The following is a 57,671-nucleotide window of genomic DNA, read 5'->3' as shown; positions in this document are numbered from 1 at the left end:
TTCTAGCCGACTTATTACGAAGTTACTAGGGCGCCTACTTCACCTACTTCGACGCATCTCCAGCGCCCGCGCCACGGCTCGTCCAGGGATAATCGAACCCCAGCCTTGCCGTTCAACCGGCACGTTTTCCAGCCGAATCGCGGTGTCTATCAGAATGCGTTTGACTTGTTGCGGAGTGAGCCGCGCATTGGCCTGCAACATTTGGGCGACCACTGAGGCCACAATCGGCGAAGCGAAACTGGTGCCATCCACGTGCTTGTATTGACCGCTAATGACGTTGTTGTCGTGCAGTTTGATGGCGACAAGCTGGCGAATCAGATAATGCGGCAACGCGCGTGCGGCATCCAGATCGCTATCTATGCCAGCGTGTTCGTTCAGAATTTCGCGCAATTGGCTGTCAGGAGCAGCGTGCAATTCGTGATAGAGGTGCGCGGCTTCCGCGGTTGGCGTATCGGGCAAAATCGGCGCCGCCAGCCAAATGCTGGGCGCGATAAGCTCCGGCTTTTGCAACCCGTCAAGAGTGGGGCCATACGATGACTGATACACCTCGTTGTCGGCCAGCACCAACGTATTCTTATCGTTAAAACCACCCACAGTAATGACCGCAGGCGCAGAGGCTGGCGGCAGCACTTCGTGGTGCGGCGAGTGCCCCGCGTTCCCGGCGGCACAACAAACGACCAGCCCGGCGCGCACGCACGCTTCCGCCGCCTGCGACAAACCATCCGTCAGGTAAGACGCTTCGTAATCGCCCGCACAGGAAACATTCACGACGCGAATGTTATAGGCGTCTTTGTTGCGCAGCACCCATTCCAAACCGCGCCGGATGTCTTCATGCGTGATGCGATTGGCGGTTCCGACTTTGAGCAGCACAACGTTGGCTTCGCTGGCAATGCCACGATACAACCCTTGCGAAAGATACCCATTGCCCGCCGCCACCACCGAGGTCATCATTCCGTGCCAACTTGAATCATCGGAGCGTTTGAGTTCGTCCCAACCCTCATCGGCGTTGTTCAGAGGATTACGTTCGGCGTGCTCGCCAGTTAAGGCGACGTTGACATAGCGTTTGATGCGATTTTGCGTGGCGGTCAAATCGGGGTGAAAGAAGAAGCCGGAATCCAGAAAGGCAATGGTGACCCCGCGCCCAGTGAAGCGTTCATCGGCGCCCATGCGCAGCGGCGTCGGCAAGATGCGATAGGCGCCGTCGCTGAAAATCGCGGGATTGGCGAGAAAGCGTTGCTGAGCGCCGCGCAACAACTCCAAACAGTTCGGACAGACGCCCGCCGCGCTTTCCCAGCCGGGCAGATTGGCTTGCAACAATTCCACCAAGTCGGCATCCGGGCCGGCCAATTCATAAATGAGTGCGCCCTCCGCGCGGCTGCATAACGGGCAGTTGGACATGGTGTGTAGTCGGTTGTCGGTTGTCAGCAACTGGTGGTTAGCAGCCGATAGACAGCAATGTTGCGACCGTCAAATTCAGCTACTGACTACTGACTACTCCAAGGTGGGCATTTCGCGTGTGGATTTATCCGCCAAATCAAGGCCCAACGCGCGTTGAATGCCCTGGCGCATGTTTTCAACGCCGGAGGCTTTGTTGACGAAGTGGGTTTTGCCGTCAGGCGCCAAACCACCCAAATGCTGAGTCGTGCGGTCGGCGGTGGACATGATGACGGGAATGTCTTTTAACCGGTCGTCACCGCGCATGAAACGAATGACTTCATAGCCATCCAGGCGCGGCATCATTTTGTCACAGATCACCAGGACGAAATCGGCATCCTGTTGCATGATGTCCAAGGCCTCACGCCCATCCGCGGCCTCGACCGTTTCATACCCGGCGGCGGTCGCCACCGCCGAAATCATCAAGCGGGCGTCTTCCTCGTCGTCTACAATCAATATTCGTTTGGGCAATATTCCTTGCGGCATGGTTTCCTCTTCCGTTACACCCGGACACTTCAGGCCAGGTAGGTTTTCTCTCCGGCAATTTAACACGCTTGCTTTGAGCGGCCAAAACCCTCACCTCCCAGGGCCTATTCATTCTCGCCACCTGCTTGAAACAACGAACCGGAAACCTGCCCCGGCTTGATCGCCGCTCGAACAACGGTCAAGCCAAGTCTCTTCGACTGGACATTGTGTCGGACGGCTGGCCTTGCTCTCTGTGTTTCACCCAAACCCGATTCGGCGTCGTTAATCCAACTCTGGTTTGTTCTGCAAACTGCGCCACAGATACCACGAGGCGACTGAACAATAGGGCCGCCAGCCACGCTCCTCCGCCAAAGCTTCGATCTCAGCGGGCAGCGGGGAATGATCGAAGCCATACGCGCGCTGGATGGCATTGCGAATGCCCAGATCGCCGACCGGCAGCACATCCAGCCGACCCAACGAAAAGATCAAAAACATGTGCACGGTCCAAACCCCGATGCCTTTGACCTGGGTCAACATCTCGATGATCGCGGCATCTTCCAATTTCGACAGATGGTTGAAGCGGATCGTGCCGTCGTGGGTTTTGGCGGCCAGGTCTTTGATGTAATTCGCCTTTTGTTGCGACAACCCCACGCCCCGCAAGTGCTCATTCGGCGTCTCGGCAATCTGTGCCGGTTTGGGAAAGCGTGCCGGGGTGTAGAGCGCCTTGAACCGTTTGAAGATCGTATCGGCAGCTTTGGTCGAAAGCTGCTGCGAGACAATCGAGCCGACCATCGTCTCAAAGTAGCGGGTGTGCGGGCGTAAACGGCATGGCGCATATTGTTTAATGACCGGACGCAAGATGGGATCGCGGCGCGCCAGCAGGCGTTCCGCCCGCTCCATTTCAGCGCTAAAAGCTGCCTGTTTCTCCAAGTTGAATGAACTCCTTTGTGTTGGGGTACGGTAACGGGCGCGCATCGTAACACAACCGTCGCGGCCAACGCGCCCGTGGCACTAATTATGATTGCTTGACCGGTCTGGACTGGTTCGTTATCTTATCCCCTTTTTCAAACCCGCAGTTATCGCACTAGGGTAATCACTACGGCATTTCGAGGAGATTTTGTTATGGCCTCAATCAAGGCGAACCAGATTCGGAAAGGGATGGTGCTGTTGCACAACGGTGTGCCGCACCGCGTGATCGAATTCCATCATCACACCCCCGGCAATTTGCGCGCGATGGTGCAAACCCGCATGCGCAACCTGAAAACCGGCAATACGATGGAGCATCGCTTCAGCTCGACCGAATCGGTGGAACGCGCCCACTTTGAAGAGCAGGAAATGAGCTACCTTTATAGCGAAGCCGAAACCTACTACTTCATGAACAACGACAGCTACGAACAGATTGGGCTGCACGAAGAGGAACTGGGCGATGACGTTGGCTACCTGCTGCCCGAAACCAACGTGAAGGTAGAGTTCTTTGAGGGCCAGCCCATCAGCGTCACGATCCCTGGCGTAGTCGAATTGAAAGTCGTCGAGACCGAACCCGAAATCAAAGGCGCGACCGTCAGCAATGTCGGCAAGCCCGCCAAGCTCGAAACCGGTATCACCATCCAGGTGCCCGCCTTTATCAAAGAGGGCGAAAAGATTCGCGTAGACACGACCGAAGGCCGTTACATCGAACGCGCTAGATAACCAGACTTCAGACCTCAGACTTCAGACCTCAGACCTTTGCGACTTCGCTACGCTTTGAGGTCTGAGGTCTGAAGTCTGAAGTCTGAGGTCTCTATGTATTTGCTCTACAGCTTGCTGTTGACCTTGGCCGCGCTGGCGCTCCTGCCCTATTTCGCCTGGCAAGCTGTCGTTCATCGAAAATACCTGCACAATTTGACCGAACGGCTAGGCCGCCTGCCTGCGGATTGGCGAACGGATACGCGCCCGACCTTATGGTTGCACGCGGTCTCCGTCGGCGAAACGCTGGCGGCGCTGCCATTGTTGAAAGCCTTGCGCGCGCAGTTTCCTGAGCATCGCCTGATCGTTTCGACGACAACAACCACCGGGCAACAGGTCGCGCGCGAACGTGCGGCGGAAGCTGACGGCGTGTGCTACTTCCCTTTCGATTGGCGCTTCGCCGTGCGGCGCTCGTTGTCAATCATTCGCCCACAAGCCGTCATCCTGATGGAATCGGAACTCTGGCCGAACTTCTTGGCCGAATGCCGTGCGCAAGGGATTCCCGTCTTAGTGGCGAATGGCCGCATCTCTGACCGCTCGTTCCGGCGTGCGCGGCGCGTGCGCTGGGTGCTCAAACCACTCTATCGCCAAATCTCGCGCTTCCTGATGCAAAGCGCGGCGGATGCCGAACGCGCGGTGGCCTTGGGAGCGGATTCGATCTGTGTCGAAGTCAGCGGCAATCTCAAATACGACATCAGTGCTACGGCTCTGAATCCTCGCTTGAAAACCATCTCCGCCCAATTAAATGACGTTTTCCGACTCGACAGTGCGCCTTTGATCGTCGCAGGTAGTTCTTGTGATGGTGAAGAGGGAATCATTCTCGAAGCTTTCGGCCTGTTAAGGCAATCTACACCGTTTGCCGGAGTGCGTCTGCTATTGGCGCCACGTCACCCGGAGCGTTTCAATGTGGTGGCGCAAGCGCACGATTTCCCCGGGGGAATGATACGCCGCTCGTCTTATGAGCCGCCGGAAACGCGTTCGTACCGATTCGCTTCCGTGCGCGATGAAGAACTCTATGCGGAAATGTGCCGCACCACGCCAACGATCCTGCTTGATTCCCTGGGCGAGTTGGCTGCGCTTTATCCATTCGCCACGCTCGTCTTTGTCGGCGGCAGCCTCGTGCCCAAAGGCGGCCACAACATTCTGGAACCGGCCCTGTACGGCAAACCCATCGTCGTTGGGCCGTACATGGAAAACTTCCGCGCCATCGCCCAGGAATTTTTACAGCGCGAGGCTTTGTTGCAATTGGCTGGCGGCGACCGCCACACTCTGGTTACACAATTGAGCGCGGCATTTGAACGCCTCTTGCGCGATCAGGCTTACGCGCAACAGCTTGGCGCCAATGCGCGCCAAACCATCGAAGCCAATCGCGGCGCGACTGCGCGCACGGTCGCGGCTGTGGTTAAATTGCTTGCTTGATCGTACACACGATTTGTGGCGTGTCATCCGCCAAAGAGCATGGAGTTCAGGCTTCAGCCTGTGGGCGGGATTTCCAAGACAGGCTGCTGGCTTTTGAAAAATTGATTTAACAGAAGTCGGTAAGGCAGGTTAATAACCTGCCTTACCCTTGGCAGTACGTTTTGTTAAACCTATTTTTCAAAGACCATAAGCCTGAGCTCCATGCTCTTTGGCAAACGCTTGTCATCACCCTGTATGTTTCTCCCGCCCATCACACGTCCGCTGTTTTATCTGCCCGCCAAACTTTATGCGGGCGGCGTGCGCGCGCGCGCGTGGCTGTACGAGCGCGGCTGGTTGAAACAAAAACAGCTTCCTGCCCCGGTCATCAGCATTGGCAACCTGACCGTCGGCGGCACCGGCAAAACGCCCTGCGTGGCGTGGCTGGCGAATTGGTTGCAGTCCGAAGGCCATGCTGTTGCTATTCTCAGCCGTGGTTACAAACGCGCCAGCACGGGACGCGTCGAAGTCTCTGACGGAAAAACGCTTTTGTGCGAGGCGGCGGCGGCGGGCGATGAACCCTACCTGTTAGCGCAAAGTTGTCCCGGCGTGCGCGTCATCGTGGATCAGGATCGGTATGCCGCCGGACGCTGGCTGGCCGGACGCGCGCCGGTGTCGGTCTTTCTACTGGATGACGGCTATCAACATTTGCGGCTGCAGCGGGATTTGAATTTGGTCCTGATAGATGCGACCGATGAATTGGCGCGTGCGCGGATGGTTCCTTTCGGACGTTTGCGCGAGCCGTTGACCGCGTTGCGCCGCGCCGATGCAGTGATCGTAACGCGCGCGGATCAGCCGTTTGACCGGGCTGCACTTGAAACGACGATCCGACGTCACACCCGCGCGCAGGCACCGATCTTTTATGCCCAGCACGCATTGACGAAGCTGCGTCGTTTGGACAGCGATGAGACATGCGAAGTCACTGATCTGGCTAACCAGCCTGTCGCGGCCTTTTCTGGCATCGCGCGGCCTGAACGCTTTCTGAATGATCTGGGAAAATCAGGTATGCGCGTCGTGTGGCAACGCAGCTTCGCCGATCATCACCGTTACACCCAGGCGGAATTTGCGGGACTTACCACCGAAGCCAAACAGGCTGGGGCTGTGGGGCTGCTCACGACAGAAAAGGATGCGGCCAATTTACAAGCAGCTTGGGCGGCTGCGGTGGCCTTGCCAGCCTACGCCGCTCAGCTTGCGTTTCGTTGTGCAGAAGAAGCGGCTTTGCAAGGACTCGTGCTGAAAACTGTCCAGCCTTAGCCTTGGCCGAATTACAGATCGCTTTCCCGCACCATCTCGCCCACGCTTTTCGCAATGGACAACGCCGCCGTCAGCCCCGGCGATTCCATCCCAATCAGATGAATCACGTTCGCCCATTGCGGGTCGCGTTCGATCACAAAATCGGCGAAGCGGTGGTCGTGTTCGGTCAACAACCGCGCGCGTATGCCGGTGTAACCGGGGCGCAAATCTTCCAGCCGCAAGCTCGGCACCATCTGCACGGCGGATTCATAAAACGCTTCGACCGGCGTGCGGCCGTTTTCGTAATCCTCTTTGCTCGCCACGTAATTCGCATTCGGTCCCAACTGCAAACAACCCGCCGTCGTCTTGGTGAAATGCACGCCCAGGCCGTGCCCGCTCGGCATCGGCAGCGGATAAACCAGGCCATTGACCAAACTCCAGCGGCTCGGCACGACTTCGGCGTATTCGCCCCGGCATGGGTAAACCGTATGTTTGTCGTAGCCGAACAGCCGCGCCACTTCGTCGGCATACAGCCCGGCGCAATTGATGACCAGTCGCGCGCCGAACTCTTCGCGTTGCGTGCTGAGGATGGCGAGGTCGCCCTGCGCCTCTGCGCCCAACAATATCGTGTCGGTCAGGATGTATGCGCCGCGTTCTTTCGCCAAGCGGGCCAGCGCCTTGACGTATTCTTCGGCCTCGACGATGCCGGTGTTGGGCGACCAGAGCGCGACGGGCGAAACCAGATTGGGTTCGCGCCGGCGAATGAAGGATTGGTCAACGATCTGCAAGCCCGCAACGCCATTGGTCGTGCCGCGCGCCTGTAGTTGTTCGAGTTGTTCTGTTTGTTCGAGGCTGTTGGCAACGACCAGCTTGCCAATACGCTGGTGCGGGACGTGGTACCACGCGCAGAATTCATACAGCAGCGCCGCGCCGCGCACACAATGCCGGGCTTTGAGCGAACCGGGCGGATAATAAATGCCCGCGTGAATCACGCCGCTGTTGCGCGTGGACGAACCGAGACCAACACGCGGCGCGGCTTCGAGCAGGAAGACATCATCGTAATGCTGGGCGAGTTCGGCCAGGATGGCGAGGCCGATGACGCCGCCGCCGATGACGACGATGTTGGCGGTGTTTTCAGGACGCATCAGGGTGGGGAGTGCAGTTAGGCAGTTTTGAGTTCGCTTAGATGTTCGCTCAGCCAAAGATTCACCAATGTCTCCGCCTGCAAGCCACGCAGGCGCGCCTGTTCTTCGACTTGCGAATAGACGTTCGGATCGAGCGTGACCCTATGACGGCGTTGAGCGCGCACCTCAAATTCGACTTCGTGGGTTTGATCCCAATAATCGGCTAGGCTGTGGGTATCCCAAAAATCAGCGATCTCTTCCAGCGTGCGCGCTTTCGAGATGCTCGTCAGTTGTGGTTCGTTATTTCCGTTCATAGCGTTTCCGTTCTTTCTTATCCATATCACGCGCGCTCAAGATCAGCGCGGTACGATGGAGTTTGAAGATGTAAAAGACAATCAGATAACGGCCCGCATCGGTCCGTCCAGTTGCAGCATAAAGGTCCTCGCCGGAACGTTCGCCATTCTCAACGAAACGATATTTTGGACGATTGAAGAAGACTTCTTCAACTTCGTCCGGCGCAACGTGATGCTTGACCACCAGTTTATCAACGATGTTGGGCAACCAGATGAAATCATCAATAAGCACTACTGGTTCCTCCGCAAATATCCATTAGCCATGTTTCAAGCTGATGCGTTCCACCTGAATCGCCTTCCCACTCTCTTCATCCACATCCACCAACAACCCATTCAACCGAATGTCACCTTCGCACGGCTCAAATTTTGCCGAGATGCCTTTGAGAAAGCGTTCCAGCACGATGCTGGTTTGCATGCCGATAATGCCGTCGTGCGGGCCGGTCATGCCGAGGTCGGTCAAATAGCCCGTCCCGCCCGGCAAAATCTGTTCGTCGGCGGTTTGCACGTGGGTGTGCGTGCCAACGACGGCGGTGACGCGCCCGTCCAGGTAACGGCCCATGCCCAGCTTTTCGGCGGTCGCTTCGCCGTGCATGTCCACGAGGATGATTTTGACGGCGGGTTCCAGCGCGGCCAGTTGCGCGTCAGCGGCGCGAAAGGGATCGTCAGAAGGCGGCATAAACGCGCGGCCTTGAAAATTGAGCACGGCGACGGGCCTGCCTTTGACCTTGCCAACCCAGCGGCCTTTGCCGGGGACGCCGGGCGCGTAATTGGCCGGGCGCAGCAGGCGCGGCTCTGTTTCGATGAACTCAAGCACTTCGCGTTTGTCGAAGATGTGATTGCCGGAGGTCATCACGTCCACCCCAGCGGCAAAGAGGTCGTGCGCAATGCGCGCGGTGATCGAAAAGCCAGCGGCGGCGTTCTCGACGTTGCTAACGACGAAATCAATCTCGCGTTGTTGGCGCAGGTCATAGAGGCGCTCTTCCAACACGCGGCGTCCGGCGCGCCCAACCAAGTCGCCGGTCATGAGGACTCTGAACATGAATTTTCCTTTCTAGCTTTTAACAGCGCGGGCTAGTGGAATGTATCGCGCGCGATTGGTCAAGCGGGATGAATGACGAAAAGTGAAGCTGGCCGGAGGAAGTAACGAGGGCAACCGCTCAGCCGTAGTGTAGGGTTCACTATAACCTGTCTTAACAGGTGGGAAACCTAAGCCCTGTGGCTTTAGCTCTGGCTCGTGCTATGACGAGGTTGCTAGCCAGGCAGGTAATTGCATCGGCTTCCCTGATAGCGAAATAGGTTAAATTGAATTTCCTACACATACGAACTTCGCAGTCGCCCTGCGATGGCGGGCATACTAAGCCCGCAGACAGCGAGCGTCAATAGGCCGGCACGAACAATTTTCAAGCCGCCAAAGCAGCATTAATGTGCGGCCGGCAACGTTGCAAATTCCAACCAGGCCGCCGCAGTATCCAGGTGGCTGGCGGGTCGCTGGCGCTTTGTTGCGCGCCAAGTTGAGGGAGGGCTTCCCACGGTCTCTCACTCAGCCGCGCGCGCGCACAACCAGGATTTACAAGCCGCCCGGCACCACCACCGTCCAGCTTGAGAAGAGTGACAAGCAGGTGAGATTGCGGCCCCCGGCAAATTGGCCGTTGGTGCTCAAGCTCGCGCCCAACAGCGGGCGGCTGGCGCTCATCTTCATCCAACCCACCGAACCAGCGGGGATGAAGCCGTTGAGGGTGCCGATGACACGCAGGTTGCGCAGCTTGACTTCGGTGTAACAGCGCGCCGAAAAGCTGGTCGAACCCGACGACTCCCTATCGTTATAAATCAGCGTGAAGACACTGATGGCCGTACTGTCGCCAAATAGCAAATTACGCGGCGAATAAATATAAACGCTCGTTTGATCGGTCACCTGACTGTTGAAATTAGAGAGCGCCACCGTGCCCGGCAAGCGCCCATAATTCGCGCCATCGAAATTCAGATTGACGGTGCCGTCGCCATTGTCAATGACGGCGCCATTCAGTTTCGGCACGGCGATGGCGGGCAAATCGGCCTGCCGCCCATCCGCCTGCCAGATATAAGCCGTGCCGGTCAGGTAGTTAAATTGCCGCGGCGCAAAGCCTGAAAACGCCACGGCCACCAAATAGCCTTGCACGCCCGGATCAAAATCGCTGGCAAAAAATTGCGCCGTTTGATTGGGCGTCAAACTGATAAAGCTATCGGCCACGCTGCAAGAATTGCCTTCGACGGCAAACAGGTGCAGCGTTACCGATTGCGTCGTGTTGGTGTTGGTGAGATTGAGTTGGGTGTCTTCCACACGCGGATCAGAACTGTCGCTGGTGTAGCGGCTGAAAAACAGCACGCTGCCGGTCTTGATGTCATTTGGGTCTTGGGCCACCGCCACCGCGCTGCACAACAGCACGGCACACATGGCCATGAGGAAGGTATAGGGCAAACGTTTCATCAGTGAACTCCTTCCGCGCACACTTAGCCAGATGAGGCAAAGCCCCAATCAGACCAAGCCGGCGGGATTAGTCGTTGTCATTACTACGCCTGCACGCCGCAACGGCAGGCCAGGCAATCAATCATTTTCAAGCATTGTGAGGCACCAACTACACAGCCCCCGGTTCAGTGACGAATGCTTTATGAAGACCCGGAGAACTGGTTGCACCGATGGGAAAAGTAGAAAAGAGGCGAGACTCAAAGAACGGAGACAAGTTGCCGTTCCGGCTTGGGACTGAGTTGTTGGGAGAAAACGCGGCGCATGCTAGCACAAGCGTTCAACCGCAGGCGGGGTTTTAATGTGCGGGCCTGAGCGTTGTTTGGGAATTCACCCAGGCCCGCCTTTCAGGCCATTAACTGTATTTCAACCAACGCGCCACTTCCGGCAGCGAAGGCCGTTTGCCATACATCAGCACGCCCACGCGATAGATTTTGGCCGCCAGCCAGATCATAGCGCTGATCGTCACCAGCATCAGCACAATCGAAAGCGCAATCTGCCAGGCGGGCGGCGTCTGAAAGCTGATGCGCATAAACATCAGAATGGGGCTGAAGAATGGCACTAACGAGAGCACTGTCGAGGTCGTCGAGTTCGGGTCTTGCATCACCAGCACCGAGAGCATAATCGGAATCATGATCGTCATCGTCACCGGAATCTGCATCTGCTGCCCGTCCTCTTCGTTCGAGACGATGGCGCCGACAATGGCGTACAACGTGGCATACAGGAAATAACCCAGCACAAAATAGAGCACGAAAAAGAACATCAGCATGGGCGAAAATTTCGGGATCGGCGTATTGGTGAGCTTCAGCAGCGGCATGTTGCCCGCCAGCGTCACCAGCGACCCGGTCACGGCCCAGACGGCGAATTGCGTCAGGCCGACCAGGCCGATGCCGACCAGTTTGCCGAGCATCAATTGCACGGGTTTGACCGAAGACAGCAGCACTTCGATGATGCGCCACTGTTTCTCTTCGATCACGCCGCGCATCACGGTGATGCCGTACACCAGAATCGAAACGTAAATCGCCATAATCAAGCCGAAGGTCAGAAAGAAGGTTTGCCCTTCTTCGCGTTGGCCTTCGCGGTTGATCGTGTCGAGCGAAACTTCGCGGCTCAGGTCGTTGACGCGGTTGGCATCCAAACCGGCTTGCGCCATGCGGCGTCCGACGATGGCTTCGCTGATGGCATCACTGACACGCCCTTTGGTATTCAGGTCGCCGACGTTTTTGGCGAAGTAGGGGAAATGCCCTTTGTCCAAGGCATCTTTGGGTAAGACGACGTAGGCCGACAGTTGCCCGCTGGCGAGTTGCTCGTTCAGCAGTTTTTGCCTGGCGGTGGAGTCTGCCGCGTTGGCCACGACTTCGCGGCGCAAGACGTAGCGATCCGCCTCGCCCTGCTTTTCAGCTTCGCGCTTTTTGTCATTGTCGCGCGTCAGCAACTGTTCGATGTTGCGATATAACTGCTCATCGCCGAATTCGTCCACGATGGCCAGTTGATGGGTCTGATGGCTGCTGAGTTTCACCATCAGCATCGGCACCGTCATATACAGAATCAGCAGCAGCGGGCTGGCAATCGTGCCAAACAGAAAGCCCTTGGAACGCACGCGAATCAGGTATTCGCGTTTGATGATCGCTTTGAGTTTTTCCATTCCATTCACCAGTAGTCGGTAGTCGGTAGTCAGTGGTCGGTAGTCGGTTGGAAGAAGACAGCTATCGGGACCTATTACAAAAGCAGCAACAGTTACCGACTATCGACTACTGACCACTGACCACTGACCACTGACCACTAACTGTATTTCAGCCATTTGAATAATTCCGGCAGCGTCGGTGGTTTACCATACATCAGCACGCCCACGCGATAGATTTTTGCGGCCAGCCAGACCGCGCCCCAGATCGAAAGCAGCAACAACACGATGGACAGGCCGATTTGCCACCACGGCGGTGGCTCGACCGCAATGCGTCCGAACATCAGGATCGGGCTAAACAGCGGCACCATCGAAACGACCGTGGCAAAGAGGCTGTTGGGCTGGCGCAGCACTTGTTCAAGCAACAACATCGGCGCCACGACACTCAGGACGACAGGCATCTGCAATTGCTGGGCGTCCTCTTCCGCCGAAACCATCGCCCCCACGATCAGGAAAAGCGTTGAGAAGAGAAAATAGCCCAGCACGAAATAGACGAAGAAAAAAATCACCAGCATGGGCGGCAAGGGCGGCATGTGAAACGAACTGCTGGTCAGTGAGGATGTGGCAGCGGCCATACTCAGCAACAGCGCCGCGACGATCCACACCGCGACCTGCGTTAGGCTGACAAGACCGATGCCAATCAGCTTGCCCAACATCAAATGAAAGGGTTTGATCGAAGAGAGCAGCACTTCGATGATGCGCGATTGTTTCTCTTCAACCACGCCGCGCAACACCAGTTGCCCGTATATGATGATGATGCCGTACAAAACCACCAACATCCCCAGCGCCAAAATGAAGGCTTCGCTGCCTTTGCCTTGATCGCGCTCGCTGACCACGGTCAGTTCGACCGGCTCCATCAATTCGTCCGCGCGCTTGACGTTGATGCCCTCTTTGACCCAGCGCCGCTCGATCACGGCGGAATTAAAAGCAATGCGCAGCCGCATCGTCAGCGACTGTTCGCGCAGGTTTTGCGTGGCCGTGTGAAAGCTGAGCGTACCTTGCCGGGAAAAAACCTCAGGCGGAACGATCAGGAAACCGGCGACCTGGCCGGTACTGAGTTGCTGGCTCAATTCTCGCATGCGCGTGTCGGTCACGGTGCCCGGCGTGACCGTTTCGTGCGCCAGTTCGTACCGTGTGGACACGGGGCCACGATAAAACAGTTCCTGCGCGAGCGGAAACAGTGCGGCGTCGCCGGTTTGATCGAGCACGACCACTTTGCCGCGTTGGGCCGTGCGCTCCATAAAGTAGCCCGGCGCGAACATCAGCAACGCCCCCAACAGCGGCGTCAGAATCGTCCAGATCATAAAGCCGCGCGAAGTCACACGGGTCAGATATTCACGTTTGATGACGGCAAAAATTTTGTCCATAGGCTTTAACCGGAACGCTTGGCAATTTCTTTCAAACAACGGCGGGTGAAACGCGCCAATTCTTTTTGCTCTTTCAACTGCTGGCGCAGCCGTTGCAACTGTTCGGGCGTATCTACGTCAGAACACAAGGGCAGTTCAATCAAATTCAGGCTCGCTTCCTGGATGCGGCGGCGCGTAACGGCCAGCACTTCATTGGTGCTCCACGGAATATCTTCCAGCACGCGCGGGTGCAGTTTGCGCATGCCGATTAAGTAATAGCCGTCATCTTCTGCCGGGCCGAGCACGATTTCGTCCGCGTCTGTCAGGCTTTCAAACGCCCTCAGCAAATTTTCAGCGGGCAAGGTCGGGCTATCGCCGCCGATGATGACGACGCTGTCAAAGCCATGCTCGAACAGATCGACAAAACAATTTTCCAGCCGTTCGCCCAACGAGTCGCCACGTTGCGCCAGCATCAGCGAGCCTTCGCGCTCAACCTTTTCAAAGGCTTCTTCTTCACCCGCAGGCGTGTAATACAGCACCAGCCGCACCGATTCGCGTTCGTCAGCAACCTCTTCCATCACAGCAAACGTATCGCTCAAAAACGCGGCGTATAAATCGGCGGCGTCCGCGGCAGAGAGCGCACCGATCAAACGGGTTTTGACTTGCCCGGCGAGCGGCGCTTTCGCCATTAAGACCAAAGCTTCTTTTGGATTGGTTACAGACATCTGGTTACGTTGGGACGGTACCGCGCGTGTGAGCAAGCGGCGTCGGCATAGAACGCGCCTTCACCTAACGCTGCCACTTCCGCTTGCTCACGCGCGTGGTACTGTTCCTGATTGCGCGCGGCAACAGCAACAGCGCGTCGCTCACCGCGCGTTCGCCCGCCGCGTCAGACGGACTGTTGACCACTTTATTTTTGATCACCATCGTCGTCGAACCGCCGCCATCCAGGTTGATCGCCTCTACGCAGCCAAGTTCGCGCATCAGCACCGCCAATTCCGGGATGGTCATTCCCACGCTTTGGCGCGGCTGCCGCCCATCTACCGCGACCAGTACGAAGCGGCCATCCGCGCGCCAACCCAGCGCCGTGCGCGGATGGCGGGCGCGGTAAAACGTTTGGATGTTAAAGCCTGACTCGCTCTCGCCCAGCAGTTGCCCGGCGGCCAGCAAACGCGGCCCCGCGCCGATAATCACGTCGGCTTTGAATGGCAGCGGCGGCTCGGCCTTGAATGCCGTTTTGAGCGCCACGCGCACGCCAATGCGCAAATGCTGCAACGCCCATTCACGCGCCGCGCCCTGCGCCGAGAGGACCCAACCGTTTGCCGGGATTACCTGACTGCCCATGCCATCACGCACTGCTGTTACGCGGCCACGCATAATGACGGCTTCCAACCCATCCGCCGCCGTCAATGTCGTGCGATGAAACGCCGGCGTGAAGACGATCAACTCATCCTTTTCGCGCGGACGATTGAAGCCGTTGATTGCGCGCGTCGCTTTGCCTACGTGCAATTCCATTTGCGCCGTAATCACCGCCGTCGCTGCGCGCGTTTGACCGCCGCTTTCAGCCAACGCCAGCGCCGCCCGTCCGTGCGCCGGTTCGCTCAGCCATTGCGCCCGGCTGAACAGCGCGCCCATCTGTTCGCCGCGATAAATGCCCGTCGTGCGGAAGTAGCCGCCATTGATTGCCGCAATGGCGGCACGCCGCGCGGCCAGCGAACTGGTGGTCTCGACGCCGACGATTTCGTCCAGCGCCAAGCCGAGTTCGAGGCGAATCAATTTCGGATCAACGATCAGTGCGTTGATTTGCCAGCGCTCGCTCTCTTCAGCATTGAAATCGCCGCGTTGGATTTGCAAATGTTCCAGACCCGGCGCGATGGTTTCAGTTTGACGTGTCTCGGGCGTCTGCGCCCAGCCGAGCAGCGCATAACAACCAATCAGCACCAGGCTTTTTGCCAAGTTCTGCATTCCGTATTTCACTGCTTCTCGACCCGCTTCGCCTCGTTCCAATAGGCGTCCATCTCAGCCAAATTCGAGTCGGCGCACGAGCGCCCTTGTTCCGCCAATTTCGTTTCAATGTAACCAAACCGGCGGCGGAATTTGCGATTGGCCGATTTCAAGGCCAGTTCCGGCTCGACGCCGAGTTGGCGCGCGATGTTGGTGGCGACAAAAAGCAGATCGCCCAACTCTTCGGCCAGGGCGCTGGGGTCGCGCGGGTCGCGCCGCACTTCGTCGCGCAATTCCTGCACCTCTTCGGCCAGTTTGTCGAAGACATCTTCCAGCTTTTCCCAGTCAAAACCGACCCGCGCGGCCTTGGTCGTCAGTTGGTAAGCTTCGAGCAAAGCCGGCAGCTTAGTCGAAACGCCAGCCAGCAGCGAAGGCTGTTTTTCAGCTTTGCCCGCGTCTTTGCGTTCGGCAGCTTTAATCGCTTCCCAGTTCATCAGCACGTCGGCGGTGGATTCGACTTGCTGATCGCCGAAGACGTGCGGATGGCGGCGCGTCATCTTTTCGTGCACGCGGGTGATCGAATCGTAAATGTCGAAATGCTGACTGTCGTGTGCGATCTGGCCGTAAAAGATGATCTGAAAGAGTAGGTCGCCCAGTTCATCGCGCAACTCAGGCCAGTCTCCGGCCTCAGCGGCTTCGATCACCTCGTAGGCTTCTTCGATCAGCATCGGCCCGAGCGTCGCGTAACTCTGCTCGCGATCCCACAGACAACCGTCGGGCGCGCGCAACCGCGCCATCAATTCCACTAAATCCTGAAACGTCTTTGTTGGCATAACCTGCTTGAACTCCTGCTCAACCCGAGCCTGAAAAATTGCCTGAAAAATAGTTTGCAGCCGTCAGCGTGGTTGGTTAAACTGCGCGGCAGTGGTGCCTGCCCAAAAGAAATTTGAGCAATTGATAAAAACGGAATAGCTGGCGGCGTTCCTCGCTCCATTACACCCGCAACTGTCTCGCTGACTACACACCGAAACTATCCTCCGACGATTTAATCAGCTTGTCATCCCCAAGGAGTTTTACCATGGCTAGCTTGATGCAGCGTCATGCCGTTTCCGATTATCCCCGCCCTCACAATAAAACCCCGCTGTTGCTCTTCAGCGATTGCGCTGAGCGGCTGGATTGGTTGCACGCCTTACTGGCGTATGAAGCAGTGGAAATTCACGTCGCGAGTTCGCTGGAAGAATTGCAAGGCGAATGCGCCTCGGAACACGCGCTGGCGGTAATTGATGTCAATCCCGCGCAATTGCCTCAAGTGCTCGATATCATCCGCGCCAGCCGGGGCCATAGCGAAATCCCCTTGTTGGTCGAAACCAGCCGTTGCAACCAGCCCCTGCTGGCCGGGTTGTTGCCCAAATACCGCGCGATGCCTTGTGGCTTGCGCGAATTGGTCGCCTTGGCTCAGCCTGGGGATGAGCAGACACCGCAATCCATTCGACCAATGCTTTGAAAGGTGGCGATTCGTTTTTCAGATGTCAGTCGCAATGCTAGAATCCGCGCTCGCTTGAATTCACCACTTTGCGGAGGCGCATCCTGTCCGGTGATGGGTGCGGTCTTCAAAACCGTTGTGCCGTAGCGGTAGCTGCGGCAGGTCGGGTTCGACTCCCACACGCCTCCGCCAATCTTTCTTTCTCAACTCACCGCACCAGCGGCTTTCAGCATCGCGCGCACCTGTTCATTGGTCGCGCGCACGCCGCTTTCATCCAGGAACCGATCTATCACCACGCCATCTTTGCCGATCACGTAAACACATGGATACGGAATGCCCGCTTTGAATTCCGCCGGATTGGAAAGTCCGTAGGTGTCCACCACGCGATGCTCAACGTCGGTCAGCAGCGGAAAATCGAGTTGGCCCGGATGTTTGGCAATCTCTTCGGCCATGACGCGCGACTCTTCGTGGGTGTCCAGACTGATGCCTAGAATCTGCACGTTTTGTTTTTCGGCGGGCGAGAGCAATGATTTCAGCTTACCTAGCTGTTCCTGGCAGCCCGTTCAGAAATAGCCGCGATAAAACACCAGCACGACGAATTTCTTGTCGCGGAAGCTGGAGAGCTTGTAGGTCTCGCCATCCGGCGCTTCCAACGCGAAGTCGGGCGCGGTCGTGCCTTTGACCACGCGCTTCAAATCAGTCGCGTGCGGAGCGGGCGTGGGCGAAGGCGCGGACGGCAAGGGGCGCGTCAGTGCGGAGGTATCCGCTTCTTTCTGCTCGCTACAACCGAGCCAGGCCAGCGGCAACAAGCAAAGCAAGACGAGGCAACAACGCTTGAGCATAGTTTTCCTGTTCTGGGCTAACGAAAAGCACACCGCAATGGTAGGACAACCTGCCGAGGTTGTCCCGCCGGGCAATGACGTCTTACGCCACGACCAGACAACCTCGGCAGATTGTCCTACCTGTTTGAGATCAGCCTACGTTGATTTGCAAGCCGGCGCGCGAAATACGATACGGAATGATCTGGCCGCCCGCCGCAGCTAACGCCTGTTCGACATCGGACTTGCGCCCGGCTGCGCAATAAAAGGCCACGCAACCGCCGCCACCCGCGCCACAAACTTTGGCCGCCTGCGCGCCGTGCCGTTGGGAAAGCGTCACCAATTCGTCAATGAATTCGGTCGTGATGCCGGGCACCAATTCGCGGCGGCTGGCCCATTCTTCGGCAAAGAGCGCGCCGATTTGGTCGAAGGCATTGGCGCTCAGGGCGTCGGCCATCTTCAGCGCCGTGTCGCGGATTTTGTCGAAACGCTCAAAAATCAGTTTGTCGCCGTCAATGTGCGACTTGAACATTGACCAGTTGTTGATGCCGGAATTGCGCGGCGCGTAGGTGTAACAGAGCGCCACGCGGGATTCGAGTTGTTCGAGGTCGGTTTCGATGGCTTCACGGATCACCCCTTCGACTTGCAGGCGCACACGCGAGACTGCGCCATACGTCGCCGGGAAATAATCCTGATACCCCGCCGGTACGCCCAGCACCTGCGATTCGACATTGGCGGCAATGAAGGGCAGTTGTTCCAGCTTGAAGCGTTCGCCGGTCAGTTTGTTCAGCGCGCCGCATAGCGCGATGTTCAGCGTCGAAGAACCGGCCAGCCCCGCGCCCGCCGGAGCCATGCAATCGGTCGTGATGGTCAAGCCGGTTTCGGGCTTAAAGAAATAAACCAGCTTGGAAATCAGCGGCAATTCGGCTTCATCGCGCAAGGCGGCGTGGGTGGCGACTTCGACCTTCGTCCCACGATCCAGCGATTCAAAGACGAACTTGCCGTCGGCGCGCGTTTCGACGCGGCAACGGGCGTATTGATCAATCGCAAAATTGATCGTCTGGGCGCCTTCGTGAAACAGATACAGCGGCCAGATGTCCACGGTGCCGCCCGCCAGATCAATGCGCGTGGGTGCTTGTGCTTCGATAATCAATGCCGATCTCCTACAGACCTCAGACCTCAGACTTCAGACCTCAGACCTCAGACTTCAGACTTCAGACTTCAGACTTCAGACTTCAGACTTTTATTTTCCTCTTCGCGGTCGCTCAACAATTGGGGTTCCATTTCGGGCACGCGGCGGCCAATGACATAGCGTTCGAGCAGGAACAGCGCCAGCGACAACGCGCTCGCGACCAGCACCGCGATCAACAGCACCAAGCCGATGCGTTGCACGCGTCCGATGATGACTTCAATCGCGCCGCTGAATGAGTAACCGATGCCGATCAAAATCAGCGCCCAGGCCGCACAACTTATCACAGTCAGCGTCCCGAAGCGGCCAAAGCGCATGTGCGCAAAACCCCAGAAAACAGCGCTGGCCGTGCGCAAGCCGTAAATATATTTGACCAGGAAGATCGAATAGACCCCGAAACGCGCCGACAGCCGTTCCAATTGCGGTTTGGTGCGATGATAAAAATGGCTGTTCTTGATCCACTCTTTGCCGCGATAGCCGAGCAGGAAGCTGATCGAATCGCCGACGACGCCGCCCAGCGTGCTGCACAACAGCGCTTCGCCAAAGGTGAACAGCCCGTGATGCGCCAACACCCCGGCTAAGAGCAGCGTCAGATCGCCCTCGATCATCACGCCGAAAAAGACCGCCCACAGGCCATATTCTTTAATGAGGTTTTCGATTACCATCCAAATCCAGCAGCCGGGCAGAGTTGATGTCTTCCCTTGATCCTTGGGAACAGTCAATTTGCGCCAACCTTCTGAAACACCCGAGCGGTTGTGTGCTGCGCCGTTTGAGTTCCCTGCTACGGCGGGCGAGCGCGCGTAAAGATACTTGAAGCCTTTGGACAGGGCAAGCCAGCCTTCTGTGCGCGCACCACGCTGGCGCGCCAAAATTGACACTCTCTTTCCCCCATTGTTATAGTCCCCGGCAGCCGCTCTAACAGCACAACGAAACACGAAACAAAGAGAGCTTTCATGGCATCGCAAAATCCTCCACAGACAACTGCTGCCAAGATTCCGCCGCAACCGGGTGAACGCCTGGGCGTTGATCTGGGCAGCCATCATATTCGGGTGGGCGTCCTCAATCAGGCCGGCCAATTGAGTGACTTCCATCGCGAAAATTACGCCACCGATCCGCTGGAACCGCGCAATGGCCCAGCGCTGGCCGCGCAATTGCGCGCCCTCTTGCAACAGACGCTGCAAACACATCCGGACCTTGCCGCCATCGGCATCGCATTCCCCGGATTGATCCAGCAACCGGCGCAACGCATTCTCAAACTCGACCACGCGCCGGGGCTGACCGCCCTCAATTTGCACGCCGAATTGCAGGAGGCCTTACCGGTGCCACTGCGCTTCGAGAACAGCGCCAATGCGGCGGCCTTTGCCGAAATGCAAACCGGCGTGGCGCGCGGACGCCAGGATTGGCTCTATTTGCATATCGGCGCGAACGTCAGTGCGGGTTTGATTCTGGGCGGGCAATTGCAACGCGGACAATCGGGGTTGGCGGGCGCGCTGGGCGAAATGGCGATTGACCCCGAACACACGGGCGAATTCGTGCCGCTCGAATCCATGGTTTCGGCTGAGAACATCGTGCGGCGCACCGAACGGCGCTTGCAACGCGATTCGACCTCTTCGCTCTCGCGCTTGAAATTGTTGGGCGGCAGTTACACTTACGACAATATCATCGAAGCGGCCGTGCAAGGCGATGATCTGTCGCGCTTGATGTTGCAACGCACCGGCAAATTTATCGGCATGGCCATTGCCGAAGTCATCAATTTGCTCAATCTTTCGCTGGTCGCCATCGGCGGCGCTCCGGCGGCGCGCAACTTCCTCGTTCCCGCCATTGCCGCAGAAGCGGAGCAACGCGCTGCTGAGATCATCTTCGCCGACTGCCAAATCGTCGCGGCGGAATTGGGCGCGGAAGCCAGCGTCATCGGCGCGGCATTGCTGGCCTAAGAAACCAGAGGGTAGGTGTTAGAGCGGTTTGCCCTTCCTTGCAGGTGGGACGATTTGCCAAATCGTCCCACCTGGTTCCCGTCCACTACAGTGAAATCAGATCTTACGGGAGCGCGTTGTGCCGGGACAGTACCGCGCGCGTGAGCAAGCGGAGCCTTGGGCGGCTCAGCCTATGGCGCAAGCTTGACGCGCCGCTTGCTCACGCGCGCGGTACTGTCCCGCTGCGCGACTTTTCCCATACACTGATGTGAAAACCGCTCTAAATTGCCGGCGGCGGCTGTCAAGGGTGCGCGGGCGCTGATACGGCCACCGCAGGCGCGGCACAGCTTGCATTCAGGCTTGGATCAATGTCCGCTGAAAGCTTGCTGCGCGCTTCGGTGCGAAATCCAGGCGACACCGTGATGTTGAGGCCCGCCCGCAACCGAATGTTACCGTCCGCCTTCAAGACCACGTTGGGGCCAATCGTGATGGATTCGCGGGCAGAGATTTCTTCTGTTCCCGTCAACTCCCGGTCAGCAATGTAAACCGTTGCGGGGCGGGTGCAACAAAACACCAGGCCGCGCTGATTCCAGTAGCCTGACTTGCGGTCGGCCCGCCGCTCCAACTGGCAACGGCCCGAGTCATAGCCCGCTTCGCCCGGCAGGATGCAGGTTTGATCCACATAGGCCTGAGCGAACCCGTCAATACCCAGTTGCTCGTACTGGCGCACATGCTCGAGTTCGTGCGCCCAGAGCCGCGCATTGCTCGCCTTGTCCGCTTCGGCAAAGATGATGACGTCTTCCAGCGTGATTGCGCCTTTGCCTTGGATTTCACCGCGGAACCATTGCAGCGTGCCGAGAAAGCCGCTGCCCGTTTTATAACGCACCTTGTCGAGCAAGGACGCAGGATAAAGATGATCGAGTTGATTGCGAATTGCCATTGGCATCGGACTCACACCATCCGCCAAGGCCGCCGCTTTCGAGACGCGAATCCAGGCGTCCACCGGTTCACCCAGCAGGATTTGTTTGGCTTTCAGCGCGAAACAAACCGGCAGTTCGGCATAACAAAGCAGATCGCCCTCTGCGCATTTGCAATCGCGATGGATGCCGATGCCCCAGTTGCGATAATCAAACGTCAGCATGTCATTCACATCCTGACAACCAGCCGGAACATCCTGGGCAGCCGCCAGCCCCGGACGCAGCCCGCCCAGGCACAGGCCCAGCAGCACCAGGCTCAGCAGCAGATTTCGCGCGGCCAGTAAGCGGCCCGGTTGCGCCAACAATTGTTTGAAGTAGGTTTTCATGACTTTTTCGCTCCTCTTTCGTCACTTAATGCATTAGCTGGGAGGGCTGCGGGTGTGCGGCAGCCCTCCGTGCAGCGCGCGGGTTATTGCAGCGTGACCAGCACCAGCACCAAACCTTTGCCCGCCTTCAATCCCGTCATCGCCTTGCCGATGATCGCGCCTTGCGCCTGGGCCGCATCGCTGACTTTCATTGCGTGACCCGGTGTCGCTGAGGTCGTCAGCAAATCACCCGGTTCAACCGCGCCCGACGTGGCATCCACCCAGCAATACACACGACCGCTCAAGGCCACCGGATATTGCCCGTTGGCGAGCGTGCCGGCCTGGCTCATCATCATGCCCGGCTTGACGCCGCCCGCGCCGCTGATGATGCCCGCCACGCGACGGTCATAAGCCTGCGCGCTGAGTTGCAACTTGCCGGGGCTGGCCGGATCAATCGAAACCACCATCCCGGCTTCGACGTTGAGCGCCTGCGCTTCCGCGTCCGCCTCGGCGACATTCACGTCGAAGTTCTCGGCGAAATCAGCACCGCCCGTGATTTGCAAACCATTCACCGTCAGCTTGCCATCGGGATCGAACAGCAGCGCCTTGCCCGTTTGCCAGTTGAAAATGCCGAAGGTGTCTTGCAAGCCATACACGCCGCTCTCGACCGACCAGGTGCGGCGCTGCCCATTGATGTTGCTGGTCAGCGAGAGAAAGGCGCGGTCGTTCACGCTGGTAATGCCCGCTGCCGTGGCGCCACCGCCGACGATGTCGAGCTTTCTAAATTGATCGGGCGCTGAAGTGCCGATGCCGACATTGCCGGTCTCGGCTTGAATCACCAGCGCCGCGCAGCACGCGCCGAAACCATGCGGTTTGAAAACGAGCGTGCCGTCAGCGTTCTGTAGCTGGGCGAAGCGCGCGCCGTTTTGACGTGATTCCAGAGTGATGAAAGGGCCATACCCGGCGATGTGTAATTCGCCGACAGGCGCGACCGTCCCGATACCAACGTGGCCGTCCGTAGTGATTGTCATGCGCGAGCCGCTATTGTTGGTGAAGAAATGCAAGGCATGATTCGATTTCGTTCCGAACCAGCCGCCACTGGCGCCGCTGGTTCCGGTGCCAACCCAGGAAGTGAGATTGACCTGCCCATCGGTGTGGGAAAAACCATAGCTGGCGGTTGGCGTTTGCACAGTCAGTTTTGACGTAGGGCTAGCCGTCCCGATGCCGATGTTGCCGCCCACTTCGGCCATCACTGAATTGCCCAAATCTGTCGCCGAAGTGAATTTGGCAAGATACCCCGTCGTGCCCGCCGTCAACGCCGCCGTCTTGCCCGCCGCCGCCTGCAATTGCGTGGCTGTGTCTAACCCACGTTCGCTCGCGCGGCCATTGCTCTCACGGCTCTGGCCGAGCGCGCGTTCGCCGCCCGTCACCGTGCCCGCGACCGTTGCGAATTCATCTCTGGCAACCGTCAATTCAGTGCCGATGCCGCTGGTATGCGGGCTGGTCACCCACAGCCTGTCGCTGCCGTCGCGGTCTTGCGCGCGATCCACGATGAAATGGCCGCGCCGTACCAGCGCTTCTTTCTCATTCGCCTCTTTGAGCGTCAGTGTGTAGGCGTACAGGCCGCTTTTGAGCGGCGCGCCGTTGGCGTATTGCAGGGGCCAGAAGATTTCCAGGACGCTGGCCGCGCCGCTGTCAAACACGACTTCGCCCGCCTGATCGGTGACCTGCAAATGCATCTGGTCTACCGGGTGCGGCGTGGTGAAGCGCACTTGTTGTTGCTGGATGATAATCAGCACGTCTTGCGTGCCGGTCGGGATGGTGGCCGCGTTGCGCGACGGCTCTTGGGCAGGCACTGCGGGGATAGCCAAGAGCACAACCAATAGAAACACGAACAAATGTTTTGTCGCCTGCATCATCGTTCCTCCTTAAAATTTCGTCTCCAATTTCAGTTCAGCCGCTGAGCACGGGCACAAGCACCCGTGTCAGATGGGCTTTCAACCGATACTGACGCAGGGTAAAAAAGCATGTCGCGGTTCAGTGAAAATTTTCGGAGGGTCGTTGAAGCTGGCAGTGAGGGCTAGCTCAGTTTGCAAGTGGGTTGATGGGAAAAGCGCCGTGTCCGTAGCCCGACCGTGAGCGACAGAGGCTATTCATTCGCGGCGGTCTCGCTGTGGAAATCAGGCGCGACCTGCCCAGGTGTTTGGCAGGGCTTTTGCAAACTCGCTGGCGAGAGCGCTTGAACGGTTTGACTGACTCCTGATTCCCGGTTCCTGACTCCTGACAAATTGAAAATCAGCCGGTATTTTCAGTTTAGCAGGAATCAGGAACCGGGAATCAGGAGTCAGTCAAAGGTCTTTGGCGGATGTTTTGAGGACTTTGCAAAGGCCCTGAGGTGTTTGGGTGGTTCAAATTGCAGCCGTCCCTCTCAACAGTCCTAGTACTCCATCAAGCTGTAAGTGATGGATGCTGAGAGCGCATCCGGGATGTAGGGCGGGATTAAATCCCGCCCTACATCCCTCATTTTCAGCTTGATGGAGTACTAGCGCCAATCTCCTTGCAACGTGAACGCTGCCCAATAAAACGGCGCGGCATAACGTTTTTGGCCTAACAATTCCAACTGCGCTGCACGCAAGGCCGCCGCCGGACGCAGCCCTTGTTTGAGCATACCACTGTAAAAACGTTTCATCAGTTCGGCGGTCGCCAGGTCATCCACTTGCCAGAGGCTGGCCACCACGCGCGGCGCGCCGGCGTACATAAACCCGCGCGTCAGTCCGATCAGCCCTTCGCCGCGTACCTCTTTGCCGAGCGCGGTCTGGCAGGCGCTCAACACGACGACCTCGGCCGAGAGCCGCAGATTGAAAATTTCGTGCAAGCGCAAGAACCCGTCCTGCGGCTGGCCCGCTTCGTTCACCAGCGAAAAGACCAGGCCCGACAATTCCGGGTGTTCGGCATTGAGCAACCCGTGGGTGGCGAAATGGATGAAGCGGTACTGGCCCAGGTCTTCTTTTAGCAGGCGCGCACGGCTGGCCTGAAAGCCGGTCGCTTGCAAGACCTGTCCGGCGGGGGCCAAGGCGCCAATCGCCGCCGCCTCTTCACGCGAGAAGGGCAAGCGCGTGAGGCCACTACGCGCCGACGACGTGCCGTTGGCGGGCAGGGTAAAGGCGCGCACAGCCCGGGCCAAGTCAGCGGCAAGGTCAGCGGGCGCGGGCGGCGCTGGGCCGGCAGGCTTGGCTGGGCCGGGCCGCGCCGGCAGGTTTTTGCGCGCCACGAGGACGCGCGGATCGTTCGCCTCAAAAACCGGATCGGCCCAGACCGCGACAGTCCGCGCCGCCGCCGGGCGTCCCGCCAATTCGCGGCGCATGACGGCCAGCACAGCGGCGGAAGGCAGATTGATGATTTCGTGCGCGGCCAGCAGCGGTTGCCCCGCGTTCGCCGCCGCCGGATCGGGCGCCGCCGGATCGGGCAGCGCCGCGAAGGGCAGATAAGCGAGCGCGCCAGCGGCCACAATCGCCAGCCGCCGCCGTCCTAATTGCGCGGCCACCGGGCCGAGCAACATCCGGCTGAGCGCGCCAGCCTGGGTCGAAAAGGCTGTTTCAGCGGCGGCGAGACGGGCGCGGCGCGCGGCTTCGGTTTCATCAGGCTGCGGCTGGCGCGCGGTGAGCAAAGCATAAACCTGGCGCGCGGCGGCTTCGATTTCAGCGCGCGGCGGCAACTCATAGGCGCTCACGGCGGCGGTCGAAACCAGCCACAGGTAACTGCGCTTTTCACCGAGGGCGTATTCCAGCAGCAAGGTCTCGTCATCGAGCAACTGGGTTTGAATTTCGGCGCTGCTGAGCGGCTGTGGCTGGGTCAGCGCGGCATACTGCGGGCTGGCCTGTTTGAGTTCCGCCTGCAAGCGGCGCTGCTCGGCCAGCAAAGCTTCGAGGGCCTGCTCAGCCGCGGTCTTTTGCGCAGCGGTGTACTTGCCTTTCAGCAACCGGCTCAATTGATCCAAGCCGGCCGTCAGCCGTTGGCGCAGGCTTTGTTCGCGCGCCAGCAAGGCGGCGGGCACGCCCTGGCGCAAATCGGCGCGGGCTTCGTGCAGCGTTTCCAGGAGGCTGCGCGCGCGCGCTTGCTCGCTGCTTTCCAGGGCCTGTTGCGCGTGCCCGTTTTGCGGCGCGCGTTTGTCCAGTTGCATCAGCAGGTCGGTTTGAAATTCGTAGAAATCAAGCACCGTCGCCAGAAAGGCCGCGCGTTCGTTCTCACTTCCGGCGGCGGCGCGAATCAATTCCAACAAGGTGAGCGCTTGTTCGATGAGCGTGCGCGCCTCGCTCAGTTGCCCCTGCGCGCGCCGTATCTCGGCGATGTTTTTCAGCACATCGGCTTCGCGACGCTTCTCACCGACTTCGCGCAAGAGGGCCAGCCCCTGCTCGTATTGCTGCACGGCGCGTGAGGTGTCGCCTAATGATTCATAGACCGCGCCGAGATTGTTCAAGACGCCCGCTTCCGACAGCTTGTCCCCGCTTTCCTGGCTGAGTTGCAGCGCCTGTTGCTGGTACGCCAGGGCTTTTTGCAAATCGCCCAGAGCGCGATATGCCGACCCGACGTGGCTCAGGGCAATCGCCTCGCCGCGTTTGTCCCCCACAAGGCGCTTGAGCGCCAGCGCCTGTTCGTAATGGGTGCGCGCCTGTTGCCAATCGCCCAGTTCGCGGTAAACATCGCCTAGATTTTTGAGACTGTTGGCTTCGCCGTGCCGATCTCCGGCCAGGCGCATCAAGGCAATGGCCTGGCGCAATAGTTCCTGGGCCTTGGGCAGATCGCCCAAAACCTGATAGATGGTGGCGAGGTTGTGCAACGTGACGCCCTCGCCGAGTTTGTCGCCCAGTTCACGCCGCAACGGCAAGACCTGCTCGTAATACTCACGCGCCTTTTCGTACTCGCCCGCCACGCGCGCCACCACGCCCAGGTCATTGAGCGTGATCGCTTCGCCATTCTTATCACCGACCTGTTTGCGTAGAACGAGCGCCTGGTCGAGATAATTTTTCGCGCTCACCATCTCACCCATAGAAAGATGGACTTCGCCCAGGTCGCTGAGCGTCGCGGCCTCAGCGCCACGATCAGCGCCGCCGCGCTGCAAGGCCAACGCCTGCTGATAAAAGGACTGCGCCTGGGGCATCTCACCCAACGCGCGCGCGACGTAACCCAGGTTGTAAAGCATGGTGGCTTCTTGTTCGCGCTCCCCCAAGGCGCGATAGAGCGCCAGGGCCGTTTCATATTGCTGGCTCGCCGCGCGGCGCGCTTCACGCGTCTCTTGGTCGAAGAGGCGATCCCCGGCGAGCGCGGCCTGGCGGGCGGCCACCAGGTCTTTGTCGGCGGACGTGGCCGGGCGCAGAGCGGCCAGCTTTACTTCATACACGCCCGGTTGCGCCGGTTTGTCGCGCGCTTGAATTTCCAGCCGGTGCGCGCCGTCCTGTTCTGCGATCCAGACCAGTTGCTCGCGACTCTGGGCGCCTTGCTCGGCGGCGGCCAGCAGTTTGCCGTCCGGCCCAAAGATTTTGAGCGTTACCGCCATCCCCGGCTGTGTCACGGTGACTGCGGCGAATTGCCCGGCGGTCAAAACGATTTGGTAGGCGTTTGTTTGTTCGCCCGCCAGCGTGCCGGTGCGAACGCTGCCCAGCGCTAACGATGGCAGCGCACCCGTTTGCGCCCAGCCGGAAAAGCTGAGCGCCAGCAGCAGACTGCCTGCCAGTGCAGCGTAGCCTTTGTGCGCCGCCCCAGCGCGCGGCGCACTGGTACGCGGCACATGGATGCGTTTGAATTCGTCTTGGTTAGTCATAGATTTCTCCGCCGTTAAACTGCTCTGCCGTGGCGGTCATTCTATGTTGTGGCGGGTGGGAGAGAAAGGCGGCAACCGGCGGGGCATTGTTCACTTGTCATTGTTGATTGGACTTGTTGCAGTGGAAAACATTGGGGGATTTGCGTTTTGGCACCAACGACCAACTGCCTAACCGCCATTCTCCATTCTGCATTCTCCATTCCTGGGCAGCGGTAAACCTCAATAAAGACGGCCTCTGCAAGGGAATGGAGAATACAAAATGGAGAATGGCGGTCGCTTGGCGGGTTTCAGTAAGCCGCCTATTTGATATTCACCGTCACGGCATTGGTCGAGCGGTTGTCAGCCGTCAGCACAACACTCACCTCGCCCTTACCGGCCAAGCTGCGCGGCAAGCGCACATTCGCTTGATCCAGCCCCGCCAGCCCCGCCACAGCGCCCGCGAAGAGAACCTCGGCATCTTCCTCGCCGATGGCCGCCGTGACGGCCTCCGGCGCGCTGCGCCCGCGCAAGCCCGTGCCGAAGAGCACCAGGAAGACCTGTTCTCCCTCAGGGCCGAGGTCTATCGGCAGGCTGACGAAGCGGCCCGTTGGCTGGTCGAAGCGGCTCAGCAATTCGATCACCTGCGCGCCATTCGCCCGCACGCGCAACACCACGGCGGCGGCGACACCCGCGCCGCTGGCATTCGCCGAGAACAAGCCGGGCGCGACAGACGTGACCGGCAGCGTCGCGGTGGCGACAATCGCACCGCCTTTCACCACGGCGATTGACGCGATCCCCGCGCCGGTGCCCGCTGGCAGCAGATAGTTGATCTGGCCCGGCGAAACAAAAAAGAGCGGCGCGTTGCGTTCAGTGCCCGCCGCGTCTGTGACCTTGACGGTCGTGCCCGCCAGCGTCGTGGGCAGCGGCAGCGTGGTCGCCGACGCCGTGCCGTTCGCCAGATTTTCGCCGAACGCCGCGGCCATTGATTCGGCAGCTTGTTCGCCGTTGTAACTGGCGGCTGAAACCGTGGCCAGCGTGTCACCCGCCAAGCCCAGCCGCCGCGTCAGCGTCACGCCGCCGAGGGGCGCGCGCAGCGTCATCGGCTTCGTTAAGGTGCTCGCGCCGGCATACACGCCCGGTTGAATCCACAACGACCCGCCTTGCGGCGTCGCGCTCACAGCCGTGGGCAGCCCCTGATACGGCTGCAGGAAGCTGCCGTCCTGCGTGAATGTATTGGTGGCGTCGGCGAAGCGAAAATCGCCGCGCGGATAAAGAAACGACATCGTCAGGCCGTCGAGGTAACTCAGGTGGTCGCGCTGGCCGATCTTGTCTTGCCATTGCGCGGTGAAGGGCGCTTTCACCGTGATCGTCGGGTTTTTGCAGTTCACGCCATTCTTGTCGCAGTTGCAACTTTTGGCGAAGGCGCATTGATCGTATTGCATCACTGAGTCGAAATCGTAAGGGCCATATTTCGATGAACCGCCGCGCAATTCGAATTGATCGCCTTTGCCATCCGCGATGTTGCCCGTATTGATCGTCACATAAGCGTCCCGATCCGCCCGGCTCTGTTCGTGCACCAGTCCCAGCGCGTGTCCTAGTTCATGCACGATTTTGAAGGGGATGTCCCAATTGAAGATGTTGATCACCTGGCCGAACGGCTGCATCCCGACGGCGGAGTTATTGGCGTCCGAATCCTGGATATGAATGTAACTGCTGAAAAGACCGGGGCGGCGGCCTTCGCGGAAAACAACGCTGGCGGCATTCGACCACGCGCGCATGGCCGTGCGCGCGATGGCGCGGTTGGCCTGTGTGACGTTGGCGTCGAACTCGTAATAAACGATTCCCCCCGGCCAAAAATTGCGTTCAAACGTGGACGCCGGGGAAAAGGATTGAGGCACCTGAATGTCGTCTTCGATGAGCTTATAACCGGGCGTGAGGTTGTTCTTTTTGGGCAGCGCCTGCTCAAGCTCAGTTTGAATGGGTGGCGCTGTTTTCGTTTGGGCCTGCACGTTGTCGGCCCCGATTCCCAGGAAAAGCGACCACAGCAGAAACGTTAAGCAAAACCTGTTTATCTGTTTCAAGTGTTGTCTGTTCATAACCAAACTCCTTCTGGCAGCGATGTCAGTCAACTATAGACTTCAAGAAAAAGAATTGCCGTAGCCAGCTCCAACGGAGCATCAGCCAGCAGCCTGGGGGGCAGCCCCAGGAAGTCCATTGAGCCGTGGTGCGAAGCCCTGAAAGGGCGGCAGCCCCAGACTTGGCTGGTGCCCTTTCAGGGCTTGCCGAACCATTTGCACGACTCCCCAGGGCTTCACCCTGGGCTGTTGGCTAATCGTCCCTTTGGGACTTTTCGGAAATTCGTTTTCTTAAAAGCTATAGATCGTGCGGCCCGCCGTTGTGAGCCGTAAGCATCTACCACGGCGGACCGCACAGATTTATTGCAGCGTGACGAGCACCAGCACGAGGCCCTTGCCGGATTTCAACCCGGTCATCGCCTTGCCGATGATCGCGCCTTGCGCTTTGGCCGGATTGAAGACCCGCATCGCGTGCCCCGGTGTGGCCGATGTCGTCAGCAAATCGCCCGGTCTGATCGCGCCGCGCCTGGCGTCAACCCAACAATAAACGCGCCCGCTCAATGCCACCGGATGCTCTCCGTCCGCCAACGTCCCCTCGTGACCCATCATCATCCCCGGTTTCACATCGCCCGCGCCGCTGATGATGCCCGCCACACGCCGGTCATAGGCGCGCTGGCTGAGATTGAGTTTGCCTGGGTTGCCGGGATCAATCGTGACGACCAGACCCGGCTGAATTCCCGTCTCAGCGCCGGGGTGCGAATTTTTTGCGGCGCGCACATCGAAGTTTTCCGCGAAATCCGCGCCGCCCGTGATTTGCAGCGCTTTCACGCTCACCAGCAGGTTGCCGTCAATGGTCAGCCCAGGCTTATTCACATTGCGGTTGTAGATGCCAAAGAGACTGGGGAATTGGCCGCCGACGCCGCTTTCCAACGTCCAGGTATAACCTTGCGGATTGAGGCCGTTGTTGAGCGACAAAATCGCGCGTTCGTTGGTGCTCCTGATTGCAAGCTCAGTAAAGCCTGAGCTTTCGACGTGCAGCTTGGTCGCCGGCGTGACTGTCCCGATGCCGACGTTGCCTGCCGTGGTAATGGCGATGCCATTGGTTGGGGGCGGGATACCGCCGGGGCCATTCACCAGCTTCAGCGTGCCGTTGAACCTGAGATCGGCCCGGCCACTGGCCCCTGAGATGGTCATCCCTGTTTCGGAATTGGGTGAGCCGAATGCAACTTGGTTCCCTTGTGCGCCCACGCCCAATTGCACGCCGTTCGGCAACTGAACATTACTGCTCGTGATACCGATTCCATTTGACGGCGGCCCACCTGCCGGACCGGCCAGGAGTCGCAGCGTCGTGCCATCGAATCTAACGTCGGCCCTGCCCGTCGCCCCGGAGATAGTCATTCCGGTTTCGGTATTGGGCGTGCCGAATGAAATATTGTTCCCCTGCGGTGTCGCCGCCAGTGACACGAAAGCCGGCAATTGCACGACGCCGCCTGATTCGCTGATGAGCGAATCGCCGACCGTCGTGGCCGTGGTGAATTTGGCGATCTGCCCGACGGTGGCGGCGGGGGCAGCAACGGTTGCTTTAAGGTCTGGCTTGCCGCCTAGCTCGGTCGGCTTCTCTTCGATAGTGCGCGGCAGGTCGCGGCCATTGGCGCTGGCGCGGTCGCTCAGCGTGCGTGCGCCCGCAATGGTGCTCTCTTCGGTTTGCGCGACGCTGACTTCCGTGCCGACGCCGGTGTCGTTCTGGCTGGTGACCCAGACGCGATCTGACTGCCCATCGCGTTCACGCGCACGATCCAAAATGAAATGGCCGCGCCGCACGCGCTCGGTGGACGCATTGGCGTCTTTGCCCGCCGTTTTGATCGTCAGCGCGTAAGCGTACAAGCCGCTTTTGACCGGGTTGCCATCCGCGCCCAGCCAGGGCCAGTTGAGTTGATTGACGGCCAGGGGCTGACTGTCGAAAACCAATTCGCCGCTTTGATCGAAGACTTGCAACTGCATCTGCTCCACCCCGGCAGGCGCAGTGAAGCGCACCTGTTCCGGTTGCAAAATGATCTGCACATCCTGTGGCGGGGCCGGGCGTTGGGGGACTTGCGCCAGGGTGGTGGGCAGGCTCAGCAAAACCGTTAGTAGAATCGCGCTCAGTCGTTTTGTCATTTGCATCATGCTTCTCCTTGAAGATCAGCTCCTTCGTCTAAGCCAGGCGAACACATACCAATTGCACGTGCCGCGTTAGCTCTCAACTGGCACTGCGCGGCGCAGCAAAAGCATGTCGCAACAATCCGTTTTTATTTTTAGATCGGTTTGCATTTGCATGTACGGGTTGTGATGGGTGGGGCAGGTTAATAACCTGCCCCACCAGTGCGCCCAGCGGCTTGGGCAACCCGTACACTCAATTGAAACCTGATCTAGGTGAAGAAGCTGAAGCCAGGACACTTTTGAAAATCAAGGCATCCGCCAGTGGAGGCAGCGAGCTACAAAAAAGCCAAGCGGAGCAAAAAGGGCAAAACCGATGCTGGTTTTGCCCTTTTTTGCCTGCTTGCCTTTTTTGCCGTCAATGACTGTTTCGCAGCGCATGCCTCAGTTGCGAAACAGTGCCCCGACTTCAAGTGAAGAAGCATGAGTGAGAGAACTGGCTGGGCCGGTTACCTGCCGCTCGCGCGGAAGAAATAACGATTGACCTCTTCGACCGCGCCCGTGGCCGAAACGCCCGTGAGCGTCAAGATGTAATCGCCCGCGCGCAGTTTGTGCGCGGGCACCGTCACAGCCAGTTGGCCCGCGCGGGGTTTGAGTTGGCCGCGCTGCCAAACGGCGGCGCCTTCCACCGTGCGCAGGCTGGCCTGATAAACGGCGTAATCGCTGGTTTCCAAACGCATACGCAATTCGACTTGGCTGGCGTCGCGCGGGACGTTCAATGCTTGCGGCGCGCCGCCGCCGCGCAACAGGCTGGCGCTTAAGACAAAAGCAAACACCGTGGGCGGTTTGGCTGGCGGCGGACTTGCCGAGGGGATTGCCGGTGCGGGCGTGGCAGGTGCGGTTGCGCGTTGTTCAGGTTGCGCCCGGGCGGCGGCGAGTTGTTCCGCCCAGTCGCGTTCGCGTTGCTGTTGCGTGGTTTGAGCCGCCGCCAATTGGCTGCGCAATTGCGCGCGCTCACGCCACAGTTGCGTCCCGCCGACGCTGAGCAGCAACAGCGCCGCCAGCGCAATGCCCCAGGCCAATTGCGGCCCGCGCAGGAACGCCCAGAGGCTGGCCCAAAACGCCGGTGCGTGCGCCGTGGTTTGTGCGGCGGCTGTTTCATCCACGGCTTTGAGCAGTTTGCGCGCCAGGGCGACGCGCTCGCGATGCGGTGGGGAATCCAAATAATGCTGCTCGAATTGCGCCTGCTCTGTGCGCCCCAGGTGGCCGCGCACGTAATCATCCACCAATTGGTTCTCGGCGGCCCAAACCTCATCCAAGCGCGCCGGCTCGGTGAAGAATGCTGTTTCGAGCGCCTCCTGCTCCGCCGCGGGCAATTGCCCCAGCAAATAGCGGCGCGCCAGTTGTTCCTGTGCGTTGGTCATTGTCGTTAAAGTGCCCCTCTCTGCGTGTGTAGCCGAGAGGCGCGGCGGGAATTGAATGAGCGCCTCTCTACCCACTACTGGCGCAGAGATTCATTTCATGCCGCCCGCCCGCACATTTTTCTTTTGGCAATCCGCGACGCACTGTTCCAGCCGGTTGCGAATGCGTTGGGCACGGCTGCGCAAGGCGTTGAGCGGGATGCCCATGCGTTCGGCGAGTGCCAGCCGATTATTGATTTTCTGGCGGCGCTCATCCTGGTAATACTGCATGATCAAGTGGCGGCTCTCCACGGGCAGTTCGTGCAGACAGCTTTCAAAGCAGGACTGACGCGCATCCTCTGTAAGTTCGTCAGCGGCGGGCGCGGGCAGCGGGCCGGCTTCTTCCAAGTCCATGCCGCGCTGTTCGGGACGGCGCAGGCTTTCGCGCAGCACGAAGCGGGCAATACCCAGGCAATAGCTGGGCAGATCAGCGGGAATGTCGCCCTCGTCCACGCGGCGGATCGCGCGATTGAGCGTTTCGTCCGCCAACTCTTCCGGCGTATGCGCGCGCCGCCAGTCAAAGAATTTGACCAACGCCAGCCGGATCATTTCGTACCGCTCACCGGCACGCTCGGTATCGGCATCCAGACAAGCGAGGAACCTGGCGAGCGCCTCGCTGGTCAGCACCCATTTGCGCTTTGGCGTAGACGATCCGTCCATAAATATCGTTTGGCCATAAATGCCGTTTGGTTGGCCGCGTTGGTATTGCGTTGGGGGGAGGCAAAAACAACAGGACTTACGCAAGACACGTAGGACTTACGCAAAATCCGGAATTTGCCACAGAGGCACCGAGACACAGAGCGAGAGAGAGAGTTTACCGGTCATTCATGCCTTTCCTCTGTGACTCCGTGCCTCTGTGGCAATGGTTCTGCGTAAGTCCTGACACGAACAAGTTAGCCACAGTGGCGCTACAAACACAGAGCTTTTTCACCGTGTTGGCAATGTTCTCCGTCTTGCTCCGTGCCTCTGTGTCTCTGTGGCCAAGCTTTGCGTAAGTCCTGAACAAAGGCTCAGGCTTTCGGATGGGCCTTGTCATAGACTTCCATCAGCTTGTCCATCGCCACGTGTGTGTATTGTTGCGTCGTCGAAAGCCGCACGTGCCCCAGCATCTCTTGAATCACGCGCAAATCCGCGCCCGCATCAAGCAGGTGCGTGGCGAACGAATGCCGCACACTGTGCGGGCTGATGTGATGTACGTCGGCGCACAGCAAAACGTACTTGTCCACCATCCGCCCGACCGAACGCGTCGTAATGCGTGTGCCCTGATAATTCAAAAACACGGCCAGCGGATCGGGCGGTTCCGGCCCGGCTTCGATCAGCAATTCGCCGCGCACCGCCAGGTATTCCTGCAAGGCTTTTTTAGCGTGCTCGCCGAAAGGTACGATGCGTTCCTTGCGGCCTTTGCCTTTGACGCGCACCGTCAGGCTGGCGAAATCAATGTCTTGCAGATTCAAGCCCGTCAACTCTGACACGCGCAGGCCGCTGGCATAAAGCAATTCCAGAATCGCGCGGTCACGTTTGCCCAGCACGGTGTCGGTTTCGGGCGTTTCGATAAAGCGGATCATCTGTTCGAGGTTCAGATGATTGGGCAAGGTGCGTTCGACGCGCGGGCTGGCGACCAGCTTGGCCGGATTGTTTTCGACGACGCCTTCGCGGTTGAGGAACTTGAAAAAGGTGCGCAGCGTGGCGACCTTGCGATGGATCGAACTTTTCTTTTTCTTCTGCTCGTACAGCGTCGCCATGAAATCGCGGATCGCCAGATTATCAATCTGGCGAATCGGCACGGCGCGCCGCTTGCCGTCTTTGTCAGGCGGCGCGAGATGATCGTAAAACTGCACCAGATCAATCTCGTAATTGCGCAACGTATGCGGCGAGGCATTGCGCTCGTATTTCAGGTGTTTCAGAAAATCGTCAATGTATTTTTGCATGGGAAATTCTCCGCCGAAGCGAGTGGCCGTGATTGTAGCGCGTTCCAGCGGAGAAAATGAAATTCTCAGCAAAGGCCGTCCTGGGTGCGCGCCGCTTCCAGCGTGCAGTCTCGGCAAGGGATGGCTTCCTACCGGTAGGTATACGTCTGTCGCCGAGACTGCACGCTGGAAGCGGCGCGCACCCAGACGAAATCAGCGGATGTTGACGCGCACGATATTCGCCGCCTGCCCATCTGCCGCAAAAACCACCTCCACTTCCCCACGCCCAATCAGGCTGCGCGGGACGAGCACGTTGGCTTGATCCAGGCCGTCCAGACCACCTTGCGCGCCGCTGAAGGCCACTTGCGCCGACACGCCACCCACCGTCGCGGTCGCATTTGCGCGGCGGCGAAAGCCGGTGCCATACAAGATCAAAAAGACCTGCTCTGTGTTCGCGCCCAAATCGAGCGGCATAGTGACGTAGCGGCTCAGCGCCGCATCAAAGCGCGCCACCGGCTCATAGCTTTGCGATCCATCACCACGCACGCGCAAGGCGACGGCGGCAGCGACGCCCGTGCCGCTGGCGTTGGCCGAAAACAGCCCTGGCGCGACATTGCCAATCGTGACTGTCCCGGCTGACAGTACGCCGCCGCCATTCACTACCGAAATTGTCGCCGCGCCCAAGGCTGTGCCTGCGGGAATTTGAAGGTTGAGTTGCGTCGGCGAGACGAAAAAGAGCGGAGCCACACGCGTCGTGCCCGCACTGTCGCGCACGCTGACCGTCGTCCCCGCCAGCGTCATCGGCAAAGGCGTGCTCGCGGCGGCTTGGGTGCCCGTCGCCAAGGCTGAACCAAAGGCCGAAACGATGGCTTCGGGCGCGAGCACGGTGCCGCTATAGCTGGCCGCCGAAACCGTCGTCACCGCCAGCGCCGGAGCAGCCAGCAAAAACGCGCCCGGCGGGCCATTGCCCGTGCGCGCGCTGTTGTTGCGGTCGCGGGTGACGGCGTTGCTCAACGTTCCGGCGGGCACACTCGGCGTGGTGGGCGCGTCGCTCCACACAAAACTGGGCGCGGCAAAGGTGGCGACGCTGCCGACGTTGCTGTTTTGCACGGGACGGAAATCGCCGCCCGCCGCGTTGACCAGTTGCGGCTGCACGGTGTTGATCGCGTTGTCGGCGCGCAATTGCGTTTCGTTGCAAGTCGGGTTTGATGGTTGACAGCCGGTGTCTTCGCCCAATCCTAGCGCATGATTCGCTGGGCCGTTCCAGATCAGGTTGCCGCGAATTTGCAGGTTGACATCCGAACGCGCGGGCGCGGCGACGTTGCTGTTCGCGGGCGGCGTGACCGGCCCGCGAATCTCGAAGTGCTGATACTGGCTCTGATAGCCGGGCGGGTTGTAAATCAGGTTGTTGTAGATGAACACATTCCGGTTGGGGATGAATTGCCCTTCCGCAGCCGTGCCGCCCCAGCCGCCCAGATTGCGATTGTTCTGGCACTTGGCCGTATCGCCGTCGCAACCGCGCCCGCCCGGCACGACTTCAATGACGTGGCTGCGCTGGCCGACGCGATAGAGCGTGTTATAGGCGAACAGAATGTTGTAGCCGCCATTTACACCCAAGCCCGCGCCCTGCGTATCGTGAATGACATTGTTGAACGCCTTGATGTCATACGCCTCGTAGTGCAGCCAGGGTGCGGTCATGAATTCAAAGCCCGTGCCTTGCCCGCAGGTAAAGCCGCCCGTGCCCGCGTCATAAAACTCATTCGCCTCGATACGCAGATAGGCCGAACCGCCTTTGACATACATCGCCCAGTCGTTGCTGTTGTGAATGCGATTGCCGACCGCGTGGCCGTATTGCACGGCGACGTAATCCACCGCGTTATCGTCCGCGCCGTGAATGTCGCAATCTTCCAGATAGAGGTACTGCGACTGATTGGCTTTCAACGTCTCGTGCGCGACGGGCGTGGTTTGGTTTTCATTCACCCACTGGCCGCCATCCAGTTCGAGACCGCGCATCAACACGTGGTCGCACTTTTCCAGATGCAGCGCATCGCCCGCCGGGATAGGCCGAATCGTCAGGTCAATCAGGTACAGATATTTGCAATCGAAGATGTTTAGATCGCCTTGCAAGACGGCTTTGCCGCGTCCGTCGGCGCTCTGAAAAATGACGGGGAATTGCGCGGTGCCGTAGCGCTGTTCCAGGTAATTCGGCAAGCTCGCTTCGGGATAATTCCCCTGCGCCAGCATCACGCGCCGCCCCGCGCCGGTCAGCGGTTGCCCCGCCGGGATGCGATTCCAGGCCGCCGCCAGCGTGCGCAAGGCCTGGGCGCGCGTGCCGCCGTTGTTATTGTCGTTACCATTGACGGGGTCTACCCAAAGGTCGGTGACGGTGGGCGTGCCGATGTTGTAATAGCGCGGGTCAGCGCTTTGCGCCTGTGAAACCGGCGGGCCGCCAAAACTGAAAAGCATGGTGAGAACAACTGAAAGAAGAAATAAGAACCATTGAACGTGCTTCATCGCGTACTGCTCCAGACGAAGTGGGCTGATGTGGGTGGATAGGATGCGCGAGCTTTTTACACCAATGTTGGCGAATGACAAACATTATTTTCGGGCCGGGACGGGCGTCAGGCCATGCAGATGTCCCATCTACCCTGTGGTTTTGCAACGTCAGCGAGCGTGTGAACGAGCGACACTGCACTGATTCCTGATTCCCGGCTCCTGATTCCTGATGAGCAAAAACTCCCAGCCTTTTTTGCTCATCAGGAATCAGGAGCCGGGAATCAGGAATCAGTATGGCCGTTTAGCTGTGCCGAATTACGACTTTGCAAAAGCCCTGCTCCTCTACCCTTTGGCACGCCCAATTGGCACGCGAAGCCTATCGGCGTAATTCTGGCAATCGGGTACACTGGCGACCGGGCGAACCCACGCGCTTCAATCACCAAGGTAATTTTCAGGAGGATGCTATGCGAATGTTCGTTGCCGCCCTTTGTTGTGCACTGTTGCTGGCCTACGGCGCTGCCAGCCGCGCCCAGGAAAACCCCGCGAAAGAGTCCGCCCCCCAGCAAACCGCTGACGAAGAACTGAAATATGACGACGGCACGACCGAGGGCCAACCCGTCGGACAACCCAGTGTGATCATCGTCAACCGGCTGACGCCGACGCGCTATCCGGCCACGCTCAAAACCATCCGCGTTTTCTTTCGCCAGCTTACGCCCTCGGTCGTGGGCAAACAGATTCGCCTGCTGGCGTTTGCGCGCCCGGCCAGCGGCACCGACAACCCGCGCAATCCGGTTTACCAGGTCAACCAAACCGTCGCGGTTCCGCCGGTGTCCGGCAATGGCGAATTCGTGGATTTTGCCCTCACGAATGGGCCGACCATCACTTCGGGCGATTTCTTTGTCGGCTTTCAACAGCCCGACGAAGCCGGGGTGCCGTTCTTCTGGTCGGACAGCAACACGCCGCTCGCCAATCGCGGCTATGCGTCAACCGACAACGGCGTGACCTATCAGGGCAATCTGCAATTGACCGGGGGCAGCAGCTTCATCAACTTTATGATTCGCGCGCTCGTCACGATTCCGGCGGTGGGGCCGCTCGCCACCGTCTCAGCAGCCAGTTTCGCCACCGACGGCCTGGCGCCCGAAACCATCGGCGCGGCCTTCGGCTCGAACTTGGCCACAGGCACGACGGTCGCCACCTCAGTGCCGTTGCCGACTACGCTCGGCGGCGTTTCGGTGCGCGTGCGCGACAGCAATAACGTAGAGCGGCTGGCGCCTTTGTTTTTTGTAGGGATTGGCCAGATTAACTATTTGATTCCGGCGGGCACCGCCAACGGGCAGGCGCTCGTGACCGTCTCGAATGCCGGCGGCCCGGTGGCCAGCGGCCCGCTGGCGATTGCCACCGTCGCGCCGGGTTTGTTCACGTTTGAAGCGAATGGGCGCGGTTATGCGGCGGGCTATGCCTTGCGCGTGCCCGCGAGCGGCCCGCAGTCGGCGGCGTTCTTTGCGCGGCTTGATTCCGCCACCAATCGTTATGTGGCGAACCCGATTGATTTCGGCGCGGCCACCGACCGCACGTTTTGCATTTTCTTTGGCACGGGCATTCGTGGACGCTCGGCGCTCGCTAACGCCCAAGCCTTCATCGGCGGGACGCGCCTGGCGGTTGATTATGCCAGTGCGCAAGGCGATTTGGTGGGGTTGGATCAGGTCAACATCGAGGTGCCGCGTTCGTTGGCAGGGCGCGGTGATCTGGATCTGTTCTTGACCGTGGATGGGAAGTTGGCAAATACGGTGCGGGTGAATTTCAAGTAAGTGCAAAAACAGTACGGAGAGCGTGAGCGACCTGAACCTTGGCATTGTAAGCAATAGGGCGAGCGCCGCCAGCGCCAAAGCTCAGCTCACTCACGCTCCCCGTTCTGTGTCGAATTCAGCGCCCGCCGTCAATCCCAAACACTTCACCCGTAATAAAGCTGGCTTCATCCGAAGCGAGAAAGGCGATCAACTCGGCGACTTCTTCGGGCGTGCCCGCGCGGCGCAAGGGCGTGGCTTCGATGATCTGCTGCAAACGTTCGGGCCGCGAGAATCTGTCGTGAAAGGGCGTGAAGATCAGGCCCGGCGCTACGGCGTTGACCGTCACTTGATAGGGGCCGAGTTCGCGCGCCAGGGATTTGGTCAGCGCATTCAAGCCAGCCTTGGCGACTTCGTAAGGCAACATTCCGTAAGCCTGCCCATAGGCGTTGCCCGCCGCGATCAAATCAGAGACATTGATGACGCGGCCCTTTTGCTGTTTTTTGAAATGCGGCAGCGCGGCCTGCGTGCAGAGAAACGCGCCTTTCAGATTGAGGTCAATCACGCCGTCCCAAACTTCATCGGTGATGTCCTCGGTGCGTGTCAATTTGATGGGCGAACCCGCGTTATTGACCAGCACATCCAGCCGCCCGAAGTTTTGCAGCGACTCTTCGATCAACCGCGTCACCTGGCCGCGCTCGGTCACATCGGCTTTGACCAGCCAGGCATTGCGCCGCATGGCCTGAATCTCATTGACCACTTCGGCGGCGCCACGCCCATTGTTGAAGTAATGCACCACCACCGCCGCCCCGTTGCGCGCCAGGGCCAGCGCGGCGGCGCGTCCGATGCCCGCCCCCGCGCCCGTCACGACGGCCACTTTTCCACGTAAATCGTATGTTGCTGCCATAGTTTTGCGCTTGTCCTATCGAATCAAAAAATGAGAGGAAGCCGGAGTTTTCCAGCTTCCTCTCATTTTTGCAATCTGCTTTGGCTACACAGCAAAAAGAGATTACGGAACAAACGGAACTGACCAGCCAAAAAGAAATTCTGTGTGTTCTGTTATTTCCGTCTGTTCCGTAGTCTCCTTTTCGGCTGCCTTACGGCCACACCTCTTTCGCTACATACCACTGTAGATATTCCATGCGATGTTGCCCGCTCTTTACGGACGGATCGGCTTCGGCAATAGCTTTGGCAGTTTCAAGTTTATCAGTGGCGATGACCACGATGCCGAGCACGTCGGGGTGGCCGTTGAAAGGGCCTGCGCTCAAATACTGTTTCGCATCCAGCATGCGGCGGATGTACCAGAGATGGCCCAGTTGCAACTGCTGCAATTCCGGTGTGGCTTGCGCCGTCCACTTGTCGCCTTTCTTCAACAACCCCAGGTAATAGTTGGTCATCGTGATCTTGGTGTTGGGGTCTTTGCGATACTCATCATTGAATTTCACGCCCAATCCTTTCGGCGCAGACCAGGTGCAAAAATCAATCGCCAGCCGCCCGGCTTTGATCGCGGGGTCTTCCGCCGCCAGCGCCTTGGCCTCATCCAGCGAAGCGGCTTTGAACACGAAAATGCCCGCCAGCCCGGCTTCGTTTTTCCCCAGCGGCCCGGCGGCCATCAACTTGCCCAGGCGGCCCATCTTTTGGATGTTGGCCATGTGCCCGGCCATCAGCTTTTCGACTTCGGGCGTTTGTTCCGGCGTCCATTGCGGCCCGCGTTTGAGGATGGCGAATTGGTATTGCTCCAAATCGAATTGCGGTGTTTTGCTTTCGACTTTTTCCGCTGGGGTCACCGCTTTCGGCGACGTTTGCGCCTGAGCACAAACCGCTACGGCCAGCGTTACCATCAACAGCCAGGTCATCTTCCAACTTCTCATTACAAGCACTCCTCTATTGCGAAATAGTTCGACAGCCGGTTGGTCATGCGCCGCTCAGAGCATCCGCCTCCAACCGCCTGTTCTGCGGTGCGTCAAAACATCCGCACCTGGCTAAGCGCGCTTAGCCAGGTGCGCCAAACAGCTACGCCGATTCTTGATAAACCCAGGCGCCCGCGAGAGACGCCAGCACCGCTTCGGCCAGTTCCCAGCTCATCGCCACCACCGACGGCCCCGTTCCAAACAAGCCCAGCGCCGTATTCAAAAACGCCGAATAAAAGAACGACAGGAACCAGACGAGCAGGGCTGCGATGACGGCGGTTTTCACGCCCGCGCCAAAGCGTGGCCGAATCGCCGCGTAAACAAACACCAGCACGATGCCGAAGACAAACATCAGCACGGTCATCGTTGCAATGAATCCACCGCTGGGCGCAGGCAGATTGAATTTCTTGTTGAACTCTTCCAGCACCGTACCCAGCACCTTCAGATTCAAGATCGCCTCGCCGATGTTCAACACCACACCCGCCACCAGTCCGCCCAAAATCACTCTTCCTACATTGATCTTCGCCATGATGGTCTCCTTGTGTTTGGCCTTTACAGCCAGGGGTCAACAGCTTGTTGAATGGTTGCGGTCAACACGGGTTGTTGCCGCCTTGGGACTTGGCAAGTTGGCCACGTTGGTACAGCGCGCGGCCCTTCGCGCGGGGCAGAGCTTCCCACGCGGTTTGCATTCCTGCAAGGCCGCGCGCCTTACTCGCGCCGCACCGCTGCCAACTGGCGCGTAAGAAAGCGGCGCTCCGGCTCGGAACATGGTTGCTGCAAGGCTTGCCGGTAATAACTTGCGGCCCTGTCCGGTTCGCCCAACTCGCGCCACAACTCGCCCAATGTGGCGGGCAACAGGTAGTAATGCTGCAAAGCCGGATGCTCACAGATAGCCTCGATGGCGCGCAAGCCAGCCTCAGCGCCCTGCCATTTCGCCAGCGCCACCGCGCGGTTCAGCGCGATCACGGGCGAGGGATTCAAGCCCATCAACAGATCATAAAGCCGCACGATCTCGGCCCAGTCGGTCAATTCATAACTCGCCGCCGCCGCGTGACAGGCCGCGATGGCTGCTTGCAAATGGTACTCGCTGAATTCCGTGCCCGCCGCGCTGCGCTCCAATTGCATGAAGCCCTGCGCCAACAAGCGCTGATCCCAGCGCGTGCGATCCTGTTCGGCCAACAACGAGAGTTCGCCGCCTGCGCCCACGCGCGCGGGCATGCGCGCCGTGTGAAAGAAGATCAACGCCAACAGCGCGTGCGCTTTCGGTTGCCGCGTCGCCGGATGACCCACCACCAAGGCGCACAGCCGCAAGGCCTCCGCGCATAAATCCGCCCGCACTAAATCCTCACCCGCGTGCGCGGTGTAGCCCTCATTGAACAGCAGATACAAAACCTCCAACACCGAATCGAGCCGCGCCGACAACTCGCGTGCGGCAGGTAATTCAAAGCGGATGCCTTCTTCGCGAATCAGGCGTTTGGCGCGCACCAACCGTTGTGCAATCGCCGGCTCTTTGGCCAGAAAGGCGCGCGCGATTTCGCTCGTGCCAAACCCGCCGACGGTTTTGAGCGTCAACGCAACACGCCCTTCGCGCGGCAAGGCCGGATGACAGGCCATAAACATCATGCCCAGCGTATCGTCGAGCAGTTCATTGCCAACGGCTTGCTGATTCGCCAGGGTCGCTTGTGCGGCAAAGGCGCGCGTCAATTCGTCCGCCTTGGCTTGCAACGAACTCTCGTGGCGCAGCGCATCCAGCGCGCGATGCTTGGCCACCTGAATCAGCCAGGCCGTCGGGTTTTCAGGCACGCCGCGATAGGCCCATTGTTGCAAGGCTTTCAACAGCGCTTCCTGCACGACCTCTTCGGCCAAATCAATGTGTTGCGCGCCGAAAATGCGCACCAGCGTCGCAATCATCCGCCCCGCCTGATGGCGAAAGAGATGATCCACGAGCCCCGGCACGTTTTTGTTCAGTACGTCCGTCATTGCAGGATGGAACCACGAAGAAGCGAAGGACGCGAAGAAGGAAGACCGAATGCAAAGTTAGCACAAGAGCACACTTCCCCTCGCTTCGTTCGCTTCGTTTCTTCGTGGTGAAAGTCTTCGTGGTGAAAGCTAACTCATTGCCGACAGATCTTCGACCTCGCGCACCTCGATGCGCCCGCCGAATTCGAGCGTCGGGCAATCGCTGGCGATGCGCACGGCTTCATCGTAATTGGCCGCCGTAATAATCCAGTAACCGCCGATCACCTCTTTGGTCTCGGCATACGGCCCATCGGTCACGACCTGTTTGTCGCCAAAGCCGGTCAGATGGCGGCCCGGATCGCGATCCTTCAGTTTGTTCAAACTGACCAGATGGCCGGCTTGCTGCGTCTTGGCAATCCAATCGTTGTATTTCCGGATCACGCCCTGAATCATCTCCGGCGTCAGTTCAAAACCTGCGGGCAATTCTGTCCCGTGATGTGAAACCAGCATGTATTGCGGCATCTCGTAGTCCTCCTGCTGAATGTTGAAAAAGTAGGAAGGCGGTTTTACCGCCCCGTCTTCGGCCTATAGACGAAACAGTAATACGGAATTCGACACGGGCAGGAAAATTTATTTTTCCTGTAAAAAACTCAGGGCCGCACAGACTTTTTGCTCGGCATTGGATGGCTCCTTTGGCTTACAAAGAGAATTGTGCAGCAGGCCGCTGCACAATTCTCACTACTATACGACAACAGCAATTACGTCTTGACATACAACTCCGCCCCCGCCTGCTTAAACTGCTCCGACATTTCCTGCATCCCTGCCGCCAGCGCCGCTTGTTCATCCAGCTCTTTCTGCGCCGCGTAATCGCGCACGTCCTGCGTGATCTTCATCGAACAAAAATGCGGGCCGCACATCGAACAGAAATGCGCCTGCTTTGCGCCTTCCTGCGGCAAAGTCTCGTCGTGGAACTCGCGCGCGGTATCCGGGTCGAGTGACAAATTGAATTGATCTTCCCAGCGGAATTCAAACCGGGCTTTGCTGATGGCGTTGTCGCGGTATTGCGCGCCGGGGTGGCCTTTGGCGAGGTCGGCGGCGTGGGCGGCGATCTTGTAGGTAATCACGCCGTCTTTCACATCCTTTTTGTCGGGCAAGCCCAGATGTTCTTTGGGCGTGACGTAACAAAGCATCGCCGTACCGAACCAGCCGATCATCGCCGCGCCGATGGCCGACGTGATGTGGTCGTAACCGGGCGCGATGTCGGTCGTCAACGGCCCCAGCGTATAAAACGGCGCTTCGTGGCATTCCTTGAGTTGCTTGTCCATGTTCTCTTTGACGAGATGCATGGGCACGTGGCCGGGGCCTTCGATCATGGTTTGGCAATCCATTTCCCAGGCGATACGCGTGAGTTCGCCGAGCGTTTCGAGTTCGGCGAATTGGGCTGCGTCGTTGGCGTCGGCGTTCGAGCCGGGCCGCAAGCCGTCGCCCAACGAAAAGCTCACGTCGTAAGCCCGCATGATTTCGCAAATCTCGCGGAAGTGCGTGTAAAGAAAACTTTCTTCGTGATGCGCCAGACACCATTTGGCCATGATCGAACCGCCGCGCGAGACGATGCCCGTCATACGCTTGGCCGTTAGCGGGATGTAAGGCAATCGCACGCCGGCGTGGATGGTGAAATAGTCTACGCCTTGCTCGGCCTGTTCGATCAACGTGTCGCGGTATATTTCCCACGTGAGGTCTTCGGCCTTGCCATTCACTTTTTCGAGGGCTTGATAAATCGGCACCGTGCCGATGGGTACGGGCGCGTTGCGGATGATCCACTCGCGCGTGGCGTGGATGTTCTTGCCCGTAGACAAATCCATCACCGTGTCGGCACCCCACTTGGTTGACCAGCGCATCTTCTCGACTTCTTCTTCAATGCTCGAAGCCACGGCGCTGTTGCCGATGTTGGCATTGATCTTGACCAGAAAGTTGCGCCCAATCGCCATCGGTTCGGCTTCGGGATGATTGATGTTGGCCGGGATGATCGCGCGTCCGCGTGCGACTTCAGCGCGGACGAATTCGGGCGTGACGAATGGCGGAATGCTCGCGCCGAACGACTCGCCTTGGTGCTGAAAGTTAAGCTGACTGCGATCGCCGTTGCTTAACGCTGCGAACGCGGCTTCACGCCCCATGTTTTCGCGGATGGCGATGTATTCCATCTCCGGCGTGATGATGCCTTTGCGCGCATAATGCATTTGCGTGACGTTGCATCCGGCCTTGGCGCGCAGCGGTTGGCGACGCAAGCCTGGAAACGCTTCGAGCTTGCCTTTGGTTTTTTGCGCGGCGTATTCGGCCTCTTGTGCCGAACGATAACCGTTGTCTTCGGGGCGCAGCGGGCGGCCTTCGTATTCCTCTACGTCGTTGCGCGCGATGATCCAGTGGCGGCGCAACGCGGGCAGCCCATCGCGCACGTCACCCTTGAACGACGGGTCGCCCCACGGCCCGCTCACGTCATAGACGCGGACGGGTTCGTTGACTTCGGTTGCGCCGTTGAACGACTTGGTGATGTTCTGAGTGATTTCGCGGAAGGGGACGGCGATGCCGGGCTGTGCGCCTTTGACGTAGATGCGTTGTGAATTGGGTAGTTGCGATTCTGATGAATGGTTGTTGTTGGTCATGGTTTGGTTCCTCCCTACGACGGTGCTAACCGTGTCAGGTTCAAAGGGTCTCCTGCCGTGCAGGACTCTCAGCCGCAGCGCGCGGCTCCCCTGTAATAGAGTTGGCGAACTAAAAGGTACGCGGAAGCAGTTCGGCAACTTTGATTTTGACTTTTGGAAAAGCCACGAGATTGAAGCTTTGTTTGAGCGTGTAGCTGCGTTTGCTGCGATACCCTTCGGGCGTGGGGTCGCGGTAATCCTCCAACTCGCCGCCGCGCAAATTCAGGCTGCAATACTGGCGAATGCCGGCTTGCGCATAGAGCGGCAACTTGCGCTGGCGATCTACCTGCACACTGGTTTCGGCGACTTCGACGATCAGCAAAATCTCCGGCGGCGTGGGATGATGATCTTCGTATTCAGTCGCGCTCGGCACGGCCATGACTAAGTCAGGTTCCGGTTCAGAGACGGCGCCGATTTGAATCGGGTCCTGGGTAGAGATAAACACCGCGCCGCCCAGCAATTTGCTCAACACTTTGTGCACACGGCGCACGCCCGCGACGTGCCGCAAACTTTTGGCGGCCATTTGCAGTACCTCCCCTTCGATCAATTCCACTCGTTCATTTTCGGCAAACACGTCCGCTTCGATCATCCGGTGATATTCTTCGACGGTGAAACGGCGCTTGGGCGCGTCTTCTGCAACCGCTTTGACTCTCACGCGAAGAGGCATTTCCATTACGGCAGTCATGATTTCTCTCCTTCAAAACGACGCAGCACAGCAAGACTGTGTTGGAAGATCGAATACCGCAATCATCATTCGCCACTTTCGTCTTGCTGAATCAGCCTGTCCATTTGACCCCCAAAAGGCGCGGGCAGCAAACGGGCCGCCTGAGTTCTTACCGGCGTTCCGCTTGCTGCCCGCAGTTTGCGATTTTGCTACCAGCGCACCGGTGTGAACGTCGGTCCCACCGAATGGCTGCCTTCCGGCAACTCGCCGTCTTTGCGTTGGCCGACGAGGTGATCGAAATGCGCGCCGTACCAGATCACCACGTCCTGCCCGTCCAACGACTCGCCAGTGATGAATTGATCCAGATTGGCTTGCGTATTGCTCGGCCCGGTCGTGTTCACACCGTCATCGTATTCATTCGTCAAATTGGTCGCTCCGCTCTTGAAGCGTAAGAAGACCAAATCATACTTGGCGTAGGTATCGCCCGCCGCCGTCGCATCGGCGTCCCCGGCAAACAGGTTGAAGGCGTCGCCGGTGTTGACGTTTTCGATCATCCAGTGACGGTTGCGTTCGTAATCGCGGAACGCTTTGCCTTCGACCAGCACCGGCGTGCCGAAAAAGGCCGTGTCGTATTGCGTGATGCGGTTCTTGCCCGCTTCGGCGACGTCAATGTCAAAACGCCAATACACGTGGTGATGATGAAGGTTGCACACGCACGAATTGTCTACGCCATCAAAGCCGAATTCGGGCCGCACGGTGCCGTCCAGGCCGAAATGCCAGCGCGTGATGTAGCGGTACCAACCGGCTTCCAACTCGCTGACCAAAACGACTTCGTTGCCATCCTGATACAGCGCCACACCGCGAAAGTTGCCCGTATCAGTGCCGTTATCGAGCATCGTTTGCGGCGGCGTAGTGCACAGCCGGAAGCCCGTCGCCACATCTGTGCCGGTGGCGGCAAACATGCCTTCCTGCCATTGCCAATCGCGGTACGGGCCGCAGGCGTTGCCGTCATAGAGCACGTTCAGAATCGGCGCGTGCGCGCGTTTGAACAGCGTCTTGCCGCGATAAAGCACATTGCGCAATTCGACGCCCGAAGCGCGCGTGCCCGACGAGACCGAAGGCCGCACCGCCGTCATGCGCCAGATTTCGGTAGCGCCCGCGCTCACCACGACATCAAATTGTCCGGCGGTGTTGCGCGGCGTCGTGGCCTGCCCCGCGCCGGGCGGGCCGCAGGCGGTCGGCGTCGCCAACGAGGTCGGTGGCGCATAACTGGCATGCGTTTGCACCGTGCCGCGAATCATATTGACGCTGACGATCTGTCCCGGCAGGTTGGCGTCGCTGGAATGAAAGCCGACATTCAACGTGCGCTCAGCCTTGACGCCCAGGTCTTCAGCCAACAGCGGCGGCATCGGGCGGTAAAAGCGCAAGGCCCCGCGCCGGGCGGCGGCGGAAAAGAGCGCGCTGCGTTTGACGATCTCACTGGCGGCAAAAAATTCCTCTTCGCTGGGCAAAGGCTGCCAGTCAGGCGTGCTGAAAGTAATGCCGCGCGTCGTGCCAAAGGTGCCCTCGGCAACAATATGCTGGTTGTTGGTGTAATCATAAAAGGTCACACTGAAACGCGGCCCCGCCAACGAACGCGGCAACGGGTCGAGCACCTCAAACGAAAGTTGCCGCACGCGATTCCCCGCCAGGTATTTTTGCCCTAGCGGGTCGGCGTTGATCGCGTTCACCGCCTCATCCATCATCTCCTGCGTCGGGCCGACCGGCGTGACTGAGATGGTGAATTGACCTTGTTTCAACAACCGCGTCGTGCTGTTGGCAGTGCCTTTGCGCAACAGGCTCGCAAAAGCCCCCAACCCCACCAACAGCGTCAAGACCAGACTCCATAAGAAAACTTTGCGTTGCATAAAATATCCCTTCGATGCTTAGGCTTTGAAGCTTGTGTTGACGCACCTCAACTCCGGCGCGCCAAGGGCTTCTTCCCCGCTGTTACTCGGACTGAACTTGGATTTCGGTGACCACAATGAATGACTGCCCAACGGCTGGCAGCCTTGCGCCGCCGCTGCAAGACGTTTAGGAAATAACACACAGGCAAGCGCAGGGTCAATGCAGGCAATCTGAGCTGGTAGGCGTCAATTTTTGCATGCGAGTAACTAAACCGCGATGCACTGAATGTGCATCGCTTTCGCATTCGCCTCCACGTCCAGGCTGAAAGATTTCGCGACGGAAAGCCGCGGATTTCGGTAGTGGATAAATCGAGTTAGAGGCGAATCAGGTGGGAGGTGTCAGTAGCCCGCGCGTCAGCTACTGACACCTCCCACCTGACTTCCCCGCTACTTGAAATCCCGGGCTGGGAGAAGGCTCGAAGAATGAAACGCGGCGAAAGACAAAGCTGGCGCGCTGCCTCCCGCAATAGCGCAGAGCGCCAGTGCGGTAATCCGCGCCGACGCTCGTCAACTTCGGGCGTTTTCCGCGCTGGCGGGCGCGGCCTCAATAATTCGGCAGCGTATGGGTGTACCCCTTGCCATATTTGTAAGCGCCTCTCAGCAAGTTCTCGGCATCACCGGGGCTAGTGTTGACCAGCAGCACGGCGTCGCAATTGTCGGGTAGCCTGGTGAGGTAGTTATGCAAACCCGCGCTGTTTGAAACATCCCCGTCTTTCCCCAGACTCTTTTCGCCGCCGCTTTGGGCGGCCCACGGAGCGCCCCACGAGAGACCCGCTGTGCCTGGGTTGCCGGAAGAATCCGCCAGGTCGGTGCTGAGCAACAAGTCGCTGAGCCAGGCATTGTTCGCCGCTGAGAAAATCCGCCGGTAGCGAATGGCGAATAGGAATTCGACCATCTCGCGCGAGGACGCCGACCAGCCACCCGCGCCGCAACCTTCGTCCCACAATGGCGAGGGCGGGTCCTTCTGAAACCAGGCTTTCCCATTGAAGCCGTAACACGGCCCATTGCCATTGCACGGCCCAAAATAATGGGCGTAGGGGTTGTATTTACACGTCAACCCGCTCAGCCGGATGCTGTCGGCCCACAACGACTTGGTCTCTTTGACAATGTCCTGGCTGCTCTGGACCGTGCCCGCGCCTTTGTCCGCATTGATGACGAACTCGATGATTTTGCGCAAGGCGGAGAAGTTGGCGTTGTTGTAACTCCACTTGCAACCATTCAGCGGATCGCAGGGCAGGCTGTCCGGCGTCGCCGAAAAGAAGTTCCTGCAATCCACCTGCGGCGGCGTGATGTCATCGAACTCGCCCGTTTTGGTCGTACAGCCGCTGTTGGCTTTCGTCATGCCCGACGTATGTTTGAGCAATTCGATCACCTTCGTCCGCTTGACCCAGCACTGCGGCAGATTTTCGAGGCCGCCGTAGCGGCAGATGGTGGGATAGTCGCCATCTGCCAGGTAATCAGCGATGGGCGCGTAAAGATCGAGCTTGCCCTGATCGGCCAGCCGCAGGATCGTCATGGCCGTCATCATCTTGCTGACGCTGCCCAGGCTATGCGAGCTGCGGATGCCCATCGGCAGCGGCACATTCGGCACCAGCGGGCCGTTGGAAAGGCGCGTGAAGCCCCCGGCGCGGCTGTAAATCACGCGCCCCGCTTGCGCCACCATAAATTGATACCCGACGGCTTTGCCTAACAATTCATTATGAATCGCCAGCCCCATCTTTTCGACTTCGGCGGCGGTAAAGGGCGCGGCGTTATCGCTGGTCAGGGTGAACAGACGCACTTGCGGCGGATAAACGCTGTACGGTTCGATGTCCGTCCAGCGCGCGCCCAGATTGTCTTGGGCCGTGACGATGAACAACGGCACGCCGGTCTGGGGATTGAAATCGGTGACCAGGTAATTCCCGTTTTCGTGGTTGTAGCGGAAGATGGAGTACTTGACGTGGCCGGCTGCGGTGTAGGTGCGCAGGAAGCGCACGGTTGACCATTCACCGTTGCTGAAACCTTCGTAGGTGTTGTCGCCGGCCATCCCGTTGCCGGTCAGTTTCTGAATGACAAACCGGTTTTTCTTGTCGGTCGCGATCACTTCCTCGCTCGCGCTTTTCTGCGGATCGCCTGCGGCTTTGTAAAACAGGCGGTACGTGGTCGCGCCGTAAGTCAGATGATCCACACTCGTCCAGCCGCGCGAATAGGTTTGCTCAGCGACATTCTGACCGTTCAAGTCGTAGACCACCGCCGCGCCCGTCCAGGTGTCCAGGGCGAAGTAGCTGACACTGTTTTGATAGACGTAAGCGCTGAAAACATTTTTGTCTTTCAGCTTTAGCTCGGTGAATTCCTTGGCGGGGTCGAGGTTTAATGAGCCGTTGGGGTGCAGCAGAAAACGCCGCACTGTGCCGGTGTAGGCATCGTGCGTAACCAGAAAGCTGAAGCCGCTCAACGTCACCACGTCAGCCGCCGTGCACAGCAATTCGCTGTGCCCAAAGGTGAGCCACGGCGTGCCGGTGAGTTGCGCGTTGGCGTCCAGTTTCTGAATCGTCGCCTTGCCTTTGTTCCCGTCCAACAGCAACAGGAAGGCCTGGCTGCCGTAAGCGTATTGGCGCACAAAATTGTAACCGGTGAAAGAACCCTGGTGATTCGTCACGCTCGTTGAAAGTAGCGCACCGGTAGTTGGATCAAGCGTCTGCAATTGCAAAATAGTTTGCTCGTTGCCAGGCGCGGCGCTGCCAGGCGCGGCCAGGCCTGCCGCGCTGCCGGTCAACGCGGGGAAGAAGGTGGCGGCGCTGAACACCAGCGTGCAAAACGCGCAGGCGGTGATAATCCAAAACCTCTGGTTGCGACGATTGGTGAATTGCATTTTTGCGTCTCCTTTTTCGATGAAGCAGTGCGCCTGAACCCGGTCACGCCCGTTTCCGCGCGGCACTGCAAGTGTTGGTTTCTCTCTCCGAGGCTGACAAGGTAACGGCAGTGCGCCTCGTGGGCAGCGAGGTTGCTTACAAGTCGGCTGCAAGATTGCTTACAGCGCTTGACGCACGCGCCGTGACGCCGCGCCGCCAAGCCAAACGCGAAACTTCCCGCGCAAATGAAACACGGCGCAAGAGCAAAGCCTTGCGCCGTGTTTCATTCACGCTGGATGCGTATTCGTCATTACCTGGCATTACCTAGCGCAACGGTCATTGCGTAATGCGGCGCAACTCGGCGTTGAGCCGTTGCGCCTGTTCGGCCAACTGGCGTTGGGCCGCTTGCTCGCGTTCCAACTGGCCGCTCAATTCGGCCAGCATTTGCAACACCGGTTGTTGACGGGCGCGCAGCTTGGGCCAGCGGTTTTGGTGCAAATCGGTTTTGACGGCTTCCTCTTCGCTGACCCGCCCATTGCCGGCGGGCGGGTGCTGCGCCAGTTGTTGTTCGAGCGCGCTCAGTTCTTGCTGGATGGCGCGCTCTTCCTCTTCCAGCCGTTGTTGCTCGGTTTGGGCCTGGCGCAATTCGCGGTTGAGTTGCGCAATCTTCCAATCCTGAAATTCGAGTTTCTGTTGCAGCAGTTCCAGCCGCAGTTTTTTTACTTCGAGCGCCAGCGCTTGAGTCTCGCCGCCGGCTTGCGGATTCGTTTGCGCGGCGGCGCTCAGCGTCAGCAGCGCCAATAACAGCGTGATCGTGCTGGTCATCAGGAACGGTTTCATGTCGGTCTCTCCTTGCTTGTCCACGCGGGATCATTATTGGCAGTTCGGCGGCGGCACGGCGTTCAGGTAATTCAGATCAATCTCTTGCCAGAAAAAGTCGAGCACATTCGGGGCCATTTTGTTTTGAAGGTGTTCGACCGCGCCCGAGGTGAGCCGCGAGGCCCAGATGTGGCCGTCCTGACAGGCGCTGACCGGGCTGCCGATCAGCACGGCGATGACTTTGCGCACGTTGTTGTGAATCACGTACACCGGCGAACCGCTCTGGCCGCCTTCGCCGTCGGTGTCCAATTCCAGCAAGCCGCTTGCGCCGTTGTCGAGCCAACGGTTGGGGCTGGGGCCGAACTCGCTCGTGCCTGTGCTCCACACTGTGCCGGTGGGTTTGGTGACGCTCGGATAACCGATCGAGTATTTGCCCAGGGGTGACACGGTATTCCACGACAGGTAATCAAACGCCATCGGCGTCGCGCCGGGAATCGGCGCGGCCAGCTTGATCATGGCGTAATCAAACGAGCGGTCGGTTTGCGAATTGGTCCCCGCATACGCCGTCGGGATGTAAGCGGCCATGCCATAAACCGTCCCGTATGGGCGCCCGCAATTGGAGTTGGCGGATTGCGCCAATGAAAAGCCGATGGGGTTGCCGGCCTGATTCGCCACGCAATGCGCCGCCGTCAACACCCAGCGGTCGGCGATCAGCGTGCCGGTGCAACCGTTCGACAGCCGCCCGATGTGCCGCCAGGGCGAGGTGGCCGCACCGTTCACGTTGGCCGCTTTCTGCACGCGGTCGTCACAGCCGATGATCATCTGGCTGTTGGTGCACACGTTGGCACAGGCCGCCGCGCTGCCGGTGGCTTGGATGGTCAAATTGCTCAGGCCGCGCGGGCCATACGCCGCGTCGGTCAGCGCCAGCATCAAGCTGAGCATCAAGCTCAGTCGCCGGCCGTGATGGTTGTTTAGCGCCGCTTTCAAATTCAGTTGTTTCATTTCCGCTCTCCTTTTCATTCGTCTTTGTTTCGGGTGAAGACTGCCGCCGTGGCAATCTCGTTGTGCGTTGACGGAACGATAAGCGGGTGGCAGGAATTCGGCTGCGAGAGTGCTTACAGCGCGGCTGCAAGATCGCTTACAGCGGCAAGCGGCGGCGCAAAAAACGAAAAGGCCGGCGGACGAACTCTGCTGCTCGTCAGCCGGCCGCTCGCCGCCTACCTTTGCCAAGCTTCAACAGCGTTGCGCCAGCGCGCGCGGATTGTGCAGCGTGAAATGATATTGCTGGTTGGTCGAGAGGTAGCCGCGCTCTTTGTATGACACCAAAATCTTATTCGTGTGTTCGCGCGTCGCGCCCACCAGCGCGGCGATGTCGCTCTGGGTCAGGCGAATCGGGATGTAGATCGCATTGTCCGGGCGCGGCTGGCCGTACTTTTCGGCAAAGGCGACCAGTTGGTGCGCGACGCGGCCTTCGGTATCGAGCGCGGCCAGCGTTTGAATCTGTTCGTTAGCCTGGCGCAAGCGCGCCGCCAGGATTGCCGCCAGGTTGTGGGCCAACGGCGGCATGGTTCTCAACCAGCGCTTGAACGTCGCGGCATCAGCCCAGAGCAACTGGGACGCTTCCAGTGTCAGCACGCTGGCAGAGCGTAACGCGCAATCCAACACGCTGAGTTCGCCGACGATTTCACCGGGGCCGAGGATCGCGATCAGCACGTCCCGGCCATCCGGCTGTTCGACGTGGACTTTGACCGTGCCGCTGGCGATGAAGTAGACAACCTCGCCCGGCTGTTCGGCGCTCATCAGCGGTGTGCTGGCGGGGAATATCTTGCTATGCAACCGCTCACTGACCTGGCGCAAATCCGCCGCCGCCAGATCGCGCCAGAGCGCAAATTGGCTCAAGCAATTCGGCAGATTGGCGTCAGCCCGCTCCGGTTTCAAATGTATTCCTGCCATCTCACAATGTCCTTCCCGACAAAACCCAACCAAAGCCCGCAAAACTTAATTGCGATAAACGGTGACCGGCACTTGCGCTTCCCGGAAGCCGGATTTTTTGCGGCTGTTGAATAACGCGACAAACGGGCGTAAAAACTCCCAACGCCTGAGAATTTTTTTGCGTCCTCCCCCGTTACGCTGCCACCTGCAAGATGGAACTGATCGCACCCAATCAGATCACCGACCAATTACGCGCCTGGCGCACGGGCGATGCGGCTGCGTTGGAGCGGCTGATTCCGGCGGTCTATCAGGAATTGCGTCAAATGGCGGCGCGCTATTTGCGGACGGAAGACCCCGGTCATACGCTGCAACCGACGGCGCTGGTGCACGAGGCGTACTTGCGACTGATTGATCAAACGCAGGTCGAATGGCAAAACCGCGCGCACTTTTTCGGCGTCGCGGCCCAGATGATGCGGCGCATTTTGGTAGACCACGCCAAAGCCAACCAGCGCGCCAAACGTGGCGGCGGCGCGGTCAAACTTTCATTGGATGAAGCGCTGAATTACGGTCAAGCACGCGCCGCCGAAGTGGTCGCACTCGATGATGCCTTGCAAAGTCTGGCGGCGTTGGATGAGCGCAAAAGCCGCGTCGTCGAATTGCGCTACTTTGGCGGACTGAGTGTCGAGGAGACGGCGCAGGTGCTGGACATTTCGCCGCAAACCGTTATCCGCGATTGGAACATGGCCAAGGCGTGGCTTTATCAATTGCTCAACCGCGAATGATAGAGGGATGAGGGGTGAAGCCAATTCAAATGCCTCTTTTTTTTCACCCCTCATCCCACACAAATGACCACCGACCACTGGCAACAACTTGAAACCCTTTTCCAAGCCGCGCTCGAACGTCCGGCCAGTGCGCGCGCCGCCTTTGTCAGCCAGGCCTGCGCCGCTGACCCGCAGTTACAACAAGAAGTCGAAAAGCTGCTCGCCTCCTTTCAGGCAGCCAATAGCTTTCTGGAAACACCCGCCGCTGACAGCTTCGGCCTGACGGCCACGACGCCACGCGCACCGGGTCAGCGCGTGGCACATTACGAAATCTTGTCAGTCCTGGGTACCGGCGGGATGGGCGAGGTCTACTTGGCGCATGACCCCCGGCTGGAACGCCAGATTGCGCTGAAGCTGTTGCCCGCGCAATTCGGCCAGGACGCTGCGTGGGTACAACGCTTCACGCGTGAAGCGCGCGCGATCTCGGCGCTCAACCATCCCAACATCCTCACGATTTATGAAATCGGCGAAGACGCCGGGACGCATTTCATCGCCGCCGAACACATCGCGGGCCAGACGCTGCGGCAAAAACTGGCGGCTGGCCGCCTGCCCTGGCGCGAAAGTGTGAAGATCGCCGGACAGATTGCCGACGCCCTCGGCGCCGCGCACACCGCCGGCATCATCCACCGCGACATCAAGCCAGAGAATGTGATGGTTCGCCCGGACGGTTTGGTCAAAGTGCTCGATTTCGGCCTGGCAAAACCTGCGGGATCGGAGCTTGGAGCTTGGAGATTGGGGATTGGAGATGACAGAGTGAAGTTGGCGGATGACGGGCTACAGATGAAAGCTCACCCCCAATTTCCGATCCCCAATCTCCAACCTCCAAGCTCCAATCCCCAATCTCCAATCCCAAATCCCCAATCCCCAATCCCCAATCTCCAATCCCCAATCTCCAATCCCCAATCTCCAATCCCCAATCTCCAATCCCTCACAGACCCCGCAGTGTTGCTGGGCACGCTCGCTTATCTGTCCCCCGAACAGGCGCGCCGCGCAGAACTGGATGCGCGCACGGACATCTTCAGCCTGGGCGTCGTGCTATATGAGTTGCTCACCGGCACACGTCCATTCACGGGCAGCAACGAGGCCGCGCGCAGCCAAGCCATCCTGCACGGCGAAGCGGATTTGACCTGCCTGCCCGACCCGGCCCTGGCACGCATCGTGGCGCGCGCGTTGGCCAAAGAGCCTGATCGGCGTTACCAGAGCGCGGCAGAGTTGCGCGGCGCGCTTGAACAGTTTGAACAATCATTGCAAGGCAGGCCCGCCTCACGCTGGCGCAAACAGGCAGCCTGGGCGGCGGCGTTGGCATTGCTGGGTCTGCTTGGTTTCGGGCTTTGGCAAACGCGCCGTGCAACTCAAGCTGCGCGGCTGGCCTTCAACTCCGCCGACGCGCGTAAGCTGACGGATATGCCCGGCCAAGAGCTTTACCCCAGCCTCGCGCCCGATGGCCAAAGCGTCGTTTTTGCCAGCCGTCACAATGGGAATTGGGATATTTACCGCCAAGCCGCCAACGCGCGCACGGCAACCAATCTGACCGAGGGCACGGCGAGCGTTGAACTCCAACCAGCTTACTCGCCTGACGGCACGCAGATCGCGTTTCGCTCCAATCGCAATGGCGGCGGCATTTTCGTGATGAATAGCGATGGCGGCAACGTCACGCAACTGAGCAACACTGGCTTCAACCCCGCCTGGTCGCCCGACGGACGCGAGGTGGCGCTGGCCGATGACAACATCTGGGATTACGAAGGTCGCAACACCTATCCCAGCGCCAGCCGCCTGTGGGCCGTCAACCTGACAACCCACGCAAGCCGCGTGATTAGCGCGCACGACGCCGTGCAACCCAATTGGTCGCCACACGGCCAGCGCCTCGCCTTTTGGGGCGAACAGAAAGGCGGCCACCGCGACATCTGGACGGTCGCCGCCAGCGGGGGCGAACCAACACCGGTGACCGATGACGCCTTCATTGACTGGAACCCGGTCTGGTCGCCCGATGGCGCGTACCTGTACTTTCTGAGCAATCGCGGCGGTGAGATGAATCTCTGGCGCGTGGCGCTTGACGAAAGCACGGGCCGTTTGTGGGGCGCGCTCGAACCGGCAACGTTGCCGTCGAACAATTGCCAATATGTCAGCTTTGCCCGCAACGGCAGCACGCTGGTTTACGGTCAATCCACGCGCAGCGAAAACCTCTGGCAAATCGGTTTCGACCCGGTCAAAGGCCGGGTGAACGGCGCGGCCACACCGTTGACGCAAGGCTTGAAACGCTACGCGCTCTTCTCGCTGGTGCCCGATGAAAAGAGTTTTGTGTATTTGACTCGCGGCGAACCGCAGCAAGACCTTTTCACGGCCAGTCTCTCAGGCGCGCCCTTACAACGGCTCACCGATGACGCCGCCCAGGACATCATGCCGCGCTGGTCGCCGGACGGTCGCTGGATCGCTTTTATTTCGGATCGTAGTGGCAAATATGAAATCTGGAAAGTCAGGCCCGATGGCTCC

At 59.2% G+C, this 57,671-nt stretch carries 46 protein-coding genes, 1 tRNA gene and 1 riboswitch (1 of these 48 only partly in view); of the genes, 9 read left to right on the top strand and 38 right to left on the bottom strand.

What is annotated here, in order from left to right:
• Positions 1-39 precede the first annotated feature (39 nt).
• The 3 genes from HY011_18775 to HY011_18765 all read right to left on the bottom strand — a co-directional run bounded on the left by HY011_18775 (position 40) and on the right by HY011_18765 (position 2,829).
• Positions 40-1,398 carry a S8 family serine peptidase gene (locus HY011_18775; protein ID MBI3424985.1) on the bottom strand — a complete coding sequence of 453 codons (1,359 nt, stop codon included), beginning with the start codon at positions 1,396-1,398 and terminating at the stop codon, positions 40-42.
• Between the two features lie 93 nt (positions 1,399-1,491).
• A complete protein-coding gene (locus tag HY011_18770; GenBank protein ID MBI3424984.1) occupies positions 1,492-1,920 on the bottom strand; it encodes a response regulator in 429 nt (142 codons plus the stop codon).
• 261 nt (positions 1,921-2,181) lie between these two features.
• Positions 2,182-2,829: a DNA-3-methyladenine glycosylase 2 family protein gene (locus tag HY011_18765; protein MBI3424983.1), complete on the bottom strand. Its 648-nt coding sequence runs from the start codon at positions 2,827-2,829 to the stop codon at positions 2,182-2,184.
• A 192-nt stretch (positions 2,830-3,021) separates the two neighbouring features.
• Between HY011_18765 and efp the strand changes: the two genes are divergently transcribed.
• From efp to lpxK, 3 genes are all read left to right on the top strand, one after another.
• Positions 3,022-3,588 (top strand): elongation factor P, encoded by a 567-nt coding sequence (gene efp / locus HY011_18760; protein MBI3424982.1) that lies wholly within the window; start codon positions 3,022-3,024, stop codon positions 3,586-3,588.
• A 93-nt stretch (positions 3,589-3,681) separates the two neighbouring features.
• Positions 3,682-5,043, top strand: coding sequence for a 3-deoxy-D-manno-octulosonic acid transferase (locus HY011_18755; protein MBI3424981.1), 1,362 nt, complete (start codon positions 3,682-3,684; stop codon positions 5,041-5,043).
• Between the two features lie 234 nt (positions 5,044-5,277).
• Positions 5,278-6,333 (top strand): tetraacyldisaccharide 4'-kinase, encoded by a 1,056-nt coding sequence (gene lpxK, locus HY011_18750; GenBank protein MBI3424980.1) that lies wholly within the window; start codon positions 5,278-5,280, stop codon positions 6,331-6,333.
• 11 nt (positions 6,334-6,344) lie between these two features.
• On the opposite strand, the gene HY011_18745 is transcribed toward lpxK, so the two are convergent.
• From HY011_18745 to mazG, 10 genes are all read right to left on the bottom strand, one after another.
• Positions 6,345-7,457: an NAD(P)/FAD-dependent oxidoreductase gene (locus tag HY011_18745; GenBank protein MBI3424979.1), complete on the bottom strand. Its 1,113-nt coding sequence runs from the start codon at positions 7,455-7,457 to the stop codon at positions 6,345-6,347.
• A 17-nt stretch (positions 7,458-7,474) separates the two neighbouring features.
• The gene (locus HY011_18740; protein MBI3424978.1) at positions 7,475-7,750 is read right to left on the bottom strand and encodes a hypothetical protein; all 276 of its coding nucleotides are present in this window, start codon (positions 7,748-7,750) and stop codon (positions 7,475-7,477) included.
• A complete protein-coding gene (locus tag HY011_18735) occupies positions 7,737-8,021 on the bottom strand; it encodes a BrnT family toxin (protein MBI3424977.1) in 285 nt (94 codons plus the stop codon). Before HY011_18735 ends, HY011_18740 begins: the two co-directional genes overlap by 14 nt.
• Before the next feature lie 24 nt (positions 8,022-8,045).
• On the bottom strand, positions 8,046-8,828 hold the full coding sequence (locus HY011_18730) for a TIGR00282 family metallophosphoesterase (protein MBI3424976.1): 783 nt from the start codon (positions 8,826-8,828) through the stop codon (positions 8,046-8,048).
• A 528-nt stretch (positions 8,829-9,356) separates the two neighbouring features.
• Entirely contained in the window at positions 9,357-10,253 is an 897-nt protein-coding gene (locus HY011_18725; GenBank protein MBI3424975.1) for a hypothetical protein, read from the bottom strand.
• 391 nt (positions 10,254-10,644) lie between these two features.
• Positions 10,645-11,934, bottom strand: coding sequence for an ABC transporter permease (locus HY011_18720; protein MBI3424974.1), 1,290 nt, complete (start codon positions 11,932-11,934; stop codon positions 10,645-10,647).
• A gap of 137 nt (positions 11,935-12,071) precedes the next feature.
• Positions 12,072-13,337: an ABC transporter permease gene (locus tag HY011_18715; protein MBI3424973.1), complete on the bottom strand. Its 1,266-nt coding sequence runs from the start codon at positions 13,335-13,337 to the stop codon at positions 12,072-12,074.
• A 5-nt stretch (positions 13,338-13,342) separates the two neighbouring features.
• Complete coding sequence (locus HY011_18710; protein ID MBI3424972.1) at positions 13,343-14,041, bottom strand: TIGR04282 family arsenosugar biosynthesis glycosyltransferase; 699 nt, start codon at positions 14,039-14,041, stop codon at positions 13,343-13,345.
• Positions 14,042-14,105: 64 nt separating this feature from the next.
• A complete protein-coding gene (locus HY011_18705; protein ID MBI3424971.1) occupies positions 14,106-15,281 on the bottom strand; it encodes a phosphodiester glycosidase family protein in 1,176 nt (391 codons plus the stop codon).
• Between the two features lie 8 nt (positions 15,282-15,289).
• Positions 15,290-16,093, bottom strand: coding sequence for a nucleoside triphosphate pyrophosphohydrolase (gene mazG, locus HY011_18700; GenBank protein ID MBI3424970.1), 804 nt, complete (start codon positions 16,091-16,093; stop codon positions 15,290-15,292).
• Positions 16,094-16,338: 245 nt separating this feature from the next.
• Here mazG and HY011_18695 point away from each other — a divergent pair, with 245 nt between their 5' ends.
• Both HY011_18695 and HY011_18690 read left to right on the top strand, forming a co-directional pair.
• Positions 16,339-16,764, top strand: coding sequence for a hypothetical protein (locus HY011_18695; GenBank protein ID MBI3424969.1), 426 nt, complete (start codon positions 16,339-16,341; stop codon positions 16,762-16,764).
• A gap of 72 nt (positions 16,765-16,836) precedes the next feature.
• Positions 16,837-16,935 (top strand) — tRNA-Sec (locus tag HY011_18690).
• 11 nt (positions 16,936-16,946) lie between these two features.
• Here the strand turns inward: HY011_18690 and HY011_18685 are convergent.
• From HY011_18685 to HY011_18670, 4 genes are all read right to left on the bottom strand, one after another.
• Positions 16,947-17,270, bottom strand: coding sequence for a redoxin domain-containing protein (locus tag HY011_18685; protein MBI3424968.1), 324 nt, complete (start codon positions 17,268-17,270; stop codon positions 16,947-16,949).
• Positions 17,271-17,306: 36 nt separating this feature from the next.
• Positions 17,307-17,585 (bottom strand): redoxin domain-containing protein, encoded by a 279-nt coding sequence (locus HY011_18680; protein MBI3424967.1) that lies wholly within the window; start codon positions 17,583-17,585, stop codon positions 17,307-17,309.
• A gap of 130 nt (positions 17,586-17,715) precedes the next feature.
• Entirely contained in the window at positions 17,716-18,714 is a 999-nt protein-coding gene (locus HY011_18675) for a GHMP kinase (protein MBI3424966.1), read from the bottom strand.
• A 68-nt stretch (positions 18,715-18,782) separates the two neighbouring features.
• The gene (locus HY011_18670) at positions 18,783-19,415 is read right to left on the bottom strand and encodes a DedA family protein (GenBank protein ID MBI3424965.1); all 633 of its coding nucleotides are present in this window, start codon (positions 19,413-19,415) and stop codon (positions 18,783-18,785) included.
• Between the two features lie 288 nt (positions 19,416-19,703).
• Here HY011_18670 and HY011_18665 point away from each other — a divergent pair, with 288 nt between their 5' ends.
• The gene (locus tag HY011_18665) at positions 19,704-20,684 is read left to right on the top strand and encodes an ROK family protein (GenBank protein ID MBI3424964.1); all 981 of its coding nucleotides are present in this window, start codon (positions 19,704-19,706) and stop codon (positions 20,682-20,684) included.
• A gap of 280 nt (positions 20,685-20,964) precedes the next feature.
• Here HY011_18665 and HY011_18660 read toward each other — a convergent pair whose 3' ends face one another.
• From HY011_18660 to HY011_18620, 9 genes are all read right to left on the bottom strand, one after another.
• Entirely contained in the window at positions 20,965-21,966 is a 1,002-nt protein-coding gene (locus HY011_18660; GenBank protein ID MBI3424963.1) for a DUF4157 domain-containing protein, read from the bottom strand.
• A gap of 83 nt (positions 21,967-22,049) precedes the next feature.
• Positions 22,050-23,864, bottom strand: coding sequence for a hypothetical protein (locus tag HY011_18655; GenBank protein MBI3424962.1), 1,815 nt, complete (start codon positions 23,862-23,864; stop codon positions 22,050-22,052).
• A 623-nt stretch (positions 23,865-24,487) separates the two neighbouring features.
• Complete coding sequence (locus HY011_18650; GenBank protein ID MBI3424961.1) at positions 24,488-27,763, bottom strand: CHAT domain-containing protein; 3,276 nt, start codon at positions 27,761-27,763, stop codon at positions 24,488-24,490.
• Between the two features lie 299 nt (positions 27,764-28,062).
• A complete protein-coding gene (locus tag HY011_18645; protein ID MBI3424960.1) occupies positions 28,063-29,838 on the bottom strand; it encodes a hypothetical protein in 1,776 nt (591 codons plus the stop codon).
• Between the two features lie 339 nt (positions 29,839-30,177).
• A complete protein-coding gene (locus tag HY011_18640; GenBank protein ID MBI3424959.1) occupies positions 30,178-31,974 on the bottom strand; it encodes a hypothetical protein in 1,797 nt (598 codons plus the stop codon).
• A gap of 488 nt (positions 31,975-32,462) precedes the next feature.
• Positions 32,463-33,377, bottom strand: coding sequence for a hypothetical protein (locus HY011_18635; protein ID MBI3424958.1), 915 nt, complete (start codon positions 33,375-33,377; stop codon positions 32,463-32,465).
• Between the two features lie 90 nt (positions 33,378-33,467).
• Positions 33,468-34,073 carry a sigma-70 family RNA polymerase sigma factor gene (locus HY011_18630; protein MBI3424957.1) on the bottom strand — a complete coding sequence of 202 codons (606 nt, stop codon included), beginning with the start codon at positions 34,071-34,073 and terminating at the stop codon, positions 33,468-33,470.
• 350 nt (positions 34,074-34,423) lie between these two features.
• Entirely contained in the window at positions 34,424-35,341 is a 918-nt protein-coding gene (gene xerC / locus HY011_18625) for a tyrosine recombinase XerC (protein ID MBI3424956.1), read from the bottom strand.
• Between the two features lie 192 nt (positions 35,342-35,533).
• Positions 35,534-37,786 (bottom strand): right-handed parallel beta-helix repeat-containing protein, encoded by a 2,253-nt coding sequence (locus HY011_18620; protein MBI3424955.1) that lies wholly within the window; start codon positions 37,784-37,786, stop codon positions 35,534-35,536.
• A gap of 494 nt (positions 37,787-38,280) precedes the next feature.
• Here HY011_18620 and HY011_18615 point away from each other — a divergent pair, with 494 nt between their 5' ends.
• Positions 38,281-39,624, top strand: coding sequence for a hypothetical protein (locus HY011_18615; GenBank protein MBI3424954.1), 1,344 nt, complete (start codon positions 38,281-38,283; stop codon positions 39,622-39,624).
• A 115-nt stretch (positions 39,625-39,739) separates the two neighbouring features.
• On the opposite strand, the gene HY011_18610 is transcribed toward HY011_18615, so the two are convergent.
• The 12 genes from HY011_18610 to HY011_18555 all read right to left on the bottom strand — a co-directional run bounded on the left by HY011_18610 (position 39,740) and on the right by HY011_18555 (position 54,381).
• A complete protein-coding gene (locus HY011_18610; GenBank protein ID MBI3424953.1) occupies positions 39,740-40,507 on the bottom strand; it encodes an SDR family oxidoreductase in 768 nt (255 codons plus the stop codon).
• Positions 40,508-40,697: 190 nt separating this feature from the next.
• Positions 40,698-41,471 (bottom strand): hypothetical protein, encoded by a 774-nt coding sequence (locus tag HY011_18605; protein ID MBI3424952.1) that lies wholly within the window; start codon positions 41,469-41,471, stop codon positions 40,698-40,700.
• Positions 41,472-41,613: 142 nt separating this feature from the next.
• Positions 41,614-42,039, bottom strand: coding sequence for a hypothetical protein (locus HY011_18600; protein MBI3424951.1), 426 nt, complete (start codon positions 42,037-42,039; stop codon positions 41,614-41,616).
• A 179-nt stretch (positions 42,040-42,218) separates the two neighbouring features.
• Complete coding sequence (locus HY011_18595) at positions 42,219-43,490, bottom strand: RNA polymerase subunit sigma (protein MBI3424950.1); 1,272 nt, start codon at positions 43,488-43,490, stop codon at positions 42,219-42,221.
• A gap of 129 nt (positions 43,491-43,619) precedes the next feature.
• A complete protein-coding gene (locus HY011_18590; protein MBI3424949.1) occupies positions 43,620-43,991 on the bottom strand; it encodes a transcription initiation protein in 372 nt (123 codons plus the stop codon).
• Between the two features lie 236 nt (positions 43,992-44,227).
• Positions 44,228-46,129, bottom strand: coding sequence for a phosphomethylpyrimidine synthase ThiC (gene thiC / locus HY011_18585; GenBank protein MBI3424948.1), 1,902 nt, complete (start codon positions 46,127-46,129; stop codon positions 44,228-44,230).
• Positions 46,124-46,231: riboswitch (TPP riboswitch) on the bottom strand. It overlaps the preceding gene by 6 nt.
• A 7-nt stretch (positions 46,232-46,238) precedes the next feature.
• Complete coding sequence (locus tag HY011_18580; GenBank protein MBI3424947.1) at positions 46,239-46,853, bottom strand: Uma2 family endonuclease; 615 nt, start codon at positions 46,851-46,853, stop codon at positions 46,239-46,241.
• A gap of 188 nt (positions 46,854-47,041) precedes the next feature.
• Positions 47,042-48,739: a hypothetical protein gene (locus HY011_18575; GenBank protein MBI3424946.1), complete on the bottom strand. Its 1,698-nt coding sequence runs from the start codon at positions 48,737-48,739 to the stop codon at positions 47,042-47,044.
• Between the two features lie 583 nt (positions 48,740-49,322).
• Positions 49,323-51,629, bottom strand: a complete 2,307-nt coding sequence (locus HY011_18570) for a beta-lactamase family protein (protein ID MBI3424945.1) — start codon at positions 51,627-51,629, stop codon at positions 49,323-49,325.
• A gap of 316 nt (positions 51,630-51,945) precedes the next feature.
• Complete coding sequence (locus HY011_18565) at positions 51,946-52,449, bottom strand: hypothetical protein (GenBank protein MBI3424944.1); 504 nt, start codon at positions 52,447-52,449, stop codon at positions 51,946-51,948.
• Positions 52,450-52,482: 33 nt separating this feature from the next.
• On the bottom strand, positions 52,483-53,430 hold the full coding sequence (locus HY011_18560) for a trypsin-like serine protease (GenBank protein ID MBI3424943.1): 948 nt from the start codon (positions 53,428-53,430) through the stop codon (positions 52,483-52,485).
• Positions 53,431-53,661: 231 nt separating this feature from the next.
• Positions 53,662-54,381, bottom strand: coding sequence for a Crp/Fnr family transcriptional regulator (locus tag HY011_18555; protein MBI3424942.1), 720 nt, complete (start codon positions 54,379-54,381; stop codon positions 53,662-53,664).
• Positions 54,382-54,572: 191 nt separating this feature from the next.
• On the opposite strand from HY011_18555, the gene HY011_18550 reads away from it, so the two are divergent.
• Entirely contained in the window at positions 54,573-55,142 is a 570-nt protein-coding gene (locus HY011_18550) for a sigma-70 family RNA polymerase sigma factor (GenBank protein ID MBI3424941.1), read from the top strand.
• Between the two features lie 63 nt (positions 55,143-55,205).
• Positions 55,206-57,671: the 5' portion of a PD40 domain-containing protein gene (locus tag HY011_18545; protein MBI3424940.1), read on the top strand. Its footprint extends 525 nt past the window's final position; only the first 2,466 of its 2,991 coding nucleotides appear in the window; it begins with the start codon at positions 55,206-55,208; its stop codon lies beyond the right edge, outside the window.

This window comes from Acidobacteriota bacterium, assembly GCA_016196035.1.
GTDB lineage: Bacteria > Acidobacteriota > Blastocatellia > RBC074 > RBC074 > JACPYM01.
The sequence above is the reverse complement of the archived record's forward strand: the minus strand, read 5'-3'. Positions and strand labels throughout refer to the sequence as shown.

Bases quoted from the DNA above. Each gene is read 5' to 3' on its own strand.
- HY011_18775 (MBI3424985.1), bottom strand. From the start codon at position 1,398: ATGTCCAACTGCCCGTTATGCAGCCGCGCGGAGGGCGCACTCATTTAT.
- HY011_18770 (MBI3424984.1), bottom strand. From the start codon at position 1,920: ATGCCGCAAGGAATATTGCCCAAACGAATATTGATTGTAGACGACGAG.
- efp (MBI3424982.1), top strand. From the start codon at position 3,022: ATGGCCTCAATCAAGGCGAACCAGATTCGGAAAGGGATGGTGCTGTTG.
- HY011_18755 (MBI3424981.1), top strand. From the start codon at position 3,682: ATGTATTTGCTCTACAGCTTGCTGTTGACCTTGGCCGCGCTGGCGCTC.
- lpxK (MBI3424980.1), top strand. From the start codon at position 5,278: ATGTTTCTCCCGCCCATCACACGTCCGCTGTTTTATCTGCCCGCCAAA.
- HY011_18745 (MBI3424979.1), bottom strand. From the start codon at position 7,457: ATGCGTCCTGAAAACACCGCCAACATCGTCGTCATCGGCGGCGGCGTC.
- HY011_18740 (MBI3424978.1), bottom strand. From the start codon at position 7,750: ATGAACGGAAATAACGAACCACAACTGACGAGCATCTCGAAAGCGCGC.
- HY011_18730 (MBI3424976.1), bottom strand. From the start codon at position 8,828: ATGTTCAGAGTCCTCATGACCGGCGACTTGGTTGGGCGCGCCGGACGC.
- HY011_18725 (MBI3424975.1), bottom strand. From the start codon at position 10,253: ATGAAACGTTTGCCCTATACCTTCCTCATGGCCATGTGTGCCGTGCTG.
- HY011_18720 (MBI3424974.1), bottom strand. From the start codon at position 11,934: ATGGAAAAACTCAAAGCGATCATCAAACGCGAATACCTGATTCGCGTG.
- HY011_18715 (MBI3424973.1), bottom strand. From the start codon at position 13,337: ATGGACAAAATTTTTGCCGTCATCAAACGTGAATATCTGACCCGTGTG.
- HY011_18710 (MBI3424972.1), bottom strand. From the start codon at position 14,041: ATGTCTGTAACCAATCCAAAAGAAGCTTTGGTCTTAATGGCGAAAGCG.
- HY011_18705 (MBI3424971.1), bottom strand. From the start codon at position 15,281: ATGCAGAACTTGGCAAAAAGCCTGGTGCTGATTGGTTGTTATGCGCTG.
- mazG (MBI3424970.1), bottom strand. From the start codon at position 16,093: ATGCCAACAAAGACGTTTCAGGATTTAGTGGAATTGATGGCGCGGTTG.
- HY011_18695 (MBI3424969.1), top strand. From the start codon at position 16,339: ATGGCTAGCTTGATGCAGCGTCATGCCGTTTCCGATTATCCCCGCCCT.
- HY011_18680 (MBI3424967.1), bottom strand. From the start codon at position 17,585: ATGCTCAAGCGTTGTTGCCTCGTCTTGCTTTGCTTGTTGCCGCTGGCC.
- HY011_18670 (MBI3424965.1), bottom strand. From the start codon at position 19,415: ATGGTAATCGAAAACCTCATTAAAGAATATGGCCTGTGGGCGGTCTTT.
- HY011_18665 (MBI3424964.1), top strand. From the start codon at position 19,704: ATGGCATCGCAAAATCCTCCACAGACAACTGCTGCCAAGATTCCGCCG.
- HY011_18660 (MBI3424963.1), bottom strand. From the start codon at position 21,966: ATGAAAACCTACTTCAAACAATTGTTGGCGCAACCGGGCCGCTTACTG.
- HY011_18655 (MBI3424962.1), bottom strand. From the start codon at position 23,864: ATGATGCAGGCGACAAAACATTTGTTCGTGTTTCTATTGGTTGTGCTC.
- HY011_18650 (MBI3424961.1), bottom strand. From the start codon at position 27,763: ATGACTAACCAAGACGAATTCAAACGCATCCATGTGCCGCGTACCAGT.
- HY011_18645 (MBI3424960.1), bottom strand. From the start codon at position 29,838: ATGAACAGACAACACTTGAAACAGATAAACAGGTTTTGCTTAACGTTT.
- HY011_18640 (MBI3424959.1), bottom strand. From the start codon at position 31,974: ATGACAAAACGACTGAGCGCGATTCTACTAACGGTTTTGCTGAGCCTG.
- HY011_18635 (MBI3424958.1), bottom strand. From the start codon at position 33,377: ATGACCAACGCACAGGAACAACTGGCGCGCCGCTATTTGCTGGGGCAA.
- HY011_18630 (MBI3424957.1), bottom strand. From the start codon at position 34,073: ATGGACGGATCGTCTACGCCAAAGCGCAAATGGGTGCTGACCAGCGAG.
- xerC (MBI3424956.1), bottom strand. From the start codon at position 35,341: ATGCAAAAATACATTGACGATTTTCTGAAACACCTGAAATACGAGCGC.
- HY011_18620 (MBI3424955.1), bottom strand. From the start codon at position 37,786: ATGCTTTTCAGTTTTGGCGGCCCGCCGGTTTCACAGGCGCAAAGCGCT.
- HY011_18615 (MBI3424954.1), top strand. From the start codon at position 38,281: ATGCGAATGTTCGTTGCCGCCCTTTGTTGTGCACTGTTGCTGGCCTAC.
- HY011_18610 (MBI3424953.1), bottom strand. From the start codon at position 40,507: ATGGCAGCAACATACGATTTACGTGGAAAAGTGGCCGTCGTGACGGGC.
- HY011_18605 (MBI3424952.1), bottom strand. From the start codon at position 41,471: ATGAGAAGTTGGAAGATGACCTGGCTGTTGATGGTAACGCTGGCCGTA.
- HY011_18600 (MBI3424951.1), bottom strand. From the start codon at position 42,039: ATGGCGAAGATCAATGTAGGAAGAGTGATTTTGGGCGGACTGGTGGCG.
- HY011_18595 (MBI3424950.1), bottom strand. From the start codon at position 43,490: ATGACGGACGTACTGAACAAAAACGTGCCGGGGCTCGTGGATCATCTC.
- HY011_18590 (MBI3424949.1), bottom strand. From the start codon at position 43,991: ATGCCGCAATACATGCTGGTTTCACATCACGGGACAGAATTGCCCGCA.
- thiC (MBI3424948.1), bottom strand. From the start codon at position 46,129: ATGACCAACAACAACCATTCATCAGAATCGCAACTACCCAATTCACAA.
- HY011_18580 (MBI3424947.1), bottom strand. From the start codon at position 46,853: ATGACTGCCGTAATGGAAATGCCTCTTCGCGTGAGAGTCAAAGCGGTT.
- HY011_18575 (MBI3424946.1), bottom strand. From the start codon at position 48,739: ATGCAACGCAAAGTTTTCTTATGGAGTCTGGTCTTGACGCTGTTGGTG.
- HY011_18570 (MBI3424945.1), bottom strand. From the start codon at position 51,629: ATGCAATTCACCAATCGTCGCAACCAGAGGTTTTGGATTATCACCGCC.
- HY011_18565 (MBI3424944.1), bottom strand. From the start codon at position 52,449: ATGAAACCGTTCCTGATGACCAGCACGATCACGCTGTTATTGGCGCTG.
- HY011_18560 (MBI3424943.1), bottom strand. From the start codon at position 53,430: ATGAAACAACTGAATTTGAAAGCGGCGCTAAACAACCATCACGGCCGG.
- HY011_18555 (MBI3424942.1), bottom strand. From the start codon at position 54,381: ATGGCAGGAATACATTTGAAACCGGAGCGGGCTGACGCCAATCTGCCG.
- HY011_18550 (MBI3424941.1), top strand. From the start codon at position 54,573: ATGGAACTGATCGCACCCAATCAGATCACCGACCAATTACGCGCCTGG.